The 57,671-nt window shown below is 42.4% G+C and carries 54 protein-coding genes and 2 pseudogenes (1 of these 56 running past the window's edge); 17 read left to right on the forward strand and 39 right to left on the reverse strand.

The features are described 5' to 3' along the window. A partial coding sequence (locus R7E47_RS20195) for an immunity 49 family protein (protein WP_318085035.1) occupies positions 1 to 477 on the forward strand: 477 nt, incomplete at its 5' end. A gap of 342 nt (positions 478 to 819) precedes the next feature. Continuing rightward, positions 820 to 2,040, forward strand: coding sequence for an ammonium transporter (locus tag R7E47_RS20200; protein ID WP_017634904.1), 1,221 nt, complete (start codon positions 820 to 822; stop codon positions 2,038 to 2,040). Positions 2,041 to 2,072: 32 nt separating this feature from the next. Here R7E47_RS20200 and R7E47_RS20205 read toward each other — a convergent pair whose 3' ends face one another. After that, complete coding sequence (locus R7E47_RS20205; RefSeq protein ID WP_005377524.1) at positions 2,073 to 2,246, reverse strand: hypothetical protein; 174 nt, start codon at positions 2,244 to 2,246, stop codon at positions 2,073 to 2,075. Between the two features lie 118 nt (positions 2,247 to 2,364). Between R7E47_RS20205 and cobB the strand changes: the two genes are divergently transcribed. Next, positions 2,365 to 3,096 (forward strand): Sir2 family NAD+-dependent deacetylase, encoded by a 732-nt coding sequence (cobB, locus tag R7E47_RS20210; RefSeq protein WP_005377522.1) that lies wholly within the window; start codon positions 2,365 to 2,367, stop codon positions 3,094 to 3,096. A gap of 88 nt (positions 3,097 to 3,184) precedes the next feature. Here the strand turns inward: cobB and R7E47_RS20215 are convergent, their stop codons facing one another. The 5 genes from R7E47_RS20215 to potA form a co-directional block, all read right to left on the reverse strand. Further along, complete coding sequence (locus R7E47_RS20215) at positions 3,185 to 4,222, reverse strand: extracellular solute-binding protein (protein WP_025766646.1); 1,038 nt, start codon at positions 4,220 to 4,222, stop codon at positions 3,185 to 3,187. A 249-nt stretch (positions 4,223 to 4,471) separates the two neighbouring features. Further along, the gene (locus tag R7E47_RS20220; RefSeq protein WP_017634902.1) at positions 4,472 to 5,503 is read right to left on the reverse strand and encodes an extracellular solute-binding protein; all 1,032 of its coding nucleotides are present in this window, start codon (positions 5,501 to 5,503) and stop codon (positions 4,472 to 4,474) included. Between the two features lie 102 nt (positions 5,504 to 5,605). After that, positions 5,606 to 6,376, reverse strand: coding sequence for a spermidine/putrescine ABC transporter permease PotC (gene potC / locus R7E47_RS20225; protein WP_005389180.1), 771 nt, complete (start codon positions 6,374 to 6,376; stop codon positions 5,606 to 5,608). Beyond that, complete coding sequence (potB, locus tag R7E47_RS20230; protein WP_136977053.1) at positions 6,376 to 7,236, reverse strand: spermidine/putrescine ABC transporter permease PotB; 861 nt, start codon at positions 7,234 to 7,236, stop codon at positions 6,376 to 6,378. The genes potC and potB overlap by 1 nt, the downstream gene beginning before the upstream one ends. After that, the gene (potA, locus tag R7E47_RS20235; RefSeq protein ID WP_238967065.1) at positions 7,217 to 8,332 is read right to left on the reverse strand and encodes a spermidine/putrescine ABC transporter ATP-binding protein PotA; all 1,116 of its coding nucleotides are present in this window, start codon (positions 8,330 to 8,332) and stop codon (positions 7,217 to 7,219) included. Before potA ends, potB begins: the two co-directional genes overlap by 20 nt. Positions 8,333 to 8,732: 400 nt before the next feature. On the opposite strand from potA, the gene R7E47_RS20240 reads away from it, so the two are divergent. From R7E47_RS20240 to ttcA, 4 genes are all read left to right on the forward strand, one after another. Further along, on the forward strand, positions 8,733 to 9,530 hold the full coding sequence (locus tag R7E47_RS20240; protein ID WP_005377508.1) for a hypothetical protein: 798 nt from the start codon (positions 8,733 to 8,735) through the stop codon (positions 9,528 to 9,530). Next, on the forward strand, positions 9,523 to 10,359 hold the full coding sequence (locus R7E47_RS20245; protein ID WP_017634900.1) for a glucosaminidase domain-containing protein: 837 nt from the start codon (positions 9,523 to 9,525) through the stop codon (positions 10,357 to 10,359). Before R7E47_RS20240 ends, R7E47_RS20245 begins: the two co-directional genes overlap by 8 nt. Before the next feature lie 13 nt (positions 10,360 to 10,372). Then, positions 10,373 to 11,035 carry a DUF2987 domain-containing protein gene (locus tag R7E47_RS20250; protein WP_005389171.1) on the forward strand — a complete coding sequence of 221 codons (663 nt, stop codon included), beginning with the start codon at positions 10,373 to 10,375 and terminating at the stop codon, positions 11,033 to 11,035. A 198-nt stretch (positions 11,036 to 11,233) separates the two neighbouring features. Continuing rightward, entirely contained in the window at positions 11,234 to 12,127 is an 894-nt protein-coding gene (ttcA, locus tag R7E47_RS20255; protein ID WP_005377502.1) for a tRNA 2-thiocytidine(32) synthetase TtcA, read from the forward strand. A gap of 128 nt (positions 12,128 to 12,255) precedes the next feature. Here ttcA and uspE read toward each other — a convergent pair whose 3' ends face one another. The 10 genes from uspE to ccoN form a co-directional block, all read right to left on the reverse strand. Next, positions 12,256 to 13,203, reverse strand: coding sequence for a universal stress protein UspE (gene uspE / locus R7E47_RS20260; RefSeq protein ID WP_005377500.1), 948 nt, complete (start codon positions 13,201 to 13,203; stop codon positions 12,256 to 12,258). Between the two features lie 180 nt (positions 13,204 to 13,383). Next, positions 13,384 to 14,130 carry an FNR family transcription factor gene (locus tag R7E47_RS20265; protein WP_005377497.1) on the reverse strand — a complete coding sequence of 249 codons (747 nt, stop codon included), beginning with the start codon at positions 14,128 to 14,130 and terminating at the stop codon, positions 13,384 to 13,386. A 90-nt stretch (positions 14,131 to 14,220) separates the two neighbouring features. Continuing rightward, positions 14,221 to 14,901 (reverse strand): sulfite exporter TauE/SafE family protein, encoded by a 681-nt coding sequence (locus R7E47_RS20270; protein ID WP_136977052.1) that lies wholly within the window; start codon positions 14,899 to 14,901, stop codon positions 14,221 to 14,223. An 8-nt stretch (positions 14,902 to 14,909) separates the two neighbouring features. Then, the gene (ccoS, locus tag R7E47_RS20275; protein ID WP_130544951.1) at positions 14,910 to 15,074 is read right to left on the reverse strand and encodes a cbb3-type cytochrome oxidase assembly protein CcoS; all 165 of its coding nucleotides are present in this window, start codon (positions 15,072 to 15,074) and stop codon (positions 14,910 to 14,912) included. A 15-nt stretch (positions 15,075 to 15,089) separates the two neighbouring features. Continuing rightward, entirely contained in the window at positions 15,090 to 17,453 is a 2,364-nt protein-coding gene (locus R7E47_RS20280) for a heavy metal translocating P-type ATPase (protein ID WP_017821936.1), read from the reverse strand. Positions 17,454 to 17,457: 4 nt separating this feature from the next. Then, the gene (locus R7E47_RS20285) at positions 17,458 to 17,934 is read right to left on the reverse strand and encodes a FixH family protein (RefSeq protein ID WP_005377489.1); all 477 of its coding nucleotides are present in this window, start codon (positions 17,932 to 17,934) and stop codon (positions 17,458 to 17,460) included. A 105-nt stretch (positions 17,935 to 18,039) separates the two neighbouring features. Beyond that, complete coding sequence (gene ccoP / locus R7E47_RS20290) at positions 18,040 to 19,014, reverse strand: cytochrome-c oxidase, cbb3-type subunit III (RefSeq protein WP_005377487.1); 975 nt, start codon at positions 19,012 to 19,014, stop codon at positions 18,040 to 18,042. Continuing rightward, positions 19,014 to 19,187: a cbb3-type cytochrome oxidase subunit 3 gene (locus R7E47_RS20295; protein ID WP_005377485.1), complete on the reverse strand. Its 174-nt coding sequence runs from the start codon at positions 19,185 to 19,187 to the stop codon at positions 19,014 to 19,016. The genes ccoP and R7E47_RS20295 overlap by 1 nt, the downstream gene beginning before the upstream one ends. A gap of 9 nt (positions 19,188 to 19,196) precedes the next feature. After that, entirely contained in the window at positions 19,197 to 19,817 is a 621-nt protein-coding gene (gene ccoO, locus R7E47_RS20300; RefSeq protein ID WP_005377475.1) for a cytochrome-c oxidase, cbb3-type subunit II, read from the reverse strand. Positions 19,818 to 19,829: 12 nt separating this feature from the next. Continuing rightward, positions 19,830 to 21,257, reverse strand: coding sequence for a cytochrome-c oxidase, cbb3-type subunit I (ccoN, locus tag R7E47_RS20305; protein ID WP_005396488.1), 1,428 nt, complete (start codon positions 21,255 to 21,257; stop codon positions 19,830 to 19,832). 257 nt (positions 21,258 to 21,514) lie between these two features. Here ccoN and R7E47_RS20310 point away from each other — a divergent pair, with 257 nt between their 5' ends. From R7E47_RS20310 to R7E47_RS20320, 3 genes are all read left to right on the forward strand, one after another. Next, positions 21,515 to 21,871 carry a hypothetical protein gene (locus R7E47_RS20310; protein ID WP_005377473.1) on the forward strand — a complete coding sequence of 119 codons (357 nt, stop codon included), beginning with the start codon at positions 21,515 to 21,517 and terminating at the stop codon, positions 21,869 to 21,871. Between the two features lie 113 nt (positions 21,872 to 21,984). After that, entirely contained in the window at positions 21,985 to 23,166 is a 1,182-nt protein-coding gene (locus R7E47_RS20315; RefSeq protein WP_017634895.1) for an FIST signal transduction protein, read from the forward strand. Then, positions 23,156 to 24,877, forward strand: coding sequence for an ATP-binding protein (locus tag R7E47_RS20320; protein ID WP_258669195.1), 1,722 nt, complete (start codon positions 23,156 to 23,158; stop codon positions 24,875 to 24,877). The genes R7E47_RS20315 and R7E47_RS20320 overlap by 11 nt, the downstream gene beginning before the upstream one ends. 241 nt (positions 24,878 to 25,118) lie before the next feature. Here the strand turns inward: R7E47_RS20320 and R7E47_RS20325 are convergent, their stop codons facing one another. The 3 genes from R7E47_RS20325 to R7E47_RS20335 form a co-directional block, all read right to left on the reverse strand. Beyond that, positions 25,119 to 25,748 (reverse strand): DNA-binding protein, encoded by a 630-nt coding sequence (locus R7E47_RS20325; RefSeq protein WP_318085036.1) that lies wholly within the window; start codon positions 25,746 to 25,748, stop codon positions 25,119 to 25,121. Positions 25,749 to 25,983: 235 nt separating this feature from the next. After that, positions 25,984 to 26,262: a single-stranded DNA-binding protein gene (locus R7E47_RS20330; RefSeq protein ID WP_025630509.1), complete on the reverse strand. Its 279-nt coding sequence runs from the start codon at positions 26,260 to 26,262 to the stop codon at positions 25,984 to 25,986. A gap of 22 nt (positions 26,263 to 26,284) precedes the next feature. After that, on the reverse strand, positions 26,285 to 27,583 hold the full coding sequence (locus R7E47_RS20335; protein WP_318085037.1) for a phage/plasmid replication protein, II/X family: 1,299 nt from the start codon (positions 27,581 to 27,583) through the stop codon (positions 26,285 to 26,287). Between the two features lie 122 nt (positions 27,584 to 27,705). Here R7E47_RS20335 and R7E47_RS20340 point away from each other — a divergent pair, with 122 nt between their 5' ends. Beyond that, positions 27,706 to 28,212: a helix-turn-helix domain-containing protein gene (locus R7E47_RS20340; protein ID WP_025630376.1), complete on the forward strand. Its 507-nt coding sequence runs from the start codon at positions 27,706 to 27,708 to the stop codon at positions 28,210 to 28,212. 315 nt (positions 28,213 to 28,527) lie between these two features. Here the strand turns inward: R7E47_RS20340 and R7E47_RS20345 are convergent, their stop codons facing one another. From R7E47_RS20345 to R7E47_RS20360, 4 genes are all read right to left on the reverse strand, one after another. Beyond that, positions 28,528 to 28,764, reverse strand: coding sequence for a hypothetical protein (locus R7E47_RS20345; protein ID WP_318085038.1), 237 nt, complete (start codon positions 28,762 to 28,764; stop codon positions 28,528 to 28,530). A 787-nt stretch (positions 28,765 to 29,551) separates the two neighbouring features. Then, complete coding sequence (locus tag R7E47_RS20350) at positions 29,552 to 30,181, reverse strand: DNA-binding protein (protein ID WP_318085036.1); 630 nt, start codon at positions 30,179 to 30,181, stop codon at positions 29,552 to 29,554. A gap of 235 nt (positions 30,182 to 30,416) precedes the next feature. Beyond that, positions 30,417 to 30,695, reverse strand: coding sequence for a single-stranded DNA-binding protein (locus tag R7E47_RS20355; RefSeq protein WP_025630509.1), 279 nt, complete (start codon positions 30,693 to 30,695; stop codon positions 30,417 to 30,419). Positions 30,696 to 30,717: 22 nt separating this feature from the next. Continuing rightward, positions 30,718 to 32,016, reverse strand: coding sequence for a phage/plasmid replication protein, II/X family (locus tag R7E47_RS20360; protein WP_318085037.1), 1,299 nt, complete (start codon positions 32,014 to 32,016; stop codon positions 30,718 to 30,720). A gap of 122 nt (positions 32,017 to 32,138) precedes the next feature. On the opposite strand from R7E47_RS20360, the gene R7E47_RS20365 reads away from it, so the two are divergent. Continuing rightward, a complete protein-coding gene (locus R7E47_RS20365) occupies positions 32,139 to 32,645 on the forward strand; it encodes a helix-turn-helix domain-containing protein (RefSeq protein ID WP_025630376.1) in 507 nt (168 codons plus the stop codon). A 315-nt stretch (positions 32,646 to 32,960) separates the two neighbouring features. Here the strand turns inward: R7E47_RS20365 and R7E47_RS20370 are convergent, their stop codons facing one another. Further along, positions 32,961 to 33,197, reverse strand: a complete 237-nt coding sequence (locus tag R7E47_RS20370) for a hypothetical protein (protein ID WP_318085038.1) — start codon at positions 33,195 to 33,197, stop codon at positions 32,961 to 32,963. An 834-nt stretch (positions 33,198 to 34,031) separates the two neighbouring features. Here R7E47_RS20370 and R7E47_RS20375 point away from each other — a divergent pair. The 3 genes and pseudogenes from R7E47_RS20375 to R7E47_RS20385 form a co-directional block, all read left to right on the forward strand. Continuing rightward, entirely contained in the window at positions 34,032 to 34,454 is a 423-nt protein-coding gene (locus tag R7E47_RS20375; protein ID WP_081107520.1) for an AHH domain-containing protein, read from the forward strand. 87 nt (positions 34,455 to 34,541) lie between these two features. Next, entirely contained in the window at positions 34,542 to 35,117 is a 576-nt protein-coding gene (locus tag R7E47_RS20380) for a hypothetical protein (RefSeq protein ID WP_050550050.1), read from the forward strand. A gap of 167 nt (positions 35,118 to 35,284) precedes the next feature. Then, positions 35,285 to 36,001 (forward strand): annotated as a pseudogene (locus tag R7E47_RS20385) (integrase core domain-containing protein); the annotation flags it as partial. A gap of 91 nt (positions 36,002 to 36,092) precedes the next feature. Here the strand turns inward: R7E47_RS20385 and R7E47_RS20390 are convergent. The 4 genes and pseudogenes from R7E47_RS20390 to matP form a co-directional block, all read right to left on the reverse strand. Beyond that, a pseudogene (locus R7E47_RS20390) lies at positions 36,093 to 36,221 on the reverse strand (regulator); the annotation flags it as partial. Positions 36,222 to 36,594: 373 nt separating this feature from the next. Next, complete coding sequence (locus R7E47_RS20395) at positions 36,595 to 36,918, reverse strand: hypothetical protein (RefSeq protein WP_258484160.1); 324 nt, start codon at positions 36,916 to 36,918, stop codon at positions 36,595 to 36,597. Positions 36,919 to 37,032: 114 nt separating this feature from the next. Continuing rightward, on the reverse strand, positions 37,033 to 37,344 hold the full coding sequence (locus R7E47_RS20400) for a DUF3634 family protein (protein ID WP_005377468.1): 312 nt from the start codon (positions 37,342 to 37,344) through the stop codon (positions 37,033 to 37,035). 15 nt (positions 37,345 to 37,359) lie between these two features. Continuing rightward, positions 37,360 to 37,809, reverse strand: coding sequence for a macrodomain Ter protein MatP (gene matP, locus R7E47_RS20405; RefSeq protein WP_258484161.1), 450 nt, complete (start codon positions 37,807 to 37,809; stop codon positions 37,360 to 37,362). 210 nt (positions 37,810 to 38,019) lie between these two features. On the opposite strand from matP, the gene R7E47_RS20410 reads away from it, so the two are divergent. Continuing rightward, complete coding sequence (locus R7E47_RS20410) at positions 38,020 to 39,660, forward strand: Lon protease family protein (protein WP_005377458.1); 1,641 nt, start codon at positions 38,020 to 38,022, stop codon at positions 39,658 to 39,660. Positions 39,661 to 39,730: 70 nt separating this feature from the next. Beyond that, entirely contained in the window at positions 39,731 to 40,249 is a 519-nt protein-coding gene (gene fabA, locus R7E47_RS20415; protein ID WP_005390081.1) for a bifunctional 3-hydroxydecanoyl-ACP dehydratase/trans-2-decenoyl-ACP isomerase, read from the forward strand. Between the two features lie 140 nt (positions 40,250 to 40,389). Here the strand turns inward: fabA and rmf are convergent, their stop codons facing one another. From rmf to R7E47_RS20470, 11 genes are all read right to left on the reverse strand, one after another. Then, a complete protein-coding gene (gene rmf / locus R7E47_RS20420) occupies positions 40,390 to 40,563 on the reverse strand; it encodes a ribosome modulation factor (protein WP_005377453.1) in 174 nt (57 codons plus the stop codon). Between the two features lie 181 nt (positions 40,564 to 40,744). Next, positions 40,745 to 42,478: a DUF3466 family protein gene (locus R7E47_RS20425; protein WP_025766617.1), complete on the reverse strand. Its 1,734-nt coding sequence runs from the start codon at positions 42,476 to 42,478 to the stop codon at positions 40,745 to 40,747. Between the two features lie 7 nt (positions 42,479 to 42,485). Beyond that, on the reverse strand, positions 42,486 to 44,405 hold the full coding sequence (locus R7E47_RS20430) for an ABC transporter ATP-binding protein (RefSeq protein ID WP_137282029.1): 1,920 nt from the start codon (positions 44,403 to 44,405) through the stop codon (positions 42,486 to 42,488). Continuing rightward, on the reverse strand, positions 44,383 to 44,625 hold the full coding sequence (locus R7E47_RS20435) for a glutaredoxin family protein (RefSeq protein WP_017821808.1): 243 nt from the start codon (positions 44,623 to 44,625) through the stop codon (positions 44,383 to 44,385). The genes R7E47_RS20430 and R7E47_RS20435 overlap by 23 nt, the downstream gene beginning before the upstream one ends. Before the next feature lie 21 nt (positions 44,626 to 44,646). After that, positions 44,647 to 46,767, reverse strand: coding sequence for a bifunctional 23S rRNA (guanine(2069)-N(7))-methyltransferase RlmK/23S rRNA (guanine(2445)-N(2))-methyltransferase RlmL (gene rlmKL, locus R7E47_RS20440; protein WP_053350765.1), 2,121 nt, complete (start codon positions 46,765 to 46,767; stop codon positions 44,647 to 44,649). A 486-nt stretch (positions 46,768 to 47,253) separates the two neighbouring features. Further along, entirely contained in the window at positions 47,254 to 47,796 is a 543-nt protein-coding gene (locus R7E47_RS20445; RefSeq protein WP_005377444.1) for a cell division protein ZapC, read from the reverse strand. A gap of 168 nt (positions 47,797 to 47,964) precedes the next feature. Next, positions 47,965 to 48,975, reverse strand: a complete 1,011-nt coding sequence (gene pyrD, locus R7E47_RS20450; protein ID WP_005377443.1) for a quinone-dependent dihydroorotate dehydrogenase — start codon at positions 48,973 to 48,975, stop codon at positions 47,965 to 47,967. Between the two features lie 311 nt (positions 48,976 to 49,286). Next, the gene (locus tag R7E47_RS20455) at positions 49,287 to 54,128 is read right to left on the reverse strand and encodes an NAD-glutamate dehydrogenase (protein ID WP_318085039.1); all 4,842 of its coding nucleotides are present in this window, start codon (positions 54,126 to 54,128) and stop codon (positions 49,287 to 49,289) included. A gap of 201 nt (positions 54,129 to 54,329) precedes the next feature. Then, positions 54,330 to 54,548, reverse strand: coding sequence for a DUF2835 domain-containing protein (locus tag R7E47_RS20460; RefSeq protein WP_005377440.1), 219 nt, complete (start codon positions 54,546 to 54,548; stop codon positions 54,330 to 54,332). Between the two features lie 65 nt (positions 54,549 to 54,613). Beyond that, positions 54,614 to 57,220: an aminopeptidase N gene (gene pepN / locus R7E47_RS20465; protein ID WP_025766613.1), complete on the reverse strand. Its 2,607-nt coding sequence runs from the start codon at positions 57,218 to 57,220 to the stop codon at positions 54,614 to 54,616. 226 nt (positions 57,221 to 57,446) lie between these two features. Next, a protein-coding gene (locus R7E47_RS20470) for a hypothetical protein (RefSeq protein ID WP_005377438.1) crosses the window boundary here: on the reverse strand, positions 57,447 to 57,671 show its end. The gene runs 441 nt beyond the window's last position; only the last 225 of its 666 coding nucleotides appear in the window; its start codon lies off the right edge, out of view; its stop codon occupies positions 57,447 to 57,449.

The raw sequence follows: 57,671 nt of genomic DNA on the forward strand, positions 1-57,671 counted from the left end.
GCTAGCATGGATGTGTTAGCGAACTTTTCGATTTCTTTGATGAGACAGAGCTCTACCAAAGCGGGTGAGCTGTCTTACATGTTAGTAGATGTCATTCAATCGTTCCATAACCGCACATCGGACTACACTGATAAACTGGTGGCCGCGATGGGCGCGGCAGTTGCTCAGGGTGATGATTGGGCGTTGGAAATTGCGATGGGGGTTTTAGAAACCTTTGCAGCGCTTACCACCGACATTGGTTATGATTTTGAGGAAGTGTTAGTCAAAAATCTACAGTTCCAAGAGAAATATCATCTCCGAGAGCTAGGACCAGAAAGATTGGGGATCCGCACGCTCATTAATTTCCCTCTGCTTGGCATGGTTTGTATGTGGTACGACAAAGGCAACCATCTATCTATTGAAACTGGTTGGCTTCCTCCCTATCTTGTCGAAGGACGTTGGTTAGAAGATGTAAAAGCAGGGAAGATCACTCGATAAACCCCTTTAGTTAGCAATTCCGTATATGAGCCACCTCTCATGGGGTGGCTTTTACGTTTATGGTAGAGAGTTTGCTGTTTGTTGAACCATATAGTGCGCATTGTGTTGGTGCACTAAAACCATATTGGTGCATTTATTAGCATGTTAAACACCATTTCAAGAATACGTAATTTTATTAAAGTTCATACAAAACAATAAATTAAAGCGTAAGTGTTAGAAATATAAATTATGGAATGAGAATTGCTCTGTTAGACGCTCTATAAATTAAGTTCACCAAATTGGTGATGAGCCTAACTTTGATGCACAGGATAAGTGCGCTACAGATCAACGGAGACAATCATAATGAGTGTAACTGCCAATCAGGTACACGGCGCTGTACAAACTCTCACGCAAAGTTCCGACACACTTTTCTTACTACTTGGCGCAATCATGGTTTTTTTGATGCATGCTGGTTTTGCTTTTCTTGAAGTAGGAACCGTGCGCCAAAAGAACCAAGTTAATGCTTTAGTTAAAATCTTGGCCGATTTCGGTATATCCGCCATCGCGTATTTTTTCATTGGATACTGGGTCGCTTATGGCGGCACCTTCTTCGCTGATGCTGAGACATTATCTCAAGGCAATGGCTACGAGTTAGTGAAGTTCTTTTTCTTGCTGACCTTCGCTGCAGCGATTCCCGCTATTGTTTCAGGTGGTATCGCAGAACGAGCTCGTTTTTATCCGATTTTAATCGCAACATTTTTCACTGTCGGTATTGTATACCCACTATTTGAGGGAATGATCTGGAACGGAAACTTTGGTGTTCAAGCTTGGTTTGAAAATACCTTTGGTTATGGCTTCCACGATTTTGCAGGTTCAGTCGTTGTGCATGGTGTTGGCGGCTGGATAGCGCTTGTTGCCGTCGTGTTTTTGGGCATGAGAAAAGGCAGAGTTCGAGCAGGAAAGCACACCAACTTTGCACCTTCGAATATTCCGTTTTTGGCTTTGGGAGCTTGGGTCTTATGTGTGGGGTGGTTTGGCTTCAACGTCATGTCAGCTCAAACTGTGTCAGGCATAAGTGGCTTGGTGGCTATGAACTCATTGATGGCAATGGTCGGGGGCATTGTCGCGTCACTGTTGGCTGGTAAGAATGACCCTGGCTTTATTCATAACGGCCCACTAGCTGGCTTGGTTGCTGTATGTGCGGGCTCAGACTTAATGCATCCTATCGGTGCTTTAGTGACAGGTGCGATTGCTGGCGTGCTATTTGTTTATCTTTTTACCCACCTACAAAACAAAACCAAGATTGATGATGTGCTAGGTGTCTGGCCTTTACACGGTGTATGTGGCGCTTGGGGTGGTATTGCCGCTGGGATTTTTGGTCAAAGCGCATTGGGTGGGCTAGGTGGCGTGAGCATTATCGTTCAGCTTCTAGGAACGCTTTTGGGCCTTTCCATCGCAGCGCTTGGTGCACTTGTAGTCTACGGTGCGATTAATACCAGTATGGGACTGAGGCTTTCAGAAGAAGACGAATTCAATGGCGCTGACCTAGCCATTCATAAAATATCTTCGACCAACGAGGATTGAGGCCAATATGGGAGCGGCATAAAGCCGCTCTTTTAGCAATTGTCTTTCTTGGCTTGGCCCGGAGGACAGAAATTACCATTACCTCGATGGTCATCATCATTGGTGCTGACTCTTACCTTTACATCATCGACTTCGCCTTCAACATTGGTAAGTTGACAGCCTGCCAAAGTCAGAAGCAATGTAAACGTTAGAGATACTTGTCTCATTGCTGTTCCTCTTAAATTGTAATTCTAATAGTGACCATTACGACTATGGTCTAATCCATATTACTACTGTTGCTATTCTTTCAGTGTTAAGCTAATGAAAAAACAGCAAGGATGAGTTATGAATTTCCCTTATAGAAATATTGTAGTACTTACTGGTGCAGGTATCTCGGCCGAATCTGGTATTCAAACATTTCGTGCGCAAGATGGCCTATGGGAGAATCACCGTATCGAAGATGTAGCAACGCCTGAAGGGTTTGCTCGCGATCCGGACCTTGTTCAAGACTTTTACAACCAACGCCGCAAGAAACTTCAAGATAATGCGATAAAGCCTAATGCAGCGCATGAAGCATTAGGTCGTTTAGAGGCTGAGTTAGAAGGTAAAGTGACGGTCATCACTCAAAATATAGACAACCTTCACGAAAGAGGCGGCAGTCAGAATGTGATTCACATGCATGGTGAGTTGCTCAAGGCGCGCTGTAGTGAATCTAACCAAGTAGTAGAGCACAATGAGGACATTAAGACAGGCGAACTTTGTCACTGTTGTCAGATCCCTTCACAAATGCGACCACATATTGTTTGGTTTGGTGAAATGCCACTGCGAATGGGTGATATCTACGCGTCATTAGAAGAAGCAGATTTGTTTATTTCTATTGGGACTTCTGGCGTTGTGTATCCCGCAGCAGGTTTTGTTCATGATGCAAAAATGCACGGCGCACATACCATTGAAATTAACCTAGAACCTAGTGCGGTAGAAAGTGAATTTGAGGAAAAACGCTACGGAAAAGCAAGCGTTGAGGTTCCAAAATTAGTTGACGAGATACTGGCTCTAGAAGGAAAAGAAAGAGCGTAATAACTTCAACAGGAAGAGTTTTTGTATTGTCATTAAGAACAAAAAAGCGGCTCATGAGCCGCTTTTTCATATCTTTAAAACTAACGAATTAGTTGTTCACTTTTAGCTTTTGGAAGTACTCATCGTACATTACGCTCGCTTCGCCAACTTCATCTTGCCAAGTACCGCTGTCCATCACTTCTTGTGGTGGGAAGATGCTTGGATCATTAGCAAATTCTTTCGGTAGCAGATCGTGTGCCGTTTTAACTGGCGTAGGATAACCAATCTCTAGTGCAATCTTAGCTGCGTTCTCAGGACGTAGTAGGAAATCGATCATCTTATGAGCTGCGTCAACGTTCTTCGCACCAGCTGGAATTGCTAGGCTGTCCATCCAGAAGATAGTGCCTTTTTCTGGCCAGATGATGTCGATGTTCGCACCTTCTTGACGAGCCATGTATGCAGAACCGTTCCAAAGCATGCCTAGTGAAACTTCACCCGCAAGGTAAGGGTTTGCAGGAAAGTCTGAGTTAAATACTAATACGTTTGGCATTAGCTTTTTCAGTTCTTCGTAAGCGGCTTTGATTTCTTCTGGGTTAGTCGTGTTTGGTGAGTAACCAAGCTTAGTCAATGCAATGTGGAATACTTCGCGAGAATCATCCATCAGCATTAGTTGACCTTCCCACTTACTATCCCAAAAATCATCCCACTTAGTAACCGATGATTTGTCTAGCATGTCAGCATTGATACCAATACCGGTCGCACCCCAAATGTATGGGATAGAGTAGTTGTTGTTCGGATCGAACGGTTTGTTTAGGAAGTTAGTATCAAGATCGGCAAAATGAGATAATTTCTCTTTGTCGATCTGTTGTAGCATGCCTTCTTTACGCATTTTAGAGACGAAATAGGTAGACGGTACTACCAAGTCGTAACCAGAACCTTGAGTTTTTAGTTTTGCGTACATACTCTCGTTAGATTCGTATGTAGAGTAAATAACTTTGATTCCGGTTTCTTTTGTAAAGTCTTCAAGAACTTCGTTTGGAATGTATTCCGACCAGTTGTAGAAATACAGTTCTTGATCAGCAGCCATTGCAGGGGTAGCGATGAGCGTCGCTGCACATAGAGCGCTTGCGTAGAATTTACTTTTCATTTGTTTTCCGTTTTGTTTCGCGATTGGACAAGTCAATACTAGCTGGAGTTATCGAGTTGAGCCAAATCGCAGTAAGCACAAATATGTTCATTTAGCTTGAATATCGTTGTCTCCTTGTTATGAGACGATAAATCTATGATACCAAGACAAATAAACCTAGCAACGCGCGATTATATCAGCCTAAGACAAAAATAGGCAGCGTATTGCTGCCTATTTTCCTATGGTTGATGACTTGTTACACAAGCTAGATTATTGTCCCGCTTTCAGCTTGAGGAAATAATCTTCGTACTTAACGGTTAGATCACCAACCGCATCTTGCCATTCAACACGGTCAAGGTCTTCTTGAGAAGGGAACAGTGGGGCAACGTCTTTAAACTTAGCATTCGATTCTTCCACCGCCGTTAGGTAGCCAGTATCACGAGAGATTTGCTCTGCGATTTCTGGGCGCAGTAGGAAGTCAATCATCTTGTGAGCGGCTTCTACGTTCTTCGCACCGGAAGAGATAGCGAAGTTATCAACCCAGCCGATACCGCCTTCTTTAGGAAAAACGAGTTTAAGGTTCAGGCCTTCACTTTGTGCCGCTGCGGCGCTACCGTTCCAAAGCATACCAACGCCCACTTCACCAGACATGTAAGGTGCGCCAGGGTTGTCAGAGTTGAAAACTAAAACGTTAGGCATCAACTTTTGTAGCTCAGCGTACGCTTCATCGATTTGCTTAGGGTCTTTTGAGTTACCTGAGTAGCCAAGTTTACGCAGAGCGATATGGAACACTTCACGAGTGTCGTCCATCAACATTACTTGACCTTCAAGCTCAGGCTTCCATAGGTCAGCCCAGCTTTGGAAGTCGTTTGGATCGTACATATCTGCGTTAACCGCTAGGCCTGTAATCGCAACAACGTGTGGGATAGAGTAGTCGTTACTTGGATCGTAAGGCTTGTCTAGGTAGTTTTTATCTAGGTTGCCGAAGTTTTTCAGCTTAGTCTTATCGATCTTTTGTAGCATGCCTTCGTCACGCATCTTCGCCACGAAGTACGTTGAAGGTACTACTAGGTCATAACCTTGGTTATGAGTTTTTAGCTTTGCATACAAAGTTTCGTTCGACTCGTAAGTCGAGTAGATCACTTTGATGCCAGTTTCTTTAGTAAATTGCTCTAGGATATTACTGTTGATGTAAGGACCCCAGTTCATAAATACTAGTTCTTTATCATCCGCTGTCGCTGTACCAGAGAACAGAGAAAGCGCACATGCACTACCAGCTAATAGAGTAGCCCATTTTTTCATTGACGTTAGCTCCAAACCAAACGTTGTCCAATTTTGGACGATAGATAGAAAAACAGAATGGCATGTAACCATTCTGTTTCGTGATGTTAACAGGTGCGGATTCTACTTCACTTTTTCTCTTGCTAGCAACTGAGAAATTACTACCAAGACCAAAGAAACAATCAACATCACCGTTGCTAGGGCGTTCACTTCCGGTGAAATGCCCACCTTAACCATGGAGTAAATCTTCAATGGCAAGATTTCGTATGTTGGACCCGTTACAAACGAGCTGATGATCACATCGTCCAAAGACAGGGTAAAGCTCAATAACCAACCTGCGGCAACCGCTGGTTTAGCGAGAGGAAGGATGATCTGTTTCAAGATAACCCACTCGCTTGCACCAAGGTCTTTTGCTGCTTCCAACATTTTCACATCAAAGCCATTTAAGCGGCTGTACACCGTTACCACAACGAATGGGAGACAGAAGGTGATATGAGCAATCAATAGTGTAAAGAAGCCAAGCTGTGCGCCTAATACTAGGAACAGAGCAAGTAATGAAATCGCCATTACAATATCGGGAGACATCATCACGACAAACAGCATGCCGTTTACCGCACCTTTACCTTTGAACGAGTAACGGAATAGGGCAACGGCCGTTAAGCTACCAATGATGGTTGCTGCTGTCGCTGAGAATACCGCTACGTTCAATGAATGCCATGCAGCTTGCATTAGGCTATCGTTGTTTACTAAGGTTTCGTACCATTTCGTGGTGAAACCACCCCATTTCATACCAAATTTGTTGGCATTAAATGAGTTAACAATTAAGACGATGATTGGCAGATACAAAAATGCATACACCAGCGCCATAAAGCTAAATCTAACTGTGCGTCCCATTAGTCTAGCTCCACTTTCTTATTCAATAGTTTGCCTGCTCTGTAGTAAGCGTAAAGCATCACAGCCATTGCGAAGGTGAGGGCGATACTGGTCGCAGCACCAAATGGCCAGTCACGAGCGTTCAATACTTGGCTCTTAATAACGTTACCAATCAGTAGGTTCTTCGCACCACCAAGAAGGTCAGAGATGTAGAACATACCTAGTGCTGGTAGCAGAACCAACAAACAACCACCGATAATGCCAGGCATTGTAAGAGGTAGAATCACTTTCGTAATGGTTTGGAACTTGTTCGCACCAAGATCTTTCGCCGCCTCGATATAAGTGTTGTCCAACTTCTCGATTGCCGAGTAAAGCGGCAGAATCATAAATGGAAGCAGGATGTACACAAGACCAATCATTACTGCTGTTTCGGTGTACATAATACGTAATGGCTTATCGATGATTTCCATCGCCATTAATGATTTGTTCAAAATACCTTGTGTACCCAGAACAATCTTCAGGCCGTAAGTACGGATAAGAGAGTTTGTCCAAAACGGTACGATAACTAAGAACAACATGAATGGGCGCCATTTCTCTGGCATTTTCGCTATGATGTAAGCAAATGGGTAACCAATGATTAAACACAACAACGTCGCCACAATCGCCATGTAGAACGAGTGCATCAGCACTTTCGCATACAAGGGGTCGAGTAGACGTAAGTAGTTGTCGAAAGTAAATGTCATTTCGATTAAGTTTGCTTCATCACGCGTTAAGAAACTCGTACCGATAATCATCACATTTGGTACCAACACAAAGAGTGTTAACCAACCGACGATTAAGGTAATGATCGCGTTTTGAAGATTAATCTTCTTGCTTATCATTGAGGACTACCTCCCAGCTCTCAACCCAAGTGATAGCGACTTTCTGGCCAAGTGAGTGGTCCACATCAGGATCATCTTCGTTAAAGAATTCGCTAACCATTACACGCATGCCTGAATCCAATTGGATAACTGAATCAAGCGTCATACCTTTATAGGTACGCTCTGTTACGTGACCTACGATGCCTTTTTCTTCAAACTCTTTGATCTCTTCGATACGTAAGTCTTCTGGGCGAAGTAGTACTTGCAGTTTTTCACCTGCTTGCGCTTCCTGATCGTAGTAAACAACAGACTCAACACCTTCGATTTCTGCACGGATACGTTTCTCGTCGATACGCTCTAGCATGGTTGCGTTGAATACGTTGATCTCACCGATAAAGCGAGCAACAAATAGGTTCTTCGGCTCTTCGTAAATCTCACGTGGAGAACCATCCTGCTCGATAACACCGTCGCGCATTACAATAATGCGGTCAGACATCGATAGGGCTTCTTCCTGATCGTGCGTAACGAAGATAAAGGTAATACCAAGTTGACGCTGAAGTTGTTTAAGCTCGATTTGCATTTGCTTACGCAGTTTGTAATCAAGTGCAGATAGAGATTCATCTAGCAGCAGTACTTTTGGTTTGTTAACAACCGCACGCGCAATGGCGATACGTTGTTGCTGACCACCAGAAAGCTGATGAGGCTTACGCTGTGCCATTTTTTCTAGGCGCACCATGCGTAGCGCTTCCATTACTCGTGGTTCAATGTCCGCAGTAGGCGTTTTCTGCATACGAAGACCAAAAGCGACATTCTCATATACGGTCATGTGTGGAAACAATGCGTAACTTTGAAATACCGTGTTGACGTGCCTTTGCTCTGCAGGAACCTGTGTTACATCCTGGTCATCCAAAATAATTTGACCGTGATCTGCCGTTTCAAAACCTGCAATCATGCGTAAAACTGTTGTCTTACCACAACCAGAAGGCCCGAGAATCGTCAGAAATTCACCATGATTAACATCCAGATTTAAATTACCGATGATTTCCTTACCATCGAAACTTTTACTAATACCAGATAAACGAATAACTGGCTTTCCTGCTTGCGGTTTTGCGTTCAACGTCTGTATTTCCCCCACGTTCAAGCCGGGATTATCCCAGCTGATGTGACACTAACCATTCACTTTTGAGGCGCGCATCATAATCACCAAAAGTGTGAAATTAAAGCATTTTCTTATCTTGAAACAGAAATAATTTTGCAGGAAAAAGCCATCATTCCTTACCATACTGTTTTTATGAGATTAATTGGCATCTAAACACAGTTTGATAGCACTAAACTTTGTTCAACAATTGTTTCAATTTCATGACTTTGAAAGTGGTTAATTATCAACCATACAGTTGAGATTGCAAGGATTGTAGGTGAGTTGTGATGTTAGATGTGGAAAGATTTCTTTATAATGACGATTACATTAATTGACTGGAATTCCAGTCAAAATTTTACAAGTTAGTCTTGGATAAACTATGAACGACGATTTTGAGAAAGATTTCAATCTTGGGGGGAGTGTAGAGCGAGCTTTGTCTGGCAACTACGAGCTTAAAGCTGGCGCGGTTTTTAACGAAGCTTGGCGAGCAACCATCCAGCACTTTTTATCATTTTCTCCTGCCATTATTGTATTGCTTTTTGTCCAGTTAGGTATTTTCTATATTGCATTAAAACTGCAGTTGGGCGATTTGACCGTTATTCTTGATGCATTTGAGAACCCAGAGTCGTTCACAAACGATATTGTGTCTTCTATTTATGTCGCGAATTTCAGTTATGAGGTGATTAGCGCCCCAATTTATGCGGGGATAAGTTTGATGGCTATGAGTCATGTCGCTGGCCTGAAGACTAAGTTGCGCCATGTTGGAAAGGGGTTGCAGTTCACCATTCCTGTTATCCTAGCAACGCTCATGAGCTTGATGCTACAAGGTGTGGTTGGTATGATTTTTCCTTTACTGTCGCTGTATCTTTCCTTGGCATTTAGTCACTCTATCTTGTTGATTTGTGAGAAAAGGGTGCCACCAATGCAAGCGTTGCTGTTATCACTTCGCGCAATCAACAAGAAGATTTTTGTGGTCGCGGGGCTTTACTTAGGCGTGATGTTAATGTTTATTATTGCAGCAATGTTCTACGGTATTGGCTTGATTTTTGTGCTGCCATTCTTCTTCCATTTGAAAGGCATACTCTACCGCGAAATGTTTGGAATTAAGCTTAAGATCGTTACAACACAGAAAAACGATAATGATCACGATGGTAACTCACAGGTGTTTGATGCCTAATTCTTTGAAATCAATAAGTTTACGAGTGGCGGCAACCTGTATAGCCGCCACTTTCATTTCTATAGGCCCATATTTACACTACGAGAAACAGTTTAAATATGTGGAAAATCCTGACGTACTCTCTGGCAAGATTAAGCATGTCGATTTATCACACTTGCCATACATCGGTGATATCCCAGACTTCAATTCAATAAAAGATACGAAAGAGAAAAAAGCTGCTTTTTTTGATTTTTTAAGGCCTAAAATTGCTCTTGAGAATCAACGAATTCGTCATGAGCGGGCCTTTCTTACCTCTTTAAAGGTGGGACAAGTGACGCAAGAACAACAAGAGTATGCTCAGCGGTTATCATCTCTGTATTCGTTGCCCTTGAGTAACGATAAGATTGATCAAGCATGGCTAGACGAGATGCTTGTGAGAGTGAACGTCTTACCAGAAGCGTTGGTTCTAACTCAAGCGGCAAATGAATCTGCGTGGGGCACTTCTCGTTTTGCTACTCAAGCAAACAACTTGTTCGGCCAATGGTGTTATAAAAAGGGCTGTGGAATTGTTCCAGCGCAACGTGGCGCTAACAAAGTTCATGAAGTTGAAAAATTCGATTCTGTACAACAGTCTGTTCATGGCTACTTTATGAATGTTAATCGAAACCCAGCGTATGCAGACCTGCGTGAAATCAGAACGTCTCTGGCTGAAAAGAACAAGGGCTTGTTAACGGTCGCAACCGCGTCAGAGTTAACGCATGGGTTGCTAGCCTATTCTGAACGTGGCATCGCCTATGTACACGATCTTCGCGCTATGATTCGTCATAACAACGCCTACTGGACGCAATAAAATAACGGATAAAATGAAAAAGTTAAGCCTAAGTCTATTGGGAAGTGCGGCGCTAATTCTTGTATCGCCGATAACCCAAGCTCAAGAGTACATGTTCACGTACTCAAAGTTATATACTCAACTAAAAAACAACAATAAAGAAGGGCATGACGATGTGAAAGTTGGTGTCTTTTTTGTGGACGCAAAAACTAAGCAAATTTGTACGATAGAAAAAGCTTGGATGGAAAAAGAAGAGCACTATGAAGAGTTTGTTATCCCTGCTTCACAAGAGTTGCCTTTACCAGTTGATAAAAACTTAAAGTCAGCAAATCCGTTGGTTTTTGTCGATACCCCAAAAGATACACGTTGCGATTACTCACTTGTCGTGATGACCAAAGAACCATTACAGGGTAACGTTTCTTACGACCAACTTAAGCCTCTTCTACCTCAAATGCAGACGATGCTGGAAGATTTAGGCGGTATGTTTGCGGGTTGGTTTACACCGGAAGTTCAAGGTGTGACGATGGAGTTTGCAAATCAACTGAATGATAAAGTGATTTTCTCAAACGGAACCGAAAAGCCAATTGTCAATGGCAAGATACAAGTCGCACTAAGTGAAATAGGGCAAGGTGGCACAATGACACTACCAGAACCGACGATGCGAGTGTTACCTTATCTACCTAACGCAAAGAAATGAACACTGAACGTTTAGAAAGGGCTGCAATCGCAGCTCTTTTTTAATTTTGACCGTAACTAAAGTATCTTTCACACTCTTTTCTTAAAGACTCAATAAGACAAGCATTTAATCCTGCGTAAAAAGCTCGTATAATCCACGCCCCAAAGAAACCCATGTTAGGAAGTCCTAGTCGATTTATCGGCGATGTGAGAGCCCGCAATGAACCAAATAGATACAAGAAAAGAAACCCTAGAATTCAACAAGCTTCAGAAACGCCTAAGAAGACATGTTGGAAATGCCATTACTGATTACAACATGATCGAAGAAGGCGATGTTGTAATGGCATGTATTAGCGGTGGTAAAGATTCATTCGCGATGCTTGATATCCTGCTGAATCTTCAAAAAGCCGCACCGATCAAATTTGAAGTGGTTGCGGTAAACCTAGACCAAAAACAACCGGGCTTCCCTGAGCACATTCTGCCAGAGTATTTCGAAACACTGAACATCCCTTACTATATCGTCGATAAGGACACGTATTCCGTCGTAAAAGAGAAGGTACCAGAAGGCAAAACCACTTGTGGTCTGTGTTCACGCCTGCGACGTGGTACGCTGTATTCATTTGCAGAGAAGATTGGTGCAACTAAGCTTGCGCTAGGTCATCACATGGATGACATCGTCGAAACAATGTTCTTGAACATGTTCCACGGCTCTCGCCTTAAAGCGATGCCACCAAAGCTACGCTCTGATGATGGTCGTAACGTGGTCATTCGTCCATTGACTTACTGTCGTGAAAAAGATTTGATCAAATACGCTGAGCACAAGGATTTCCCAATAATTCCGTGTAACCTTTGTGGCTCTCAAGAGAACCTTCAGCGTCAATCTATAAAAGCAATGTTGATTGAATGGGATAAGAAGACGCCAGGGCGTGTGGAAGCAATTTTTAAATCAATTCAAAACGTAAGCCCAAGCCAACTAGCAGACCGCGAATTGTTCGACTTTGTTAACTTACCGCTAGATCGTGAAGGTAACCGCGAAGAGTATGAATTTAATGAGGCTGTCGTTTCTTCGACGAATATTGATGAATCGATGTTCATCGATGTTACGAACATCTAACTCGTAAAAAAGGAGGTCAATTAGACCTCCTTTTTTGTACCCAACGCTTTAACTGTTCCCAAACAAAAATCCCCCTGTATTCGGGGGATTTATTAGCGCGCTCAATACATAGCAATACTAAGGAGAGATTAGGTTGCTGTATTTGGATCGAGAGGACTAATGTAACCTTTTGGTTTTAGAGCCAACACATCGCAATTTATTTTATCAATTACGTGCTCCGCTGTATTACCAATAAAGACAGCAGAAAGCCCAGTTCGCCCTGTAGTACCTAAAATAACCATTGCAGCATTTAAGCGCTCTGCAGCTGCCGGAATGACATCTTCAGGTAAACCTTGCTCAACTATCGTTTGTTCTTCATCAAGACCATGTTTTTGGCGTAGTGCTTTCATAGCCGTTAAATGATGACCTCGCACCGCATCGGTATAAGTCGTTGGGTCAAATTCAGGAAGTTCAATCGTAATGTTCGCCGGTGTAACGGGGTAGGCGTTAACAAGATATGGCTTGGCCTCAAGCCGAGTGGTGATTTCTTTTAATCGCTCGACCATCGTATCGTTGAGATCAATATGAGTCGGGTTTTCTGAGCCCACATGTACTGAGGCAAGGATACTTGCTTGTTCCGGCCAAGCAGCATTCTTAATAAGAAGCACTGGAATAGGGCATTTTCGCAACAAGTGCCAATCTGTCGGTGTGAAAATGACAGACTCTAAAACATCATGCTTACGTGTGCCTTTGATGACTAGGTCATGATTGCCTGCGTAGACTTCAGCAATAATCGCCTCATAAGGGCGGTTGTGCCAGACAACACAAACATCAAAGTCGAAGCCATCGTTTAGGTATGGTTGAGCAATTTTACGCATCCACTGCTCACGCTGATGAATGACACCTCGACGCATAGCATCTCTTTCATCCACTGACAGCATTGACGTCATGTCATACGAGAAATCGTAAATGGATAAAAAGAAAGTGATTCGGCTTCTAGATACACTTTTCTGAGCTAATTGAACAGCTCTTGCAAGTGCGGGCTGCTCATCATTATTGATGTCAGCTACAACAAGGATCTTACTGTATATACTCATAACTAAGCCCACTTCTATTGCAAAACCAGATACTGAATGTAAATTAAATCAGTATTTTGGAGTACTCACCGTACATTTTTACTGTAGCTTAGTTTGGAGAACTTTTTGAGGACTTTCGAAAGGAATTTATGAGAAATATGATGTAGCTCATTTTCGAGCTACATCAATAATTAGGGTGTATTATTCTTTAGTTACACCAGCAAGTTCCATCAATGCATCGTGGTCTAAGATAGTGATATATTTACCTTTTACGCTTAGGATCTCTGATTTCTGGAAACGACCTAACAAACGACTGATCGTTTCGACTGTAAGACCAAGGTAGTTGCCAATATCACCACGAGTCATAGTTAAACGAAACTCTCTAGGGCTGAAGCCACGCTGAGAAAAACGCGTTGATAGGTTGTAAAGGAAAGCAGCTAGTCGCTCTTCTGCATTCTTTTTAGAAAGAAGCAAAATCATTTCCTGATCACCTTTAATTTCGTTACTCATCAAACGCATGATTTGCTGGCGAAGCTTAGGCATCTTACCCGATAGATCGTCTAAAATTTCGTATGGGATTTCACATACCATCGACGTTTCGAGTGCTTGAGCAAAGCTAGGGTGGGAGTCACCAGTGATAGCATCGAAACCGACTAAGTCTCCAGCTAAGTGAAACGCTGTGATTTGCTCATCACCTTGCTCTGTGATCGTATAGCTCTTGATGGTACCAGAGCGGATAGCGTATAGCGATTTTAGCTCATCACCGGCCTTAAAAAGCTCTTGTCCTTTTTGAATAGGCTTCTTACGTTCGATGATTTGGTCAAGCTGATCAAGTTCTGCCTCATTTAGAGTGAACGGGATACACAGTTGACTAATGCTACAATCTTGGCAATGAATGGCGCAACCGCCTGATTGGATACGCTTTGTTGCAGGTTTTTCAGAAATCATAACAACCTTTCACTATTTGATATACATCAATATTTTAGCATCGCTTAATCCTAAAGGGTAGCAAAAATGTCACCTCAATAGAGTTTAACGTTATATGAAACCGAGTAATGCTAAGGCTCCTACAGCGGTATACGTACCATAGCCAATAAGGATTAATGCTGAAATATTTCTAAATATTAATGATTTTTGTAATTTCTGAAAATGATTGGAACCGTATCCAATAATAAGCATTGCAGGTAGCGTTCCGAGCCCAAACGCAAGCATAATTAGGCCGCCGTTCATCGCACTACCAGAAACCGCCGACCAAGTAAGCGCTGAATAAACTAAACCACATGGTAACCAACCCCAAATAAAGCCAAATGGCAACGCGTGAAGAGGATGCTTTAATGGCAACAAACTCTTCCCTGCCGGCGAGATAAAGCGCCAGAGATACTGCCCTAGCTTTTCTATTAAAAGTAAGCCTTGCCACCATTTAGCAATATACAGCGCGACAAGAATCATGAATAACGCAGCAATCAGCCTTAACCAAGCAAGAGAATGCGTTAACCCACTAAGCTCAGATAAACCTGATATAGCACCACCCACTAATGCTCCTATTAAGGTATAACTGATCAATCGTCCGAGGTTGTAGAAGAGGGGGATAAGAGGGGTGGTTTTATTTTTAGCAGAAGAGCCCATGGTAAGCAGAGACGCGATACCACCACACATACCCATACAATGACCGGCTCCTACTAAGCCGATCATCAACGCACCGATAAAATCAGGAGTCATAAAGGTCGCTACTTTTTATCATTATTAGATTGGTCTTCTTCGTCGAGAAGAATGTTGTGCCCTTGCCGTTCAAGATCTTCAAACTGATCGCTTCTTACCGCCCAAAGAAAAACGGCGACAGCAACACAAACGAGAACGATAGCGATGGGAATCAATATATAAAGACTTTCCATGTTTGCTTTCTCTACTTATTTCTCTTTGAGCAGGCGCAAAGAGTTAGATACAACGATAATTGAGCTTGCAGACATGCCAACTACTGCAATGTAGGGAGCCACTAAACCTGCGACCGCCAAAGGCAAAATTAACAGGTTGTAACCCAAAGACCAAGCCAAGTTTTCTCGAATAATCTTTCTTGTACGCAGTGCAAGCAAACGTGCTTCTAGTAGCTTTTCGAGATTATCCCCAAGTAACGTCATATCTGCAGAAGCTTTAGCGACATCTGTACCACCGCCCATTGCGACAGAAAGGTGAGCTCCGGCGAGAGTCGGCGCGTCATTGATTCCATCACCAACCATCATAGTGATACTGTTTTCGTCCAAGCTCTTAAGGTATGCAAGCTTATCTTCTGGCTTTGCTGACGCGACGATGTGATCGATACCAATTTCATTCGCCACTGGTTGGGCGTTTGAGAGAGAATCACCAGTTAGCAGGGTTGTCTTAATTCCAGCGTCAGCAAAACGTTGAATAAAGGCTTTGCTTTCTTTTCGGATAGGGTCGCGGTAGTAAAAGCTAGCGACATGCTTGCCATCAACCGACAGATAGACCGCCTGGCTTTCACCACTTTCTTTGCCTTGAACAAAAGCAGCACTACCTATCTTAACGATTTTGCCATTCCACATACCCTCAATCCCTGAACCAATCACGTTTTGCACGTCAGACACGATAAAGTCATCATTGGTGTAAGTTGCAAAAGAACGAGCGATAGGGTGGTTTGCATGAGCCTCTAAAGCTGCAGCTAGTGATAGACAATCTTTCTGTGGGAGATCACTAAGTACCTTTGTTTCACAGATCTCAATATCACCTTTCGTTAGAGTGCCTGTTTTATCTACAACTAAGTGGTTGATCTTACATAGTGTCTCAAACACATGGCCTTTACGAAGCAAAATGCCAAAATTACCCATTCTAGAGGTAGCACAAGTGAGAGCGGTCGGAGTGGCCAGAGATAGCGCACATGGGCATGTAGCAACTAACACAGACAGCATGATCCAAAACGCATCATCTGGTTTTGTTTGATGCCAGTAAAACCAAGTACCAGCAGAGATGATAAGAATCACACCAACAAAGTAACGGGCGACAATGTCTGCAATTTCCGCAATTTTAGGTTTGGAGTGTTGAGCTTCATCTTGTAAACGCACGATGTTAGAAATCATTGAATCGGCCTTTGAGCTTACTACCTCAAGTTCAAATGATTCGTCTCCGTTTAGCGTTCCTGCATAAACAATATCGCCTTCTCGTTTCACAACGTGCACTGACTCGCCCGTTAGCATGGATTCATCAATATGAATACGGCCTGAAATAACTTTACCGTCAGCGGGGATATGTTCACCAGGTAGAACGCGAATACGATCGCCAACTTTTAGCGTCTTCACGGGTATCTGATCACCGTCCAGCGTTGTAGCAATTGCCGGAATCAACTTAAGAAGGTTACCACTCGCTGCAGCAGCTTTGCGACGAGCGCGCATCTCTAAGAATCGACCTACTAACAAAAAGAAGGTAAACATCGAGATAGATTCAAAGAAGACTTCGCCTTGTTCAGTTACTGTTGCAACTAAACTTGCAACATAGGCAAAGATCAACGCGATAGAAACCGGGACATCCATACCAAGGGTTCGGCCTTTGATACTGCGCCATGCGTTTAAGTAAAATGGAAGAGCGGAATAAAGCAAAACAGGAGTAGCAAAAATCAAACTTACCCAACGAAAGTAACTTTTAAACTCTGGCTCTAAATCACCAAAGACTTCGAGATACAGTGCAACGGCGAGCATCATGACCTGCATGGTTGCTAAACCTGCAATACCTAGCCGATATAGATATTGCTTCATCATTCGATGGTAAGAGGCTTCTTGCTTATCTGCTTCAAAAGGTGCAGCTTTGTAACCAAGTTTATGAATAACGGAAAGGAGCTCGCTTAACCGTACCTGAGTTTTATCCCAGGCTAGTAACGCTCGATTGGTGGTTGTATTAACACGGATAGATACCAACCCGGCCGTATTAGAAACTTGCTTTTCGATTAACCACGCACAAGCGGCACATGAAACGCCTTCCAAAGAAAGGGTTACTTCAGAAACATTTTCGCGATTTCGTACGAATTCAGATTGTACATCCGCATTGTCATAATGAATTAAAGCTTGGAGTTGCTCTGGTACTAGATCTGCCTTTTCTGCAGGCGCAGTGCGGTATTGGTAATATGATACAAGACCACTATCGACAATAGTCTGCGCCACAGTTTCGCAGCCCGGACAACACATGTCGCGAATTTCACCCAATATTTCTACTTTGAAATCCGTGTTGGCTGGTACATCTTCACCGCAGTGATAACAGGATTTACACATATGCTTACTTCATTAACGGTGTTGAAGAGGCAGGAAACTCAACTTTACCTTGGATCATCCATTGCTTGTCGTGTGGTTGTAGTTCAACAAACCATGGTCCTTGAATAGATTCCTCAGCTTTTAGTCGGTAATTACCAGATGCATCCGCTGTTACAAGCTTTGTGAAGTCACGATCAGGAAGAGTACGATGAGTGAAAGTGGCCGTTAGAGCAGGGTAATGAGGTAGCTTCCCTTTAGCGAAAACAATCACAACATTGTTATTTTCAGAGGAAATCTCAGCGTTAAGACCTAGGTCACGAGCGACATTCATTTTACTAATGTCGATATTAATGCCTTTGCCTTTTTTATAGTAATCCTCGGCGACTAAAGAAACAGAGTTGTTCGAGAAAACGACCACAGTAATCACAGTCCAAACTACGACAGTAAGAGGAAGGATGATTAGGAACCACGGCCAAAATTGTTTATACCAAGGCTTTACCATAAAAAAGTTCTCAACAGCTAAATGAAAAAATGTAAGGCGTTAAATTTAAAGGAAAGACAGCCCCTATGAAAGGGGCTGTTATTGCTATGTTACGTAATATCTCAGTTACTTACTCTCTGAGTTACTTAAACTCCAGACATATGAGGCAACGAGCTGAACTTTATCTTCACCCAAAATGTCTTTCCACGCAGGCATTACGCCTGAGCGTCCGTTCATTACGGTTTCTGTTACAGCTGCACGAGAGTCACCAAATAACCAGTCTTGGTCTGTAAGGTCAGGCGCACCGACTGCAGGGTTACCCTTACCATCGGTACCATGACAAGCAGCACACACTACGAAGCGTGCTTTACCTGCCGCGGCTTCACGAGCATTTACTTTACGACCTGATAGACTAAGTGTGTAACTTACAACTTCTTGAACACCTTGCTCACCAAGGGCATCTTTCCATGCTGGCATTTGACCAATACGGCCGTGCATGATGGTTGTAACGATCGCTGCTGGCTCGCCACCATATAGCCATGCATCATCAGTCAGGTTAGGGAAGCCTTTCTGACCACGTGCATCAGAGCCATGGCATTGAGAACAGTTTTGCAAAAACAAACGCTGACCAACTTTTAATGCTTCAGGATCTTGCGCAATTTCAGGAATTGGGCGTAGACCACTGTCATTGTGCGCAAGTTTACGGAATGCTTCGCCGAAGTAAGCGTCGGCATCATCCAGTTCTTTTGCATATTGGTTTAGTTGCTTGTTCTCTTGTGCTGCAGCGATGGCTTCTTTTGACTCTTCTAGTGAGCGAACGGTTTGAGCCGAACTCTGCCAGTTTAAAAAGCCCTTGAAGCTACCTAGACCTGGGAATAGGGCAAGGTAAACTGCTGCGAACACAAATGTGCTTACAAACAGGTAAGTCCACCACTTTGGTAGAGGGTTGTTTAGCTCGCGAATACCATCGTACTCGTGGCCCATGTCTTCCCCTTCCTCGACGCCCATTTTATCTTTAGCGCACCAAGTCAGGAGAATCGCACAGCCTACTAGCGTACCGACAGTAATCACGATAATCCAGAGACTCCAGAATGTAGTCATTACTTCTTCACTCCTTGGTTATTAGGGGTCTTTTGTTCTTCGTCAGCAAACACCAAGTTGGCATCTTCTTCAAAGCGTGCTTTACGCTTTTTACTAAATGCCCACCATACGATGCCAATAAAACTAGCGAAGAGTACAACGGTATAAATACTATGAATTGTACCGAAATCCATATGATCCCCTTACTTCATTGCATGACCAAGAGACTGAAGGTAAGCGATGATTGCATCCATCTCTGTTTTACCTTCTACTTCTTTAGCCGAATTCGCGATCTCTTCATCAGTGTATGGAACGCCGAACTGATCACGAAATAGCTCAAGTTTCTTCTGAGTTAGCTTACCGTCTAAAACGTTTTCAGCTAGCCACGGGAAACCTGGCATGTTTGACTCAGGTACAAGCTCACGAGGATCTAACAGGTGAACACGGTGCCATTCGTCAGAATAACGACCACCAACACGAGCTAAATCCGGGCCTGTACGCTTAGAGCCCCAAAGGAATGGGTGTTCCCAAACACTCTCACCAGCAACAGAGTAGTGACCGTAACGTTCAGTCTCTGAGCGGAAAGGACGAACCATCTGGCTGTGACAGACGTTACAACCTTCACGGATGTAGATATCACGGCCTTCCATCTCCAAAGGAGTGTAAGCGCGCAGATTTTCTACAGGTTCAGTCGTTTGCTTTTGGAAAATCAGAGGAGTGATCTCTACAAGAGCACCCCAACTGATAGCAAACACGATAAAAATAGCCAACAAACCGACATTACGTTCTAAGATTTCATGGCGATTATTAGAATTATTACTCATTCTTAAATCTCCTTATGCCGGATGTGGGATAGCTTTTAGGCTTTCTTTAGGTGCACTTACCGTTTTGTACGTGTTGTATGCCATTAGGAACATACCAGATAGGAAGATAAATCCGCCTAGGAAACGTACAAAGTAGAACGGATAAGACGCTTCTACAGATTCAACAAAACTGTAAGTTAGCGTACCGTCAGAGTTAACCGCGCGCCACATAAGACCTTGCATTACACCAGAGATCCACATCGCAACGATGTAAAGAACGGTACCGATTGTTGCTAGCCAGAAATGCACATTAACTAGACCAACAGAGTACATACGCTCTTGGCCAAATAGGCGAGGTACCAAGTGATATACAGAGCCGATAGAAACCATCGCAACCCAACCTAACGCACCAGAGTGAACGTGACCAATGGTCCAGTCTGTGTAGTGAGAAAGTGCGTTAACCGTCTTAATCGACATCATCGGGCCTTCAAAGGTAGACATACCGTAGAACGACAGTGAAACGATTAGGAAACGTAGGATAGGGTCATAACGAAGCTTATGCCATGCACCAGATAACGTCATAATACCGTTGATCATACCACCCCAAGAAGGAGCAAATAGAACCAGCGACATAACCATACCTAGAGACTGAGTCCAGTCTGGTAGCGCTGTATAATGAAGGTGGTGAGGGCCTGCCCAAATATATAGAGAAATAAGTGCCCAGAAGTGAACGATAGATAGACGGTAAGAATAAACAGGACGTTCAGCTTGTTTAGGAACGAAGTAGTACATCATACCTAGGAAACCAGCGGTCAGTAGGAAACCTACCGCATTGTGTCCATACCACCACTGAACCATCGCATCCACTGCGCCCGAGTAAATCGAGTAAGATTTACCGAGTGACACAGGAATAGCCATGCTGTTCACGATGTGAAGTACTGCTACTGTGATAATAAAGGCACCGAAGAACCAGTTTGCCACATATATGTGTGACGTGTTTCGTTTCACCAGTGTGCCGAAGAACACCACCGCATATGATACCCATACTAGCGCAATTGCGATATCAATAGGCCATTCTAGCTCAGCATACTCTTTACCCGATGTTAAACCGAGAGGCAAAGTAATGGCTGCTGCCAGGATGATTGCTTGCCAACCCCAAAAGGTGAAGGCAACGAGTGGGCCACCAAAAAGACGTGTTTGACATGTGCGCTGTACAACATAATAAGACGTTGCGAACAGAGCACTGGTACCAAACGCAAAAATTACCGCATTAGTATGCAGTGGACGTAAGCGACTGTACGTCAACCACGGCGTATCAAAGTTTAGCTGTGGCCAAACTAATTGAGCGGCAATCAAAACACCAACAGCCATACCAACTATGCCCCATAAAATGGTCACAAGGGTAAATTGGCGAACGACTGTATAGTTGTAGTTTTGTTCAAGCTGCTTTACTTGGCTCATTTGCATGCTTCCAATTTCTAATTAACTACACTTTTACTTCCAACACGACTTGCGTCGTAACACCACCCAAGTAAACTCTAGAATTCAAGTGTTATCATCACCTTATTTCCATTGCTGACTTTAATAAAAAGTGGCATTTTCAGCGTGACACTATACTTGAATTAACAATTCAATGACAGGGTAGTAACCTTACTGGACCTCTGGAAATCATTTTTTATTTAAAAAGTTTGAAGTTTGTAACAAGGATATTAGTAATTATGCCTGCACAAAAGTTAACAAAGGCGCGACTTGCACAAATCTTAATCATGCTCAGTGTTTTAATAGGCGCATTTTTCTGGCGTACCTTTACACACGAGAGTGTTAATAGCGTTGACTGTTCACAAAAAGAACGATGCGATGTAACAATTGAAGGAGAAATAATCACGATTAATCGTGACTCAATGGGAATTTCGCTCGAAACGACAGAAAGTAGCACTCTAAAAATTGATCTAAATCAATCTGGTAATTTTATCAATCTCAACGAAAAGCATAAGTCAGTAGAATGGGACATCATGCCTGAATCGAAAAAAATCACCTTTAAAAAAGGTGAAAACATTGTTGTAGTTCAATTATAAATACGATCTATCACGAGATAATCGTAACTTATTAATGAAATTAACACCTTCTTACCTAGAGAAAATTGGTTGGAATGGTATAACAGCAGAGTGATATCCAATTATAAAATCGTATGCATTGCCAATCAGTTTTTACTCATATTAAAGATGAAGACTCAGCGATAAAAACGCTCAGGTCCGAATTGACACAACAGAACTTGTCTTACGTGATGTGTTACTACACGGAAGAATACAATTTCGAGTTGATTCGAGAAGCGTTTCTTGCGCATTTTCCTGGTGTGCCTTTTCATGGCGCCAGTTCATGTCAAGCCGTAATGACAGATCAGGGCTTTCATACAGGACCAGTAATTGCGGCACTTGCTGTTTATGATACAGGTCCTCATGCTTATGGTACTGGTATTTCTAATCACAACTCAGGTGACAGCGTCACCAAGGCTTTGGATATGGCCCTTGAGAACGCAAACCGTGTAGGAGAGGTACCAAACTTAATTCTACTTCATGCTACACCAGGGCAAGAGGAATCAATCATTGCGTCTATAGATGAAAGATTTGGAACTCTAATTCCAATTATTGGTGGTTCGGCCGCTGATAATAACATCGCTGGGAAATGGTCTGTGATAACCGCCCAAGGCTCTCAAACTTCAGGTTTAAGCTTAACTCTCTTTTACTCCTCTCAACCTGTTGATATCGCTTTTAGCGCTGGGCATACACCAACTAATATCAAAGGTGTTGCAACCAAGACCAACGATAGATGCTTACTTGAAATTGATAATGAACCTGCGCTCAATGTTTATAGAAGGTGGACAAATCACCAGGATAACCAAGTAGGTAAAGATAATATGCTGTTTACAAACTCGAGTGCTTATCCATTAGGGCGGATCGCAGGTCATCTCTATGATCGCCCATATTACAAGTTATCCCATCCGATCCGTGAGACGCCAGATGGTGGAATCGAGTTGTTTACACGAATAGAAGAGGGTGACGAGCTCACATTAATGAAAGGAAGTCGTGAGCATCTCGTTGCGCGCGCTGCAAAAGTCGTCAATGCCGCTTTTAACCAAAAATTAGAAGAGTCTCGAAAAATTGGAGTGATAAATATCTTTTGCGCGGGTCCCATGTTGCACTTAATGCAAGACATGAATAGCGTTTGTGAACAAATTAACCAAGAACTAGAACATTTGCCTTTTATTTGCCCTTTTACTTTCGGCGAGCAAGGTAGATTTATTGGTGGTGAGAATGGACATGGAAACCTGATGATTTCATCGGCTATATTCCATAAACCTTATGAAAGATAAATACTTAGACATATATCAACAGGAAGCGCTTCAAGAAGCGTTAGTTGAGCTAAAGCAGGCTAGACAAAGAGAACGACTACTCGCTGATGAAAACAAGGCCATTCTTTCCGCGATATCTGCGATGAGTGAGGCAAAGAATCGGCATGAGATATTTACGGGATTAAACAATGTCCTCAAAAAGTACATCAACTTCGATGATTTTATTGTACTGACTCGTGATGGTGAACGATATCCCTTCAAGACATTGATATCAACTAATAGCGTATTTGATAATGTATCCTGGTTACACGGTAACACCTATCAAAGAGCTCTCAATGGTGAATGCATTCTACTGTTCGAGCCAGATAAACTCGCTGAGTTTGTTAACTTAAACAGCTTTATAAAAAGCCATGTAAACTCGGTCGTTTTAACTGGTATACGTTCAGAAGTAACGCAAACCGTAATCCTACTTATTGGAGCTCAGAAAGGGCACTTTAGCATAGAGAATAAGGAAACCTTGAGGCGCTTTCGTCCCTTAATTGAAAGGGCGGTCATTGATATCGAGACCAAAGAGAAGTTACAACGTATCGTTGAAGTAAGAACAACTCAGCTCGCTAAAGCAAGAGAAGAAGCAGAGCTTGCGAACCGGTCTAAGTCGGAGTTCTTAGCGATGATGAGTCATGAAATAAGAACCCCTTTAAATTCCGTTCTTGGAATGCTGGATATATTGAAGCAATCAACCTTGTCAGAAGAACAAATTGATGCTTTGAGCCAAATGGAGTGCTCTGCAGAGTTACTTCTCGCGATAATCAGTGACATTCTTGATCTTTCTAAAATCGAGTCAGGTCGCTTTCAGCTCAATGAACAATGGATTAACTTAAGAGACACTGTCACTTTTGTTATTTCTCAGCAAAAACAAATAGCTAAGAAGAAAAATCTTAAATTCAAGCTCAACTGTACTGTCACTAATGACAAACAATTTTGGATTGACTCCACGCGGTTATCTCAAATTCTGTTTAATCTAATAGGGAATGCAATAAAGTTTACAGACGAAGGTGAAGTAAAAGTTTCTGTATCTGAGCGAGATGCTGAACTTGTGATCTCAATATCTGACACTGGAATTGGTATATCTAAAGCAAAGCAAGAGCACTTGTTTACGGCATTTCATCAAGGAGACCGTTCCATCACGAGACGCTTCGGTGGTACAGGACTGGGGCTCGCAATAACCAAGCATTTAGTTGAAATGATGCGTGGCAAGATTGCCGTTAAAAGTGATGAGCATGTTGGTTCAACCTTTACGATTTCGATTCCAGTTTTGACTCGTTGTAATCAAAATCGTCCAGTTAGAATCGAAAACAATCAACCGACAAAAGCAATGGAACTTCTCGTCGTAGAAGATACCGAGTCGAATCAGTTCGTAATAAAGCTTATCTTAAATAAGCTTGGCCATAATGTTCATATCGCAAGCCATGGAGCAGAGGCATTAACATTTTTAGAAGAGAATGAGGATTTAATCGATTTGATTCTCATGGATGTCTCGATGCCAGTGATGGATGGAATTACCGCAACAAGACTTATTCGAGATAAAGGTCTCAGGACCCCAATTATAGCGTTAACTGCACATGCGTTAGAAAGCGATAGAGATAAATGCCTGGATGCCGGCATGGACGGATTCATTTCCAAGCCAGTTAGAAGACAAGATATCTTTGAAGCTATACAGTCATTTCAATAAGTAAAAAGGCGTTAATATAGATCTTAACAATCGATAGATTATTAAGATCTATATTAAGTATTTTATGGTAAATAACCATTATGTTTAATGCTCACAGTAAGGCCCTTAAATTTAAAATCTGCAGGGGAATAGGAGCATACTCAGACAACATTTAGCGTACGGCGATATTTAATTTAACATAATATACATAATACGCACTTTTAAGGGGAGATTTATTCAAGTATATCATGGTGTTATAGCTCTAGTTCATTCCGTCGATTGCATCTTTCTGACGCTTAACATGATTCAAGTAATCGTTCTTGTCCAGGTACAACCGTTCTTGGAACATACATACTTTTCTCACATGACTTTCATCAACGTCGAACTTATATGAGATCTCTCGATAAGTTAGCCCTAGTTCTGCCAGCTGGCGTATCAACTCAACATCATCATTTAAGAGTTTCACTACAGGCGAAGTCTCCGCAACTTTTCTGTATGAGACACCTAACTTACCAGCTCTAACTTTTACTGACTCTCTACTACGGCCAAGAACGTGGCCAACTTGCTCGAACGACATTTTATCTTGGCATGCAATGATGAACGCATCTTCTTTAGCACTGTAATGAGATTTCCTCCAACGTTGGTCTTTTACGATAAGTCCATCTCGAATGAGCTTTTTGGAACGAACATATATTGAATGAGCTGAGCGCCCTAGGTTTTTGCCTATCTGTGTGAACGGGATTTTTTGATAATGCTCGATTAAGTAAGCATCTTCTTCTGGTGAGTATGGCTCGTATCCTGCGATACGAGCTCCTTTGCGACCATTTTTTTTGCGTTCATTCTGAGGGATTTTGAAGAACGCATGAGTAAATTGTTTAATGGCTGGCTTCATAGTTCAGAGCAGCTTCCAGTAAAGTTTCTAGTGGAACTCTAACGAACGGTATTTCTTTGTGATCATCCAAGAACACTAAGAGTTGAACATCTCCATAGCCACGACGTGTAAAGCGTGCTTTATATGTGGGCCTTGATAGTTGAAGTAACTCGAAGTCTCTTAAGCCAAGATGTGCACTATGTTTTGGGTCGTATATTCCTAATGTAGCCATGACGTTGTGTTCCTTACGTTACTTCTATTTTTCGTCTATAGGATCAATGAGTAAGCCGAAGCGTTTTAACTCCAGAGAACCGAACTGATTAATAACAAAGCTAGAGGGATGTATTGTATAGAGTCCTGCAACATACGCTGGCTGTCCTTCTTCTAACTGTAGCTTCATCTCTACTGGGAACTTACCGCCCAAGTGCGCGTAAGCTACTTGCTCATAGATATTGCGCGGTGGCTTTCCTTCTTTAGCTGGGATTGTGCGCGTTTCGATTTGTACATTTTCTGGGAAGATTTCGATTTTCAACATGATGTTTCCTTGTGGTTTGTAGTTAAGCTGTGAGTCTGATTACATTGTCTTCGCCGTAACCATACATTCGTGATATGTGCCCTACTTTGGGCTCCACATAATCAGCCGGATGCTGCTGTGAGAAGTCTATTTCGATGACCTGAAGAAGCGGAACAACGTTATCCTTTTCATTACCTTGTAAGTTTTGAAGCTGAGCTTTTGAGAAGCCGATAGCTAACAAGTCATTGAGTTGGCGAGAGAACGTTGCTCTCGATGTAAAGGATTGATACACGGCGTAGTAACCATCTGATACTAGTGAGCGGTAGAACCGGAACAACTTATCGGCTTTCGCATAAGATATGTTCCCTTTTGGTGTTACGCGGTAGTAAGCCTTTTTCAAGTTGCTGTGTACTTCTTCGTCGTTAAAGATATTCATGTGTTGTCCCTCTAGCGCTTCCAGTAGTGGTGTAAATGCTTTGGTCCAGATATCTGCTATTAAATTGCGGCCTGTTGATTCGTATTCTTTCTGGTAGTTAATCGCGTCGAATAGATTTTTAGGTATCTCTAAAGCGTCTAAATAGCGGCGGTGTGCTCCGGCTTCAAAACGGACTAAGTGTCGTGCATAGTTGATTAGTTGTGGTGAAGACATGACGTCGATAACACGATCGTATGAGTGATCGCCTTTTTCTTGTAACGCTCTTAAGTCTCGTAGCTGGCGGCTGAACTCAGGCCCTTTCAGATAGGCTTTTCGGTCACAGTGACGGGAGTTCTTGTTAAAATATACAGTGGTTTCATGCTCGTTACGTACAGCCGTACGCATTTGTTTATTCGAGACATTTTTTAGTTGCTGTATAACTTGGCGAGCCTGTAGTTCGGTCTTTACTCGTGCCGAGTATGTCGCATCAATGGCGTCTAGTGTTGCAGACTGGATATCTAACATTTCGTAGACATCAGGGTAATTGTTGTAAAACGCCATCAACATTTCTATAGCTCCAACCTCGATAGACGTTGGGCCGTAGACATTATGACCTTGCAGGATTTTAGCTGGTGATGCTTTTAACTCTATACATGGAGAACGTAAGCGAGTTCCCTGATAAATCTTGAATGCCATTCCAGTAAAGTGTGTTGGGAGAGATTCGAACGCATGTCTTAAGTCAGCAACCTCATATTTATCTGCACCAACTTCACCAGTGAAGAAGATCATTTTTGCCTCAAGACCAACACCACGACGAGAACACTCTTTGATATCGACGTAAGACACAGCTTCACCCGACTTAGCTTGGTAAGTCGTCATCGTAAACTCAGTCTTAAATGGTATCGATATCTTGAGTTTGTCTATCACACCCAAAATCCTGTCAAGAAGTTTAATAAACACTTTTGTGTATGTACATATACACTAAAGTATGTGTTACTAATAAGCAACACTAAAGTGGGTGTAAACTTAAACTAATGTAGGGTTTTGATATGGATAACGTAAACATGAGTATTGGTGAAGTACTAAAGGAACGTAGAATTGAACTGGTCATCAAGCAGGAAGATTTAGCTGAGCAGATGGATGTAACTGTACAGACAGTCAGCAAGTGGGAACGTGGGATAACCGAGCCTAAAGCAACTCAAGTGGCTAAGTTAGCCAAAGCTCTAAAGCTTACAGAACGTGAGATTTGCCAAGGTAAAAAGGATCAAATGACTCAACTTGATCCTTTTGAGTTTATGAAGCTTGTTGGTCCATGTATGAAAGGGATTTCAGAGACCGAAGTAATCATGACAATGTATGATTATGTTGATGATAAACAAGGGTTTATCAACAGCTTAGCTGAGCAGTCTAACCGCCCTTTGTTTTCATTTAAAGAACGAGACAAGAGTCAAGCGCGTGACATGTTAGCACTATATGAGAGCGGTTCGATTTCGTTCAACAACGAGCAAGAAGAGCAACGTTGTTTAGAAGTTTGGAAGCGAACATTATCCGAGTAAAGTTTCAAAATGAAACAAGAGTACACTATTAAAGATAGTGTACCTTGGTCACGATGGAGCCATTTTCGAATGGCTCCTTCCCCGACGAAACGGGGCCCCTTCCATTCGCAAATGTCTTGCTCTGACCTGCTCCTCATTTCTCCTCGCTCAGTCTCCGCTCGTCGGCATTCGTTACAGGCCGAGCTAACTGACAGATACAAAAAAGGCAGCCGAAGCTGCCGCGCGATTGACTTAAGCGAACGCTTGATTAAGGCGAGCGCTTGGCTACTCATTTTCACTCTACAAGCAAGCTTATAGCAGTGAAAATCGAGCTTATTATGATGAACTTTTTACATTTAACGCTGCTTGAATTGTGTCCGCGTATTCTGACAAATTACTTACGTGTCGCTCTAAAGAAGTAGTATTTCGTTCACGAGCAGTAGATACATCAGCTTTAATTAATTCTAAAGCGGCAGCTACAGCAAACATGCGCTGGACGTCAGGTTGCTCCGCATAAGCAACATACTGATCTAATGTAGGTCTAAAGGTTATATCTTTCGAAGAAGTAGACATCTGATTTTCCTCTATTAATAATGAAATGCCATAACCTATATGGGGGCAATTGAATATAAAACAAGAGGAATAGCTCGCATTATGCGCAGACACCTTATAGGTAACGGCAAATTGCCACGCGAATTTACTCTGTATGATCACTGAATGAAGGTTTTGGTCTGAGACCAATAGATCACCGATGTGCTCAAGTTTGCAAAGACTTAAAAAGCATGTAATTATCAGCAAAGTTCTTAAAAAACAAGAACGAAAAAAGCCGCAGTTAAGCGGCATTTTTAAATATATTTCTGTCGAATTGACCTGAGAAATCTAGCGACAGAAGAAACTATAACCTTTCAGTGCATAAGGAGGAGCCATATGTGGCTTAAACTTCTGATTGCTTTCCTGAGCTTTATGACGGCTCTTTTGGAAGTAATCAATAATTACCCTTTGAACTAAAAGCAGCGTGAGGGGCATATCCCTTACACTTAAAACACCACTGGGGCGAAAGCCTCGCTTCAGTGGTTAATTTGGACCATAGAGGACCAAACAAGATCAGTGTAAGTAAACTTACATTCCAAGTCAACGAAGGCTTAACACGTATTATGCCGCGTATTATGCGAATTATATTACGGGCTATCACTTCAAAGCGATTCTCTCTCCTAAGCACCACGAACAAGTTCGGGTGAGCCAAGTCGCGCCGCCCACCCTTTGTTCACTCAAGGCTTTCAGCAAACCCTCAACATAATTCATAACCATAATACGCACTTTTAAGGGGAGATTTATTCAAGTATATCATGGTGTTATAGCTCTAGTTCATTCCGTCGATTGCATCTTTCTGACGCTTAACATGATTCAAGTAATCGTTCTTGTCCAGGTACAACCGTTCTTGGAACATACATACTTTTCTCACATGACTTTCATCAACGTCGAACTTATATGAGATCTCTCGATAAGTTAGCCCTAGTTCTGCCAGCTGGCGTATCAACTCAACATCATCATTTAAGAGTTTCACTACAGGCGAAGTCTCCGCAACTTTTCTGTATGAGACACCTAACTTACCAGCTCTAACTTTTACTGACTCTCTACTACGGCCAAGAACGTGGCCAACTTGCTCGAACGACATTTTATCTTGGCATGCAATGATGAACGCATCTTCTTTAGCACTGTAATGAGATTTCCTCCAACGTTGGTCTTTTACGATAAGTCCATCTCGAATGAGCTTTTTGGAACGAACATATATTGAATGAGCTGAGCGCCCTAGGTTTTTGCCTATCTGTGTGAACGGGATTTTTTGATAATGCTCGATTAAGTAAGCATCTTCTTCTGGTGAGTATGGCTCGTATCCTGCGATACGAGCTCCTTTGCGACCATTTTTTTTGCGTTCATTCTGAGGGATTTTGAAGAACGCATGAGTAAATTGTTTAATGGCTGGCTTCATAGTTCAGAGCAGCTTCCAGTAAAGTTTCTAGTGGAACTCTAACGAACGGTATTTCTTTGTGATCATCCAAGAACACTAAGAGTTGAACATCTCCATAGCCACGACGTGTAAAGCGTGCTTTATATGTGGGCCTTGATAGTTGAAGTAACTCGAAGTCTCTTAAGCCAAGATGTGCACTATGTTTTGGGTCGTATATTCCTAATGTAGCCATGACGTTGTGTTCCTTACGTTACTTCTATTTTTCGTCTATAGGATCAATGAGTAAGCCGAAGCGTTTTAACTCCAGAGAACCGAACTGATTAATAACAAAGCTAGAGGGATGTATTGTATAGAGTCCTGCAACATACGCTGGCTGTCCTTCTTCTAACTGTAGCTTCATCTCTACTGGGAACTTACCGCCCAAGTGCGCGTAAGCTACTTGCTCATAGATATTGCGCGGTGGCTTTCCTTCTTTAGCTGGGATTGTGCGCGTTTCGATTTGTACATTTTCTGGGAAGATTTCGATTTTCAACATGATGTTTCCTTGTGGTTTGTAGTTAAGCTGTGAGTCTGATTACATTGTCTTCGCCGTAACCATACATTCGTGATATGTGCCCTACTTTGGGCTCCACATAATCAGCCGGATGCTGCTGTGAGAAGTCTATTTCGATGACCTGAAGAAGCGGAACAACGTTATCCTTTTCATTACCTTGTAAGTTTTGAAGCTGAGCTTTTGAGAAGCCGATAGCTAACAAGTCATTGAGTTGGCGAGAGAACGTTGCTCTCGATGTAAAGGATTGATACACGGCGTAGTAACCATCTGATACTAGTGAGCGGTAGAACCGGAACAACTTATCGGCTTTCGCATAAGATATGTTCCCTTTTGGTGTTACGCGGTAGTAAGCCTTTTTCAAGTTGCTGTGTACTTCTTCGTCGTTAAAGATATTCATGTGTTGTCCCTCTAGCGCTTCCAGTAGTGGTGTAAATGCTTTGGTCCAGATATCTGCTATTAAATTGCGGCCTGTTGATTCGTATTCTTTCTGGTAGTTAATCGCGTCGAATAGATTTTTAGGTATCTCTAAAGCGTCTAAATAGCGGCGGTGTGCTCCGGCTTCAAAACGGACTAAGTGTCGTGCATAGTTGATTAGTTGTGGTGAAGACATGACGTCGATAACACGATCGTATGAGTGATCGCCTTTTTCTTGTAACGCTCTTAAGTCTCGTAGCTGGCGGCTGAACTCAGGCCCTTTCAGATAGGCTTTTCGGTCACAGTGACGGGAGTTCTTGTTAAAATATACAGTGGTTTCATGCTCGTTACGTACAGCCGTACGCATTTGTTTATTCGAGACATTTTTTAGTTGCTGTATAACTTGGCGAGCCTGTAGTTCGGTCTTTACTCGTGCCGAGTATGTCGCATCAATGGCGTCTAGTGTTGCAGACTGGATATCTAACATTTCGTAGACATCAGGGTAATTGTTGTAAAACGCCATCAACATTTCTATAGCTCCAACCTCGATAGACGTTGGGCCGTAGACATTATGACCTTGCAGGATTTTAGCTGGTGATGCTTTTAACTCTATACATGGAGAACGTAAGCGAGTTCCCTGATAAATCTTGAATGCCATTCCAGTAAAGTGTGTTGGGAGAGATTCGAACGCATGTCTTAAGTCAGCAACCTCATATTTATCTGCACCAACTTCACCAGTGAAGAAGATCATTTTTGCCTCAAGACCAACACCACGACGAGAACACTCTTTGATATCGACGTAAGACACAGCTTCACCCGACTTAGCTTGGTAAGTCGTCATCGTAAACTCAGTCTTAAATGGTATCGATATCTTGAGTTTGTCTATCACACCCAAAATCCTGTCAAGAAGTTTAATAAACACTTTTGTGTATGTACATATACACTAAAGTATGTGTTACTAATAAGCAACACTAAAGTGGGTGTAAACTTAAACTAATGTAGGGTTTTGATATGGATAACGTAAACATGAGTATTGGTGAAGTACTAAAGGAACGTAGAATTGAACTGGTCATCAAGCAGGAAGATTTAGCTGAGCAGATGGATGTAACTGTACAGACAGTCAGCAAGTGGGAACGTGGGATAACCGAGCCTAAAGCAACTCAAGTGGCTAAGTTAGCCAAAGCTCTAAAGCTTACAGAACGTGAGATTTGCCAAGGTAAAAAGGATCAAATGACTCAACTTGATCCTTTTGAGTTTATGAAGCTTGTTGGTCCATGTATGAAAGGGATTTCAGAGACCGAAGTAATCATGACAATGTATGATTATGTTGATGATAAACAAGGGTTTATCAACAGCTTAGCTGAGCAGTCTAACCGCCCTTTGTTTTCATTTAAAGAACGAGACAAGAGTCAAGCGCGTGACATGTTAGCACTATATGAGAGCGGTTCGATTTCGTTCAACAACGAGCAAGAAGAGCAACGTTGTTTAGAAGTTTGGAAGCGAACATTATCCGAGTAAAGTTTCAAAATGAAACAAGAGTACACTATTAAAGATAGTGTACCTTGGTCACGATGGAGCCATTTTCGAATGGCTCCTTCCCCGACGAAACGGGGCCCCTTCCATTCGCAAATGTCTTGCTCTGACCTGCTCCTCATTTCTCCTCGCTCAGTCTCCGCTCGTCGGCATTCGTTACAGGCCGAGCTAACTGACAGATACAAAAAAGGCAGCCGAAGCTGCCGCGCGATTGACTTAAGCGAACGCTTGATTAAGGCGAGCGCTTGGCTACTCATTTTCACTCTACAAGCAAGCTTATAGCAGTGAAAATCGAGCTTATTATGATGAACTTTTTACATTTAACGCTGCTTGAATTGTGTCCGCGTATTCTGACAAATTACTTACGTGTCGCTCTAAAGAAGTAGTATTTCGTTCACGAGCAGTAGATACATCAGCTTTAATTAATTCTAAAGCGGCAGCTACAGCAAACATGCGCTGGACGTCAGGTTGCTCCGCATAAGCAACATACTGATCTAATGTAGGTCTAAAGGTTATATCTTTCGAAGAAGTAGACATCTGATTTTCCTCTATTAATAATGAAATGCCATAACCTATATGGGGGCAATTGAATATAAAACAAGAGGAATAGCTCGCATTATGCGCAGACACCTTATAGGTAACGGCAAATTGCCACGCGAATTTACTCTGTATGATCACTGAATGAAGGTTTTGGTCTGAGACCAATAGATCACCGATGTGCTCAAGTTTGCAAAGACTTAAAAAGCATGTAATTATCAGCAAAGTTCTTAAAAAACAAGAACGAAAAAAGCCGCAGTTAAGCGGCATTTTTAAATATATTTCTGTCGAATTGACCTGAGAAATCTAGCGACAGAAGAAACTATAACCTTTCAGTGCATAAGGAGGAGCCATATGTGGCTTAAACTTCTGATTGCTTTCCTGAGCTTTATGACGGCTCTTTTGGAAGTAATCAATAATTACCCTTTGAACTAAAAGCAGCGTGAGGGGCATATCCCTTACACTTAAAACACCACTGGGGCGAAAGCCTCGCTTCAGTGGTTAATTTGGACCATAGAGGACCAAACAAGATCAGTGTAAGTAAACTTACATTCCAAGTCAACGAAGGCTTAACACGTATTATGCCGCGTATTATGCGAATTATATTACGGGCTATCACTTCAAAGCGATTCTCTCTCCTAAGCACCACGAACAAGTTCGGGTGAGCCAAGTCGCGCCGCCCACCCTTTGTTCACTCAAGGCTTTCAGCAAACCCTCAACATAATTCATAACCATAATGCGCACTAATAGTGTAAGCCCAAAGCGATAATGTCCTAGTATTTCCAAGTGAATCTGTCCTATGTTTGCTTGGAGGTATTTAGGAAGTTAGTTACGATGAACTACCATGAATTGCACCGTTTCTCCATTATCCAAGATGTGTTAAACAATAAGTTAAAGTGCCGAGAAGCCACATCCATTCTTGGAATAAGCTACCGGCACTTGTCTCGCATACTTTATGCCGTAGCAGAACCTCAACCTAGCCCAAATCACGCAGCACATCAGATTGTGATGGGAAACGGTAAGGTAACTGCGATGATTGATGCAAAATTACAAATGTTCGAATTTGGTATAGGTATTAATGATGCAATTAATGGTGTTTGGTTACCTAGATCCAGTGCTTATAAAGATCACTACACTACTCCAAAAGCTCCACCTCATTCACGAATACATGGTACAAATTATCAGAACTGGATTGGCACGCTTGGAAGAATTAGGCATAGTGAAAATGTATTTAAGTCCACACTGCTTAACTGCTGAAAAAGCAAATACAAGAAAGCAAATACAAGATAGTTCTCATCCTGAGAAAATTCTTGAGAAGAAAGATGCTAACTGGAAACCTACTGTATGACTGTATACAAATTAAAAAGTAAACCTCGAGAATTTAAGGTCTTAGAGCATGACCCTTATAAGCGAGCTCTCGATTCAGATGACTTTAAGTTGTTAAGACGACTTCGAAGAGCCCCTGTTGATTCAACCAGCTTGAGAGATGTTTGGGTAAATGAATATGCAACATTTACTCAACACTTTAAATTTGCTGAAGCAATCCCAGACATATCTAAATGGAGAACATTTCTTGTCTTGAGAGAAAATGCATATCAGGTAGTACGAGATGTAATTGATTCTGACGGTGAGTTCTTACCGATTACAATCGATGATGAAAGTTTTACCGTGTTCAACGTGATGTCCTTTGGAGAAGAAGACAAGCAGAAAATCAAATTTGAAGACATTGACGGAGAACAAGGATTATTAGAGAAACTGGCATTTATAGAAAGCGATCTTTCAAATAAATATGTCTTTAAATCAAAAGATGAAGGTTGTACGTCAATTTATTGTGATGACAAACTCATATCGTTATGTGAAGAGCACAATTTAAAGGGGCTTTCGTTCGATACAAATCTACTCGATGTATTTGAAGATTGATTCATCAGAATTTTTGTATTAGTTCAGACTAGATCTGAGACTCCAATTTGAAAAGAAGAGAGTTACCCACTTTGATTAAAGGTGCTTAATCACTAATCAAGGACAATAAGAGGTAACTCTCATGCTTCATACTAACAATCCAATCATCAAACACAAAGCTGGCCTTCTCAATCTGGCTTCGTAATGGACCTAGAAAGCTTCAAAAAGCGCCTTATTGCGTTAGAAACACAGGTCGCTGAGAACGGTATCATTCTAACGGAAGAGCAAGTTGCAGCCCTTGAACGCAAGAAGCATGATGACGAGGCTTGCGGTGAGATAGAAACAGCGCATCCAGGCTACCACGGCTCTCAAGACACGTTTTATGTTGGCAACCTTAAAGGTGTTGGACGCATCTACCAGCAGACGTTCGTTGATACCTACAGCAAAATCACCTTCGCTAAACTCTACGAGACAAAAACACCAATCACCGCTGCAGATATGTTGAATGATAAGGTTTTACCGTTCTTCGAGGCGCATGAGCTACCAATGCTGCGAATATTGACTGGCCGAGGCACTGAATACTGTGGTCGTGTTGAACAACGTGATTACCAGCTCTATCTGGCCATTAATGATATCGACCACACTAAAACTAAAGCGATGTCACCACAGACAAATGGTATCTTCGAACGCTTCCACAAGACCATATTGAATGAGTTCTACCAAGTGACGTTCAGAAAGAAACTGTATGGCTCAATGGAAGAATTACAGAAAGATCTGGACGAATGGATGGACTACTACAATATCATCGTACTCATCAAGGAAAAATATGCTGTGGCAGAACGCCAATAGAGACATTAGAGGATGGGAAATCAATCTGGGCTGAAAAGAATCTAGCCCAGATATAATCTGACAGGCACCGAGTCGAAAAGTGGGTAAGTGTCAGATCAGGTCTCAATTAGTACACTTTAAGATTATCAGGCTCCTTGCGGAGCCTTTTTACATCATTTTCTTTAGTGCTCTAGCATATTTTAATACTTGCCCCGCGGCTTCTAAGTCTGTTAATGCTCCAATCTCTAACAAAGCAATTCCTGTCAAAATTTGTTGAGCTGTCACCAATTGGCCAGAATGTCATCCTAAGATTAACAACATTATTTTCTTTTGAAGCTTTAACCGAGGTTTCTGTGGGCTTGCAATCGCTAGTTTGGTTTGTGGTTATGCTTACGAAGCAAATCAAATCTCTTATTGAAAATTGATGCGCGCTTAGTCCTCGACTTACTGGCGTGTTCTTCCGTAAGCACCTGAATCAATCTATGTATGGTGATGATGGCCAACTCACTGAATTTGCCATTCAATGGCATCACGATTACTAACTTAAGCGCTACCAAACAAAAAAGCCTTTCATACTCGCCTCGTACAACAGCAAAAATCAGCTAAACGCTCTAATCGCTCCGCAACGAAATCTGCCAAAAATCACGAGCTCAGTTGCGTTCTGAAACATTTATAAGCCTGTGGTTATATGGAGGCGAATGTGCTTTTCGGGGTATTTGTAACGATAGCGTTTTCCTTTCTTCAAGTTGGACTTAACGTACCTACACACTTTTTGGTCACCACTGCTGGTTACTCTTTTTATTACTGCGTTTTTACTTTTGTGCTCCATTTCTATCATGACGTCACAATAACCTTGATAGCCATCAAACTTATTGTCTACTTTCTTTTGAAGCTTAGTCTTAATCTTTTTAGCCAACAGGTTCGTTTCTGAATCGTCAGCAAAAACTGAATTACTTGCAAAGATCAATACCATTAAAGTTACAACGTATCTCATCGTTTTGGTCCGTTTATGTTGTTGATTGTTCGATGATAAGTAATTTTTCTGTAGATACGAAAATGGGACGCCACATTGCGTCCCATTTAACATGATGAAGTAACTGATATGTAATTAAGCGCGCTTCTTGCCTTTGTTTGCTTTGAAGCCCTGATGCGGAAAAACGTTACGAATCCTCTGTTGAACTTTTTTGGGAATGCCTTTGGAAAAGCTTAAGCGCATTCCTGTCCGTTGGCTATACACCTTCATTTCACCAGTAAACGGGTTATGCTCACTAATATCCTGTAAGTTGTGTTTGAAAGAAGGAGGTAGATGCCCTTTTACGTTACTAATATGGCCATTATCGAACTTTACTTTTAACACCGGCCTATCGACTGCGATCAACCAGAAGATCACGATGGCTGCAATTAAGATTACATATAACATTTGGCACTCCCTATCCTAGCTAGATAGCAATTTACTCAAATCCTCTTTAATTGAGGTAACTTTTTGACTCGCTTTTTCACTTCTCGACGCTTCGGAAAGCAAATATTCAATTGCGTCAGATAACGTACAACCAAGTTCATTCGCTCTACTAGAAAGCTTTTCCCAAACTCGGTAATCTAAATCAATGGATTTCTTCTTTGTATGGACTTGCTCTGCATTGAAGTGACGTTTCCGTTTCGCTCGGATAGCCTGCTTGAGTTTATTATCTAACTCTTCTGACATGTGGTTTTCTATCCAAGCTAAGACAAGTGTAGGCTCGTATTCAAGGCGTTTTAGTTCTGCGACCGCTGCATCTGCTTCGCTTGTATCAATATGTCGGGTAATCGCTTCACCATCTTTCCATTTTTTGATGAGATACTTCCATTTCCACCCACATTCTAGATTCTCAAGCTGCTGATATTTCATTTATTCCGCCCCATAAACATAACCTAGTGACAGCGTAACCCAGATGGTTTACTTGGGCAAATAAAACTCTTAGAAGTATCGATGTTGATCACTCATTTGTCTAAGTATTGTTCATTGAGAATTGAATGCCATGAGCAAACCAAATTGGTGCTAGGGTGTTATAGTCCGTTTCGTTATAATGTCGGCAAGATTGAATTACGATGAATTTTAATGAACCAACTTAATTGGCAAGACGTAACACCTTCACTTGAGCAGTACGAAGCACTTTTAAAGTCTGCACCTTCGTTACCAAAGAAGTCTTTTACTGATCTCCAACCGAGAATGTCGGCAACGATATCTCGTTTTTCAAAAATTTCCGGATTGACGCGAGTACTACTCATTAACTGCGTAGATAATTCTGTATATAGAGAGTTCATCAGTAAAGCTCTTCAGAGCCAGTCTAACGCTGCGATAGTTTTTTCGGAATCACTTGATGCCAAACGTTTATTTGACCGTTACAGTGTTGATGTAAGTGGTGATATTGCCTTCCAACCTGGTTTAATTTCACAGGCAGATAACGGTTACTTAATTGTACCGGCTAATCTAATTTTGGCTAACCCAGGGCTTTGGCCAAATATAAAGTCTGCAATTCAACAAAACCTTATCGAGCCACTGAACCTAAGCCCTACTCGTTTACCTACTTCAGTACCGCAAGCTAAAGCTTATGATGTAAAACTGATTGTAACAGGAGAAAGAAGTCAGTTAGCAGAGCTAGAATACATCGATGAAGACTTCTGTTCTGGCTTTGCCATGTATACGGAAGTTGAAGAAGATATTCATCTGTCAGAGCAGAATTTGACAGATTACTTTGGTTTAGTGAACTGGATATGTTCTCAATATCAGCTGCCTCACTTAACTGAATGTGGTTTTAGAAGATTGTTGCTAGCCGGTATGAGATTTACTGAAGATCAACATTATCTGCCTTTAGGAGTAATGTGGCACTCTCAACTTCTAACGCTTGCCAGCCAGTTCAGTGATGGTCACGCATTAGATTACAAGTCGTTAGATAAAGCGATTGACGACAAGTATTACCGAGAATCTTACCTTCCTCAGCGTGCCGTGTACGATATTTTAGATGGACAAGTCATCATTGAGACAACTGGGGAACAAGTTGGTCAAATCAATGGCCTAACCGTTATTGATATGGCTGGGCACCCTGTCAGCTATGGTGAGCCTGCACGAATATCTTGTGTAATTCATTTTGGTGATGGCGATGTTTCCGATGTTGAGCGCAAAGCTGAGCTTGGAGGCAATCTACATGCAAAAGGCATGATGATTATGCAAGCTTTCTTGAGCTCTGCTCTGAAACTGGATGAACCACTGCCTTACTCTGCCTCCATCGTATTTGAACAGTCTTATAGTGAAGTTGATGGTGACAGCGCATCTCTTGCAGAACTTTGTTGCTTGGTGAGTGCTTTATCTGAATCTCCAATTAATCAACAAGTTGCTGTTACAGGAGCTGTTGATCAGTTTGGTCGAGTGCAAGCCGTCGGTGGCTTGAACGAAAAAATTGAAGGCTTTTATCAGGTTTGTAAACATCAAGGTTTTACAGGAAATCAAGGTGTTGTGATGCCAAAATCAAACCTTAAACACCTTGCATTACATAAAGATGTAATAGAAAGCATTAAAAATGGTGAGTTCCATATTTGGTCCGTTTCTACCGTAGATGAAGCTATTCCGATTGTAATGAATAAACCTTTTAGAGGTGAAGACGATAGCATTATTGGCAAAATAGCGGAACGTATTGAAAACTTTGAAAGACATGAGCATCCAGAAGGAATTGTGCAGCGCATCAAAAACTGGTTTGTCTAGTACTGATCGGAGTTGTTTAGCGTACACGTGTTCACTAAGATGCAGCTATCAAAAATTGGAGTAATTGATAATGCAAAACAAACGTGATTCTTATAACCGTGACGATCTACTTGCTTCTAGCCAAGGCGAACTGTTTGGGCCTGGTTACCCTCAGCTTCCTGCGCCAAACATGCTAATGATGGATCGTGTTACTAAAATGTCTGAGACTGAAGGCGATTTTGGTAAAGGTTTGATCTTGGCGGAATTGGATATTACTCCAGATTTGTGGTTCTTTGACTGCCACTTCCCTGGCGACCCAGTAATGCCGGGTTGTCTTGGCCTTGATGCGATGTGGCAACTTGTTGGTTTCTTCCTTGGCTGGGTTGGTGGCAAAGGAAAAGGTCGTGCTCTGGGTGTTGGCGAAGTGAAGTTTACAGGTCAGATCCTGCCAACAGCGAAAAAAGTGACGTACGAAATCCACATGAAACGCGTTGTAAACCGTAAACTTGTGATGGGTTTGGCCGACGGTCGTGTATGTGTGGACGGCAAAGAAATCTACGTAGCAAAAGATTTGAAAGTTGGCTTGTTCCAAGACACTTCAAGCTTCTAATCACGATTTTAATCGATTTATTAAGGCTCCTATTTAGGAGCCTTTTTGTTGTCGAGTGTTAACCTACTTCCCTATGTCCCTATAATGTAGAAAAGGCTCCGTAGAGCCCTTTCGAATCCTTCTTTTTGTATGTGGAGAGTTTATTTGTAGAGACCAGATTGTCTTTCATCTCTGGCATCACGCCAACCACCTAACCAATACGACCGAGCATCAACTTGTTGATATGGGCAAGCCTCTTGAGACCTTCCATTCAACCCAGCTTTGTAGCCTTGAGATTGAGCTCGTTCTAGGCGATCACGCTTTTGTCTCTTCATAGTTAATTCCTCATACAGGTCCATTTACTAACGTACAGCTGTTATTGTGAAACTTTGATGGAGTTTTTATGACTCCACTTATAAGAATCGATCAAAGTAGGCAATTTCTCAAGGCATAAAAAAAGCAGAGACTCAAATGTGTGAGCATCTGCTTGATTTAAAAATTACTGACGATTTTTAACTATTTTCTACGGAACCCAAACAATCCAAGCATGGTCAAAGCTAACCAACCAAGGCCTGCACCTTGACGCTCTGTCGTCGTTGAGTCAATGCTTCGAGATACGATGTCGTCCTTAGTTGCGTCAGCAATAGGTACTAGTTTGACTGCTACAATTTGCTCTTCAGAGCTACATGTCGCATTGTTTGCTGTTGTGCTATAACCACCTGCACATTTCATAGCTGTACCAGAGATCACACCTGCATCATTGATATCAGTTGCGTCGATAATACGGAACTGATTGTTTTGTTCAGAGTAATCACCGCCATTAGTCAAACTGTCTAGGAACCAAGCTTTTCCATTAAACAATGTTGCAGCACGTTCACTAGTCTCGCCACCTAGGCTATATGGATAGATAAAACCGCGCTTACGACGTGGCTTGCCATCGTCTTCACGAGTCGTTTCTGCATCAAGTTGCCCGACGATTTCATTGTAAGAGTTGATACCGCCCATCTTACCGCCCGCACCGCTAAAGAAAATGCCAGTAGTTGGGTAAAAAGCGCTAATAGAATCCTTACGAACATCATCTACGATAAAGAGACGATTCGGAGCAGAGCCCGTTGGCATTAAGTATCCGCCCGAACGTTTTGCTTCACCAATAGCAACAAAATTAGAGTTAACGTCGGTTAATCGTGAGTTTGTATGAACCGTATCATCACCCTCGCGCTGTCTAGCTCCTACAACAACTTTGTTTTTCCAAGTTGCGTTTTCAACGCTACCTTCGGCTTCTAGAGTTCCGACAAAAACAGTCGCATTCAGGTAGTTATCATCACTGTAAGTGTTGTAACCTACGCCATAGACCGTAGTTCCATCAGTGACAAGGTCACGCATGCTCCCTTGAGCTAACCTTTCTCCATCTTTAGATGTGCCACTTGGCCAAGCCAATTCACTGACGGTTCCGCTTTGATCCCAAATCGCTGCTTTTGATGTGTGGTGAGATCCATTGGTATTGCTTGCTGTTCGAGAAACACTGCCAACAGTAAAATTGCCGTCTGTGCTCCAAGCATGGCTTTGCACAACACTTGCGTCACCATCGCCAGTAAGAATATTTGGCTCTACTGGTGCAACTACGGTATTTCGTGTTTCTAATGTAGAAGTATTTTCTGTGCTAACTTTACTCTGATTACCGACAGCTGCACCATCCTCGGTAAGCTGGTTGATAACATTGTTATATTCATTTTTATAAGCAGCAGAATCTTCTTCTATGAACGCTAACGCATTAGAAGTAAAGTCTTTACTACGTTCTTTATTCCACGGCGTCCAGTTTACTGAAGCCCATGAGTCACAGGTGGAATAGCGAAGCTGGTTGTAACAGTAACGCTCAAAGTCTTTGAGTTCTTGGATGTAATAAAAGCCAGCGTCTAATCCGAATGGGATTTCTTCACGATAGCTGTTCCCATCCACGGCTTGTGTCGCTGAAATCGGTGTAGTGCGAGTTTCCATTGCAAGTTTAAACTGCTCTGGCGTGCAGTTTGCTGCTGCATCAAAGCAGCCTAGAGCGAAAGGTGAACCTGTTGAAGGATCTGTACCTGCATTGCCCTGTTGAATTGCAACCCCGTAAGCCGTTTGGTAGTCACCGTTTGAACCATGATCCTGAGGTGAAACCTCAACAACTTGATACAATGCCGCCTGTGCGTTCATTGTGGTACCAACCATCATTGCAATGGCGGTCAATTTGAATTTATTACTACAATTCATTGAATTCTTAACTATCCTGTTGCATTGCTTCGAGTTCTTCCCATCTCTCGAATGCGATTTCCAACTCCTGCTCTAATGCAGCAAGCTGTTCCAATACCGGCTGAGTTTGCTCTACAGGTTTAGCAAAGAACTCTGGATCGTTCACTTGCTCCTGAAGGCTCTCGATATCCGACTCTAATTGTTCAAGTTTAGCTGGTAGAGCCTCTAATTCTCTTTGCAGCTTATACGATAACTTCTTCGAATTGTTCTTAGGTTGCGTAGTTTTGGGAGTTTCCTCAACCACTTTCTCTTTCTTTGTTGGTTTTTCAACCTGACTGCGCGAAGCAAGAACTTGGTCACGCTGCTGTTTAGCATCATGATAACCACCAACGAACTCTTCGATTATACCGTTACCCTCAAAAATCCAGCTGGTTGTTACTGTGTTGTCTACGAACTCACGGTCGTGACTCACTAACAATAATGTACCCTGATAATTGGCAAGCATTTCTTCTAAAAGTTCCAACGTTTCGATATCCAAATCGTTAGTTGGTTCATCAAGAATAAGTAAGTTGTTTGGTTTCAACAAGATACGGGCTAGCAATAATCGGTTTTTCTCACCACCAGAAAGTGCCTTAACCGGGGTTCTGGCGCGCTTAGGTGCAAATAAGAAGTCTTGAAGATAACTCAGCGCATGACGCTGACGTCCCCCAACCATTACTTCTTGTTTCCCATCCGCTAAGTTATCGATCACTGTCTTTTCTGGATCCAAAATCTCTCGGTACTGATCAAAGTACGCGACTTCTAATTTTGTTCCGCAGTGTAAACGACCAGACTGCGCTTCCAATTGCCCTAGTAGCAATTTAAGTACCGTACTCTTACCGCAGCCATTTGGTCCGATAAGTGCAATACGGTCACCACGCATGATGTTAAAGCTAAAGTCGTCGACAATTGTCTTGCCTTCGTAAGCAAAAGATACATTTTCTGCTTCAAATACAATCTTACCTGAACGAGAAGCATCATCGATGTTTAGGTTAACTTTACCTTGAACTTCACGACGGTCACGACGCTCTTCACGAAGTTTTTTAAGGGCTCGAACACGGCCTTCATTACGAGTACGACGTGCTTTAATGCCTTGACGAATCCACACTTCTTCCTGCGCTAGTTTCTTATCGAACTCAGCATTTTGCATTTCTTCGACGCGAAGCATTTCTTCTTTGTCATTCAAATACTGTTCGTAATTACCAGGGAAAGAAGCTAATTGACCGCGATCTAAGTCAACGATGCGTGTCGCCATCGACTTGATGAATGCACGGTCGTGAGAAATAAAGATGATCGAGCCTTTGAAGTCTTTTAAGAAGTTCTCTAACCATTCGATCGTTGTCACATCGAGATGGTTTGTTGGTTCATCAAGAAGCAATACATCAGGATCACAAACCAGAGCACGAGCTAAAGCAGCTTTACGTTGCCAGCCACCGGATAGATCGGTCAGTTTGGTTTCTGGGCTTAGTTTTAAAGCGCCAAGTACGTTGTTAACACGGTCATCAAAGCGCCAAGCATTAGAATGATCAAGCTGCTCTTGAACTTTCGCCAAACGGTTAATGTTCTTCTCACTTGGGTCTTGAGCAACAAGATCGAGAAGATCGTGATAGATCTTCAATTGTTCGCCGATTTCAGCCAAACCGCCAGATACGTATTCGTAAACCGTACCCTCTTGATTGCGCGGTGGATCTTGTTCAAGCCGAGAAACTACTACGTCTTGAGTTATTTGAATCTTGCCATCATCCAACAAAATGTCGCCGGCAAGCACTTTCATTAACGTGGACTTACCTGCTCCGTTACGACCAACTAAACAAACGCGTTCGTTCTCTTGAAGAGCGAACTCCGCTTTGTCTAGCAATGGGTGGTCACCAAATGCAAGTTGTGCGTTATGAATGGTAAGTAATGCCATTATTATCCAACCAATGTGTGAGTTGTTCTAAGTCAAACGGCCAGTTCAACTCAGAATCTTGATATTTTAATACGGGTATTGTGACGCCGTAACGAGAAAATAGTACATCATCGAACGCAATATCGATGATATCTGTTTGCTCGGCCAAACCGACTTGGTCTACTAGAGCAAATGCCATCTCACAAAGATGGCATCCCTCCGTGCTATACAATATCAGCACGTATTAATCCTTTTGTTTGTACTACGCGTGTGTTACTAGCCAACAGTTATGAATCTGTTTATTACGCGCAAAATCTAATGGTAACGTTTGAGAAGAAATATTCTGAGCCTTCAAACCCAATTCAGCGAGTGATTCTTCATCCATCTTGAAATGACGTTTGTTATTTGAAAATACGATTGTGCCTTCACTTCTCAGTAAACGTTTGAGGTTCTTCATTAGCTTAATGTGGTCACGTTGTACATCGAATGATGTTTCCATACGCTTAGAGTTAGAGAACGTAGGTGGGTCAATAAAGATCAAGTCGTACTCACCTTTTGCGTTTTCTAGCCATTGCAAACAGTCCGCTTGTTCATATTTATGTTGGCGCCCTACACAGCCATTAAGCTGCATATTGTCTTTCGCCCAGTTCAAGTAGGTGTTTGACATATCGACAGTTGTAGTGGAACGCGCACCACCAACTGCAGCGTGCACTGTTGCACTACCAGTGTAAGCAAACAAGTTAAGGAAATCTTTACCCTGTGCCATTTCACCAAGACGACGACGAGTGATCTTATGATCCAAGAACAGGCCTGTGTCTAGGTAGTCATGAAGGTTCACGATCAGCTTCACACCGTACTCGTTTACTTCGAGCGTCTCTGATACCTGACCTAATTTTTGGTACTGGCTTCGACCTTTCTGCTTCTCACGAACTTTCAGTACAACTTTGTTCGCTTCGACACCGGTCACCTGAATCGTCGCACGGATAATGTCCGTTAGACGACGCTTGGCTTTTTCTTCAGGGATGTTCTTAGGTGCTGCGTACTCTTGAATCACAATTTGATCGCCGTACACGTCGATCGCTACGTTGTATTCTGGAAGGTCTGCATCGTAGATACGATAGCAGTCTAGTTTCTCTTTACGAGCCCACTTGCCAATCTTGCCAATGTTTTTCTTCAAACGGTTTGAGAAGTCTGGTGCGATTTGAACGTTAGTATCTGCACCTTTAACTTCATCAGCGCTGCGCTCGGCAATGCTATAGTTCTTTTGGTGACACGGTAACGCACCATTGTTCAATTTAAACTGTTTATCAGCGCGCATACGAAGGCAACTCAAGAGCTCGTCTGAGCTAGAGAAGATAGATGCTTTACATCCGCCAAACTCAGATTTTAGCTGTCCACCGAATGCGGTATAGAGCGCAATCAGCCCCGGCTCAGTTCCTAGACGCTCACCGTAAGGTGGGTTTGAAACGATAACACCGTGTTCAAATCCTGCGGGACGAGTAATAGTTGCAGCATCACCTTGCGCAAACTCAATCAACTCTTCAACACCTGCTCTGCGGGCGTTTTCTTGAGCGACTTTTAATACTTTGGGGTCGTTATCGAATCCAAAAAACTTAGCGTCAACTTTCTTGACACCCCGTCTAGCTTGAACATTAGCCTCTGATTTAATCTCAGCCCAGGTCTCCGGTTCAAAGTCTTCCAAAACTTCGAAGCCCCATTGTTTGCGCTTAACGCCAGGTGCCATGTTGGCTGCCATCATTGCCGCTTCAATAAGCAAAGTACCAGAACCACACATTGGATCGAGTAATGGTTGATGCCCATCCCAGCCACAACGCATGATAATCGCAGAAGCAAGCGTTTCACGTAATGGCGCACGACCCGATTCTGGTCGATAACCACGCTGATGAAGACCACTACCTACCATGTCTACCCCAAGCAACGCTTTATCTTTATGCAAACGAACGTGAATACGAATATCTGGGCGTTCTTTGCTGATATTAGGACGTGGCAAGCCTTTATTCTCAAAGCAATCTACGATGCCATCTTTGACCTTCATAGCCCCGTATTGGCTATTTCTAATCTCACGGTTTGTGCCGTTAAAGTCCACAACAAAGCGTTTAGAGCTATGAAATTGGTTAACCCAGTTAATAGTGGAAGTGGATAGATACAAGTCCATGTCGTTGTTACACGTGAACTCAGATAAAACACGTACAAATCGAGACGCTAAACGGCTCCACAAACAACAGCGATAAACCTGTTCGTTTGTCGCTTTAAATTTTACGCCTGCCTGTACTGGTTTCGCATTTTCAATGCCTAGTTTAGTCAGTTCTTCAACAAGCAAATTTTCCATGCCATTTGAAGTTACCGCGAGATATTGATTCATAGTGTTCTTTCGCTGATAAAAAATGGCTTCAATTATACCTGACTTTACGATCAATGCCTCGTTTTTAAAGGTATTTTCCCACCCGTTAGTTCAAATCATCACCACTCAAATGATCTAAAACTTTCAACATCTTTAGTTTGAATGTTTTTCATTTATGAACGTATTTTGTTTCCTTTAGAAGAAGTGAATACTTATTTACATGCATTTTGGTATACACCAGCTTGGATTGGTTGATGTAAATTACTTACAAATGCCCTTTATAGGGGAATAAATAGGGTTGTTTTAGGCGCTAGGTTGCCTAATTAAAGGAGTAATCAAATTGAAATAAGTAAAATAAAAGTGACCAGCTTCATGTTTGCATGCATAGAAAACAAACAGTTTCATGGTCTTTCGGATTGGAGTGTCAGAGGAAAGGACAAAAAAAATCGACCCAGTAAGGTCGATTAAGGCAAACAAAGGAACGAAATAAAGAAAAATTAAACAGCTTTAACCCACCATTGCCATAGGGGTCATTGCAAAGAGGTGGTTTGCACAAGCCATGCGATCATGCATTACTTTAATCGGCTGCCCAAATTGAAGCGCCTTATTGCCATCAAGAACAAAGGCTTCTTGGTTAACATAAGCACATAAGCTCGATGTTTCGCCTGGTTCTAGAACGATGAACATACCATCAGAATATTGATTTGTGAGGAAGACCATGTCCCCTTCTTGAGGTTCATAATCAGAGGACTGTGCATCGAAGAACCAGCTCTTAGGCTGTACAGGTTTATGAAAACGCTTTGCAGCAACACAATACAGTGTTAATTCAGCTTGGCGATATTCACTGATATCGAGACAGCGAATGCGCTCATTAAACGTTTGAAATGCGCTGGCGTCATCAACGGTAAATTCACTGTTTGAGAAGGCACAGTTAACCAACAATTTTCGGGATAGATTGGTTTGGAAAATCATTTCCTCCCCCAGATCCAGCATTAAGCAAGCTTTTTGCTCGTCAAAATACCAATTCCATTTGTCGCTGGGTTTAAGCATTATTCCGTTCTCTCTTGACTAGTTAAATCAGTGGTAAAGAGGTAAGACGCTTAATTACCTACTCGTGATTTTTAAATTCTACAAACGAACGGATAAAAAAAAAGAGGAAACAAAGTCCTCTTTTTTATGTAACAGGTACTGATTTTTCAGTAGTTTTTGATGTATGTGTTAAAGATTCTTAACAATATCACGTACGAGACCTGGGCCGTGGTAAATAAAGCCAGTGTAGACTTGAACAAGTTTAGCGCCTGCCATGATCTTTTCTTTGGCTGCAACATAGGAATCTACACCACCAACACCGATAATTGGAAGTTTGTCTCCAAGCTCTTCATGAAGCTTACGTACGACCTCCGTAGAGCGTGATTGCACAGGGCGACCACTCAAGCCACCTGCCTCATTGGCGTGTCTCATCCCTTCTACGATCGTGCGATCCAAAGTTGTGTTAGTCGCGATCACACCATCTATATTGTTTTTCAATAAAGAATCGCAGATTTGGCAGATTTCATCGTCACTTAAATCTGGCGCAATCTTTAATGCTAACGGGACATACTTGTTGTACTTCTCTGATAACTCCGCTTGTTTCGCTTTTAATTCGGAAAGCAGTTCATCAAGCGCTTCACCATATTGAAGTGAACGAAGACCTGGAGTGTTTGGCGATGAGATGTTTACTGCAATATAGCCAGCATACTCATACACTTTTTCCATACAAATCAGGTAGTCCTCTGCCCCTTTCTCAATTGGCGTATCTTTATTTTTACCGATATTAATTCCGAGAACACAATTGAATTTTGCTCGTTTAACATTCTCGATCAAATTATCAACGCCTAGGTTATTAAAGCCCATGCGGTTGATGATCCCTTCTGCTTCCACTAAACGGAATAAGCGTGGTTTATCATTACCTGGTTGTGGTCGTGGCGTTACAGTGCCGACTTCAACAAAGCCAAAGCCCATGGCATCAAATGCTTCAATACATTCGCCGTTTTTATCTAAACCAGCCGCAAGACCAACAGGGTTACGGAATGTTAGACCCATACACTCAACTGGACGAGTTGGTAACTGTTGGCGGTAAAAGAGATCAAGTGGTGTGCCGTTAAAGCGTTGGAAGTTCTTGATTGCAAGATCATGTGCCTTCTCGGCATCGAGTTGGAAAAAGCCAGTTCTGGCTAGACGGTAAAGCATTGTGCCTCCGAAAGAAAAAAGCCCCGTATAAACGGGACAATATTATTTACCGTTTTTCATCGTAATTCAATGAAAATGAACGTAATAAGTAAAAACCTATATCTTAATAAGATTTTTAAATATAAAACAAACAATTACAATCAAGTTTCTGCGATAAAAATCGTAACTAACCGCTTAAAAGCAATCGATTTCACTCTGTTTTAATTTCAACTCAATGTGACAATGTAACTATTTTCGTTCCAAATGTGAATAATAGATAATAAAAAGCCCCGTTAAATAACGAGGCTTTTACTTATGACTTGATTATTCCACTACTCTTTCGATGAGCAGTTGAGGTTTAAAAGTACTAGCTCTCGAAGTGCTACAGAGAACTTAGCAAATTCGTGTACTGAGCCAACTTTGAACTCGTTTAAGATACTCTCCCAGCGGTGCAACGATTGCTCGTTAGTTTCAATCCAATCTTCTAACGCAGCCATCACGTCAAGCTCTTCGGTTGAGCAGCCACAAGTCAGTACCTGAGCGGTAAGTTGACGTTGTTGCCAGTCCAGATCTTCACGGAATGCCGCTCTAGCAAGTGCTTGCCAGTTGTTATCAACGGCTTGGCTATTAATTTGCTTCAAGAACCAATGCAACGATAAACGGTCACCCAAGTTAAAGTAGAGTTTCGATGCTTGCTCAACCGTTTTACCTGTTTCACTTGCTACTGATGAAATATCCAGTGCAGATTGTAAGCTTGATAAGCGGGCAACTTGGTGAGCGAGTTTCTCTTCAACCCCTTTCTCTATCCAACCTTGAGCCAAGTCATTGTGTTCTTCAACTTCAGACTCAACTAACATAGTGTCTAGGGTTTCAGTGATAACATTGACATCTTGCTTGTAGATAGCAATCAACTCACCGACCGTGCATTTGCCGCTACGGTTACGAAGCAACCAGCGTGCAATTCGACGCAGTGCTCGGCGCACGTAAAACATAATTTCGTATTGAGCTTGCGCTGTCGCAACGTTATCAAGTTTGCGAGTTTGCTTGAGGATTTCTTCTAAATCAAAGATTTCTCTAGCCGCACTGTAAGCGTTGGCAATATCGACAACACTTGCACCTGTTTCTTCTTGCAAACGAGTAACGAAGTTACAGCCCATTTCATTAACCATCTGGTTAGCCAATGCTGTAGCGATAATTTCAGCTCGCAGTGGGTGATTAACCATTTGATCTTTATAGTTACGTCGTAACGCACTTGGGAAATATTCAACAAGTTGTTTTGCATGGAATTCATCATTTGCGATTTCATCCGTAACAAGTTGCTGTTTAAGTACCATTTTACCGTAGGCAACTAACACTGATAGCTCAGGGCGAGTCAGACCTAGTCCCTGTTTTTCACGCTCGATTAGCGTTTCATCATCAGGAATGTATTCGAGAGCACGGTCCAAGTACCCTGCTTTCTCCATAGTGTGGATGAATCGAATTTGCTCCTTAACAATGCCAACACCTTGCTGTTCAGTAACAGAGATCGACTCCGACTGACGGTAAGCATCATCCAAGACAATTTCACCCACTTCGTCTTCCATAGACTCTAGAATTTGGTTACGTTGCTTAACCGTAAGATCGCCATTTGAAACCAGTCCATTGAGGAAGATCTTGATGTTGACTTCATTATCCGAACAGTCAACGCCACCTACGTTATCAACGAAGTCCGTGTTCACTCGACCGCCAGTTAGTGCGTATTCGATACGACCAAGCTGAGTCATACCCAAGTTACCACCTTCGCCAACCACTTTGGCTCTTAAGTCACGGCCGTCAATGCGCAGCATGTCGTTAGCACGGTCACCAACATCTGTATGAGTTTCTGTCGATGATTTAACGTAAGTGCCGATACCACCGTTCCAAAGAAGATCGACTTTCATTTTCAAGATCATCTTTATCAGATCGTTAGGCGCTAAAGATGCTTTCTTCGTACCTAACATTTTCTGAATTTCTGGCGTCAACTGGATCGATTTTGATCGACGAGAGAAGATGCCACCACCTTGAGAGATCAAGTCTTTGTTGTAATCTTCCCAGCTTGATCTTGGCAAATTAAACAAGCGGTTACGCTCTTCCCAGCTGCTGGCTGAATCTGGATTTGGATCAATAAAGATGTGCATGTGGTTAAACGCAGCTTGCAATCGAATATGCTTCGATAACAGCATACCGTTACCGAACACGTCACCTGCCATATCACCTACACCGATTGCAGTAAAATCAGTGGTCTGACAGTTGATGCCCATTTCACGGAAGTGACGTTTAACAGATTCCCAACCACCTTTTGCGGTGATTCCCATTGCTTTGTGATCGTAACCGTTTGAACCACCTGAAGCGAATGCGTCACCTAGCCAGAAGTTGTATTCTGCAGAAACAGAGTTTGCCAAATCTGAGAAGGTTGCTGTGCCTTTATCGGCAGCCACTACTAGATATGGGTCATCTTCATCGTGACGAACAACGTTTTGTGGTGGTACCACCTCTCCTTCAATGATGTTATCTGACACATCAAGCAGTGCACGGATAAAGCGTTTGTAACAACGCTGACCTTCCGCAAAAATTTCATCACGAGTGGTGAGAGATGGCTGGCGTTTACAAACGAAGCCGCCTTTTGCACCCACTGGTACAATTACAGTGTTCTTAACCTGTTGCGCTTTCACTAAGCCAAGAATCTCCGTACGGAAGTCTTCTTGACGATCTGACCAACGCAAACCACCACGAGCCACTTTTCCACCACGAAGGTGAACACCTTCAATATCTGGTGCGTAAACAAAGATCTCGAATGCAGGTACAGGCTGCGGAATCTCAGGAATATCGCTTGGCTTCATTTTCAAAGATAACCAAGGCTTAGGCTGCTTATTCTCGTCTACTTGGTAGTAGTTGGTACGAAGCGTCGCCATGATCATTTCGATATAACGACGAATAATACGATCATCATCCAAGCTCTCTACACGATCCAACTGCTCTGTTAGCTTTTTAATTAGATCGTTTTGGCCTTTCTCGCTGCCTTTGTGTTTCGGATCAAATCGCTTGGTGAACAGCTTGACTAGACCTGTCGCTAAGTCTGGGTAGTGGCTTAGCGTGTCTTCGATGTACTGCTGACTGAATGGGAAGCCGACTTGGCGCATGTATCGTGCGTAAGCGCGAAGAATGGAAATCTCACGGCCAGATAAAGACGCACCTAATAACAATCGGTTGAAACCATCACTTTCAAGATTACCCGCCCAAATGGCAGCAAATGCTTGTTGGAAACGATCACGAGCTTCACGAAGGTCAACGGTTTTCTCGCTCTTATGCAGCATAGAGAAGTCAAGGATCCAGAAGGTCTGACCGTTGTTTTTCTCGATCTCATATGGCGATTCGCCAATCACACGCAAACCAAGGTTTTCCAACATCGGCATTACGTCAGAAAGGTGAATTGGTTCATCGCGATGATATAACTTTAAGCGGACAGCTTTGGAATCTGCTCCCTCTTCTTGAGGTCGGTAGAACAACATACCAAGTTTATTATCATCACTTAACGCTTCTAAGCGCTCGATATCTGCAACCGCAGAACCTGGCATCATGTCCTCTTTGTATGAGCGAGGGAACGCACTCATATATTCTTTTGAAAGAGGAAGGCCTTTACTTTCACCAAAGTTAGCAATGATGGATTCTTTTAGTCTGTCATCCCAAGAGGTAGAAACTTCCATTAGATTTTGCTCGATCTTTTTCACGTCTACGTCAATGTTGTTATTGTCTACACGAACAATGTAATGTGTTCTCGCTAGTGGGCTTTCTGAGAAGTACGTTGTAAATTCAACCTCTTGCTCGCAACCAAAGTACTGCTTAAGAATGCGTTGAGTTTGACGACGCAATTCTGTGTTGTAACGATCTTTAGTGACATAAACCATGCAACTGAAGAAACGACCAAATGGGTCTTTACGAACAAACAAACGCAGCAAGTCACGATCTTGCATTTGTACAACACCCATTCCCACCTCAAGCAGCTCTTCTTCATTAGCTTGAAGCAACTCGTCGCGTGGGTAGTTTTCTAAGATATTGTGCAATGCTTTGTATGAGTATGATCCGTGGCGGTATCCACTTGCTTCAAGGATACGGTCAACTTTTTCACGGATCAGAGGAATACTTTGTACCGCTTGGTTGTAAACGGCGGAGGTATATAAACCAGTAAAGCGATGCTCACCTATTACTTTACCGTTTTCATCAAACTTTTTAATACCGATGTAATCAGTATAAGCCGGACGGTGGATACGAGATGCTTTGTTACCTTTGGTGATGATCAGAGCGTATGGTTTTTTCGCTTCTAATCGCGCTGAATCTGATAATTCAGAGAGCTTGACGCTACGCACGCGCTTGTCATCAGCAAACAGACCTAGTCCTTTTTCTTTAGCAGGAACAAGTTCGGTATCACCATTGACCTCTTTTAAGTCATAATCTTTATAACCCATAAAGGTAAAGTTATGATCTTCTAGCCAACGAAGAAATGCGATCGTTTCATCCATACGATCAGTTTGGATAGAAACACGATCTTTATTTTTCTCAAGTTCATCAGTAACAAACTTAAGCTTATCAACCATCTGCTTCCAGTCATCAACGACTAAGCGAGTATCAGATAGAATTCTTAACAGCTCTTCTTTAAGCGCTTGCATCTCGTCTTTACTAGTAAGGCGGTCTACCTCTATGTGGAAAAGTGATTGAAGAACACCACCCTCACCGTTTACGTCTGTAACTTGGCCTTTTTTATCACGCTGAATCTGTGTTGGGTTATTCAACATTAGGTGACAAACAAGATCCAAACGTGCTAAAGCCATTTTGACTGAGTCCACTAAGAATGGACTATCTGGAACAACAATTTCTACGATTGTGTGTGTGGATTGCCAGCCTTGACGACTTACGGTCGGGTTAAATACTCGAACCGAAATCTCTTCTGGTTTTTTTTCATTGATATGGTGCCAAAGGCTAACGACAGCACCATAAAGGTCGGATTCGTTTCGCTGAATTAGATCATCATCAGCAATGTTACTGAATAAGTGTTGAGCAAGTTTAGTTACAAGCGTTTGGTGAGAAAGCTCGAGTTTGTCTTGAATCAGTTGGTAAACCTTTTCAAGCAGAACCGGCACTACATTTTCACGCGCGGTCATATTCACACTCCACATTAGAATTGTTGTTTTGTAGGGGGACTTAGTAGCTAGGTTGTTACCTTAGAAACTAAGCATAGGTAATGCATGTGCCCATTGTAAAAGCATAATTACAAATGTTTAACAACTAATCGTAGTGGTAAGAGGTGAAATGTCCGATTCTGTGACTAAGATTCCTATTTAACTCTCTGCAAATACAATACATCACAGAGTTTCTAACTTAAGAAACTTATTATTTTGGTCAGTTGTTAGTCTAAACTGGCCTCTAACGCCCAATTGACTAAGAAATGGTCTAAATCTCGCGGCGGGTAACTGCAAACGCAAACCGTTGTGTGTGACAACTTGAACAACACTTGCCGCACCAGAATAATGAGATAAAAACGTTTGATATGAAATGTTGAGATTGAAGTAGTAATAGTTCATGAAGTGAAAACTAAGTGACATAAACAAATAAGGTGGTCTTAATGACCACCCTATTGTGTTGTTTACTATTCGTCTAGTGCTTTAGTCACTTTTTCGAATAGATCTTTAGCAAGATTATCCATTGCTTTGAGCTTTTCAAGTTCTGCACGAATCATTGCTTGGCGAGCTTCATCGTATTTACGGAACTTAAGCAAAGGATCAATCATTCGAGAAGCTACTTGTGGATTCGAATCATTTAGTTGGCGAAGAATTTCACCGGCAAATTGGTAACCTACACCGGATTTATCATGGAAACGTACAGGGTTCGCACTTAAGAACGAGCCAATTAAGCTGCGCGTACGGTTCGGATTTTTCAAACTAAATGCTTCGTGGTTCATGGTTGCTTTTACTTTTTCAAGAGCATCCTCTGCAGGATTGCTACCTTGCAGTGCAAACCACTTATCCATAACCAAACCATCGTGCTTCCATTTATCGCTATAATCAGCCATAAGTGCTTCACGACACTCGAGCTGAGCGTTATTTGCGGCACTCATCGCAGCAATCGTATCTGTCATGTTATTTGCAGATGCGTACTGCGCGTTGACTAAATCATTACCTTTTTCCGTATATGCTAGGTACTGAAGGCAACGGTTACGTAAAGCACGCTTGCCAATAGCAGCATGGTCGATCGTATACTCTGTTTGCTTAAGCGTGTGATAAGTCGCACTTAGCTCATCTTCTAATTCCTTAGAAAGTGACACTGTAATGCTGTTTAGCACTTTGTCTACGGCATCGATATCAATTTGCTGGTACCAACCAGTAATCTCATTGATTGAAGGCATAGAGAAAACTTGAGCAATGAAAGCAGGCTCAAGCGTTTCATCCAACAGCACACCGCGGAAAGCATCTATCACACCTTCAGAAAGCGATACTTCTTGTCCCGCTTGAACGTTTTTCACATTCTGACGAATGTATTTAGCCAATAGCATTTGGCTAGCGTCCCATCGAGCAAAATCGTTCGTTGCGTGCTTCATCAAGAAGACTAACTCGTCATCGCTGTAATCGTATTCTAATTTGACTGGTGCCGAGAATTCACGCAACAAAGATGGCACTGGCTGTTCTTCGACATTTTCAAATACGAACGTTTGCTTATCTTGTTTAATATCCAGCACGTTATTAACTGATTCACCGTTAATCACCAGTGGGATAACTCGACCTTTCGAATCATACAACTCGATATCGAACGGAATATGCAGCGCTTGTTTTTCTGCTTGGTCTTGCGTCGGCTCCGTAAATTGCTCTACCGTTAGTGCGTAAGTTTTTGCATCAGCGTTGTATTCGCTATTTACGCGCAGCGTTGGTGTACCCGATTGGCTGTACCACAGACGGAACTGTTTTAAATCAACACCGGTGGCATCTTCCATTGCAGAAACAAAGTCTTCACACGTCGCGGCGGTACCATCGTGACGTTCAAAATAAAGTTTCATTCCTTTTTGGAAGCCCTCTTCGCCAAGGAGTGTATGGTACATACGAATAACTTCGCTGCCCTTTTCATACACCGTTAGCGTGTAGAAGTTATTCATCTCAATGACTTTGTCAGGACGAATCGGGTGAGACATTGGGCTTGCATCTTCCGCAAATTGAGGACCACGAATAATACGTACGTTATCAATACGGTTATCAGCACGAGAGCCTAAGTCAGAAGAGAATTCTTGGTCTCGGAATACGGTTAAGCCTTCTTTTAGACTTAGTTGGAACCAGTCACGACAAGTGACACGGTTGCCAGTCCAGTTGTGGAAGTACTCATGACCGATCACAGCTTCGATACCTAAATAGTCACGATCTGTCGCAGTTTGATCGTTCGCCAGCACATATTTTGAGTTAAAAATGTTCAAGCCTTTGTTTTCCATTGCACCCATGTTGAAGAAATCAACAGCAACGATCATGTAAATATCCAGATCGTATTCTAGGCCAAAGCGTTCCTCATCCCACTTCATCGAGTTGATCAGCGATGTCATCGCATGGCCTGCACGATCTAAGTTACCTTTATCAACAAAGATTTCTAAATCAACACTGCGACCTGACATCGTTGTATATTTGTCACGCAATACATCAAAGTCGCCTGCAACAAGGGCGAACAAGTAAGCTGGTTTTGGATGCGGATCCTGCCATTGAACCCAGTGACGACCGTTCTCTGCATCGCCTTCTGCAATTCGGTTACCATTGCTCAGCAAATATGGATAAACCGCTTTATCTGCGATCACTTTTGTTGTGTATTTTGCTAGAACATCCGGACGGTCTAGATAGTACGTGATACGGCGGAAGCCCTCAGCCTCACACTGAGTACAAAATGCGCCGCCTGATTTGTACAAACCTTCGAGTGCTGTATTCGCTTCAGGATCAATTTTGGTGACGATTTCAAGTTCAAACTCGGATGGAAGATCGGTCAGTACCAGCGATGACTCCTTCACCTCGTGATGAGCCCAATCCTCACCATTTACTTTTACAGCGCGTAGCTCAAGCCCTTCGCCATCGAGTTCTAGCGTTGTTGTATCGCCTTTTTGAGCAACTTTTGATACCGCCGTAACGATTGTGTCATTGTCATATAGATCAAAAGTAAGATCGATATCAGTAATCGCATGAGATGGCTCTTTATAATCTTTACGATATTTGGCCAGGGGAGCTTGAGACATGAGCATAAATCCTTGTATGTCGAACAACAAAAATACCAGACTGCATGATCAAAAATGCAGTTCTGGTATCACTATATAAGCTATTTGTAGGGGTTGTGGTATCAGAATACAAGTCTTTCCATCAAAAAACGGAGCTTTTAGTGCTCTAGCTCCGTTTTTTGATTAACATTTAAACAACATTAATGACTTACCGTACGCACGCGTAATTTGGCGCATGTTAAAGGCATCATGGCGTAACTCTATTGAGTACGGCGTACATATCACCATTGGAATCTTCGATCGTTAGCTCATTCTTGTTGAGCTTATACGTGGTTCCATGCTCGCCATTTTCATACAACAGAACCAAAAACTCATCTTCTGTGTAAAACACACCTTGTTTGATGGACTCATCCCCTTCTTCGTTCGAAACCCTAAACATGAACACGAAATCAGGTTGAAGTATCAAATCCAT

This window comes from Vibrio sp. Vb1026 (genome assembly GCF_033338745.1).
Lineage (GTDB): Bacteria > Pseudomonadota > Gammaproteobacteria > Enterobacterales > Vibrionaceae > Vibrio > Vibrio alginolyticus.

Bases quoted from the DNA above. Each gene is read 5' to 3' on its own strand.
- R7E47_RS20375 (WP_081107520.1), top strand. From the start codon at position 34,032: ATGAACTACCATGAATTGCACCGTTTCTCCATTATCCAAGATGTGTTA.
- uspE (WP_005377500.1), bottom strand. From the start codon at position 13,203: ATGAGTATATACAGTAAGATCCTTGTTGTAGCTGACATCAATAATGAT.
- R7E47_RS20340 (WP_025630376.1), top strand. From the start codon at position 27,706: ATGGATAACGTAAACATGAGTATTGGTGAAGTACTAAAGGAACGTAGA.
- R7E47_RS20345 (WP_318085038.1), bottom strand. From the start codon at position 28,764: ATGTCTACTTCTTCGAAAGATATAACCTTTAGACCTACATTAGATCAG.
- R7E47_RS20370 (WP_318085038.1), bottom strand. From the start codon at position 33,197: ATGTCTACTTCTTCGAAAGATATAACCTTTAGACCTACATTAGATCAG.
- R7E47_RS20350 (WP_318085036.1), bottom strand. From the start codon at position 30,181: ATGAAGCCAGCCATTAAACAATTTACTCATGCGTTCTTCAAAATCCCT.
- R7E47_RS20250 (WP_005389171.1), top strand. From the start codon at position 10,373: ATGAAAAAGTTAAGCCTAAGTCTATTGGGAAGTGCGGCGCTAATTCTT.
- R7E47_RS20395 (WP_258484160.1), bottom strand. From the start codon at position 36,918: ATGAGATACGTTGTAACTTTAATGGTATTGATCTTTGCAAGTAATTCA.
- R7E47_RS20215 (WP_025766646.1), bottom strand. From the start codon at position 4,222: ATGAAAAGTAAATTCTACGCAAGCGCTCTATGTGCAGCGACGCTCATC.
- R7E47_RS20430 (WP_137282029.1), bottom strand. From the start codon at position 44,405: ATGGCATTACTTACCATTCATAACGCACAACTTGCATTTGGTGACCAC.
- R7E47_RS20355 (WP_025630509.1), bottom strand. From the start codon at position 30,695: ATGTTGAAAATCGAAATCTTCCCAGAAAATGTACAAATCGAAACGCGC.
- R7E47_RS20320 (WP_258669195.1), top strand. From the start codon at position 23,156: ATGAAAGATAAATACTTAGACATATATCAACAGGAAGCGCTTCAAGAA.
- R7E47_RS20295 (WP_005377485.1), bottom strand. From the start codon at position 19,187: ATGGATTTCGGTACAATTCATAGTATTTATACCGTTGTACTCTTCGCT.
- potC (WP_005389180.1), bottom strand. From the start codon at position 6,376: ATGGGACGCACAGTTAGATTTAGCTTTATGGCGCTGGTGTATGCATTT.
- R7E47_RS20310 (WP_005377473.1), top strand. From the start codon at position 21,515: ATGCCTGCACAAAAGTTAACAAAGGCGCGACTTGCACAAATCTTAATC.
- R7E47_RS20265 (WP_005377497.1), bottom strand. From the start codon at position 14,130: ATGATTTCTGAAAAACCTGCAACAAAGCGTATCCAATCAGGCGGTTGC.
- pyrD (WP_005377443.1), bottom strand. From the start codon at position 48,975: ATGCTTTACCGTCTAGCCAGAACTGGCTTTTTCCAACTCGATGCCGAG.
- R7E47_RS20460 (WP_005377440.1), bottom strand. From the start codon at position 54,548: ATGAACTATTACTACTTCAATCTCAACATTTCATATCAAACGTTTTTA.
- R7E47_RS20280 (WP_017821936.1), bottom strand. From the start codon at position 17,453: ATGTGTAAATCCTGTTATCACTGCGGTGAAGATGTACCAGCCAACACG.
- ccoP (WP_005377487.1), bottom strand. From the start codon at position 19,014: ATGACTACATTCTGGAGTCTCTGGATTATCGTGATTACTGTCGGTACG.
- R7E47_RS20325 (WP_318085036.1), bottom strand. From the start codon at position 25,748: ATGAAGCCAGCCATTAAACAATTTACTCATGCGTTCTTCAAAATCCCT.
- R7E47_RS20270 (WP_136977052.1), bottom strand. From the start codon at position 14,901: ATGACTCCTGATTTTATCGGTGCGTTGATGATCGGCTTAGTAGGAGCC.
- R7E47_RS20285 (WP_005377489.1), bottom strand. From the start codon at position 17,934: ATGGTAAAGCCTTGGTATAAACAATTTTGGCCGTGGTTCCTAATCATC.
- R7E47_RS20455 (WP_318085039.1), bottom strand. From the start codon at position 54,128: ATGACCGCGCGTGAAAATGTAGTGCCGGTTCTGCTTGAAAAGGTTTAC.
- R7E47_RS20400 (WP_005377468.1), bottom strand. From the start codon at position 37,344: ATGTTATATGTAATCTTAATTGCAGCCATCGTGATCTTCTGGTTGATC.
- R7E47_RS20245 (WP_017634900.1), top strand. From the start codon at position 9,523: ATGCCTAATTCTTTGAAATCAATAAGTTTACGAGTGGCGGCAACCTGT.
- R7E47_RS20380 (WP_050550050.1), top strand. From the start codon at position 34,542: ATGACTGTATACAAATTAAAAAGTAAACCTCGAGAATTTAAGGTCTTA.
- potB (WP_136977053.1), bottom strand. From the start codon at position 7,236: ATGATAAGCAAGAAGATTAATCTTCAAAACGCGATCATTACCTTAATC.
- ccoO (WP_005377475.1), bottom strand. From the start codon at position 19,817: ATGAGTAATAATTCTAATAATCGCCATGAAATCTTAGAACGTAATGTC.
- R7E47_RS20200 (WP_017634904.1), top strand. From the start codon at position 820: ATGAGTGTAACTGCCAATCAGGTACACGGCGCTGTACAAACTCTCACG.
- cobB (WP_005377522.1), top strand. From the start codon at position 2,365: ATGAATTTCCCTTATAGAAATATTGTAGTACTTACTGGTGCAGGTATC.
- pepN (WP_025766613.1), bottom strand. From the start codon at position 57,220: ATGTCTCAAGCTCCCCTGGCCAAATATCGTAAAGATTATAAAGAGCCA.
- fabA (WP_005390081.1), top strand. From the start codon at position 39,731: ATGCAAAACAAACGTGATTCTTATAACCGTGACGATCTACTTGCTTCT.
- rlmKL (WP_053350765.1), bottom strand. From the start codon at position 46,767: ATGAATCAATATCTCGCGGTAACTTCAAATGGCATGGAAAATTTGCTT.
- ccoS (WP_130544951.1), bottom strand. From the start codon at position 15,074: ATGGAAAGTCTTTATATATTGATTCCCATCGCTATCGTTCTCGTTTGT.
- R7E47_RS20425 (WP_025766617.1), bottom strand. From the start codon at position 42,478: ATGAATTGTAGTAATAAATTCAAATTGACCGCCATTGCAATGATGGTT.
- R7E47_RS20205 (WP_005377524.1), bottom strand. From the start codon at position 2,246: ATGAGACAAGTATCTCTAACGTTTACATTGCTTCTGACTTTGGCAGGC.
- ccoN (WP_005396488.1), bottom strand. From the start codon at position 21,257: ATGAGCCAAGTAAAGCAGCTTGAACAAAACTACAACTATACAGTCGTT.
- R7E47_RS20315 (WP_017634895.1), top strand. From the start codon at position 21,985: ATGCATTGCCAATCAGTTTTTACTCATATTAAAGATGAAGACTCAGCG.
- R7E47_RS20445 (WP_005377444.1), bottom strand. From the start codon at position 47,796: ATGCTTAAACCCAGCGACAAATGGAATTGGTATTTTGACGAGCAAAAA.
- rmf (WP_005377453.1), bottom strand. From the start codon at position 40,563: ATGAAGAGACAAAAGCGTGATCGCCTAGAACGAGCTCAATCTCAAGGC.
- matP (WP_258484161.1), bottom strand. From the start codon at position 37,809: ATGAAATATCAGCAGCTTGAGAATCTAGAATGTGGGTGGAAATGGAAG.
- R7E47_RS20240 (WP_005377508.1), top strand. From the start codon at position 8,733: ATGAACGACGATTTTGAGAAAGATTTCAATCTTGGGGGGAGTGTAGAG.
- R7E47_RS20330 (WP_025630509.1), bottom strand. From the start codon at position 26,262: ATGTTGAAAATCGAAATCTTCCCAGAAAATGTACAAATCGAAACGCGC.
- R7E47_RS20365 (WP_025630376.1), top strand. From the start codon at position 32,139: ATGGATAACGTAAACATGAGTATTGGTGAAGTACTAAAGGAACGTAGA.
- ttcA (WP_005377502.1), top strand. From the start codon at position 11,234: ATGAACCAAATAGATACAAGAAAAGAAACCCTAGAATTCAACAAGCTT.
- R7E47_RS20220 (WP_017634902.1), bottom strand. From the start codon at position 5,503: ATGAAAAAATGGGCTACTCTATTAGCTGGTAGTGCATGTGCGCTTTCT.
- R7E47_RS20410 (WP_005377458.1), top strand. From the start codon at position 38,020: ATGAACCAACTTAATTGGCAAGACGTAACACCTTCACTTGAGCAGTAC.